The sequence below is a fragment of the Bradyrhizobium sp. CSA112 genome (genome assembly GCF_029051645.1).
Classification (GTDB): domain Bacteria; phylum Pseudomonadota; class Alphaproteobacteria; order Rhizobiales; family Xanthobacteraceae; genus Bradyrhizobium.
The window spans coordinates 1-57071 of the sequence record NZ_JAACFS010000037.1 but is presented as its reverse complement, the minus strand read 5'-3'; the positions used below and the strand labels follow the sequence as shown (position 1 = coordinate 57071).

The window sequence follows — 57071 nt, the reverse complement described above, 5'->3', positions numbered from 1 at the left end:
ATGGCGGGGACCGCACAGACGAGCGCGGCGACGAGTGCGAGAATGCGGATCATGAAAACTCCGGATCAAGAGGTCGGGTAGAAAAGCGCCGACGGGGCGGCTAGCTGGCGAATTTGGCCTTGAGCTGGGCTGCGACCGATGACGGCACGAAAGCTGAGAAATCCCCACCCATCTGAGCGATTTGGCGCACCAGTGTGGCGGTGATCGGGCGGACCGCCGGCGAGGCCGGAACGAATACCGTGTGCACTTCGGGCGCCATGGCCTCGTTCATGCCGGCGAGCTGCATCTCGTAGTCAAGGTCGGTGCCGTCACGCAGGCCGCGAATCATGATGGTCGCGCCCGCCTTCTGGGCCGCCGTGACAGTCAGGTTGTCATAAGTCCCGCACTCAAAGGCACAGCCTGCCTTCTGGGCGATGGGTCCGCATACTTCCTGCAGCATGGCCAAGCGTTCTTCGGTCGAGAACAGCGGCTTTTTGCTGGAATTGACCGCCACGGCGACGATCAGGCGGTCGCACAGGGTGACGGCGTGCCTGACCACGTCCAGATGGCCGTTGGTGACGGGGTCGAATGAACCGGGATAAAGCGCGATACGGGACATAGTCCCTCCTACCCCGCCCCGGGCGGTCCGGCAAGCCGGGCCCGGTTCCTCCCTGGTGCGGCTTTTTATTTCGGATCGGCCAATGAAGCAGTCTTGGGCCCGGGCGTCTCCCTGGGCGGGACGGTATGTTTCATCCGCCAATGGACGACGAAACAAAACTCGGCCGCGACGAAACCATTTTCGGGGCCGGTGAAGACGGCCGGAAACTTGCGCTGGCTACAAGTCCACCCAACGAGACGACGGGCCGCGAAGGCCCATGACAGGGGACCGTCATGATCAAAGCTTTTTCCGCAGTCGCTGCTGCCGCGCTCATTGCTGCCGCGCTGACTGTATTGCCCGGCTTTGCCCCCCAGGTCGAAGCCAGCGTACCGCAGGTGCTTGCCAAGGGTGACCGCCTGGATATCCGCACCGTCGGCAAGGATTGCTCGCAGCAGGCCTGGCCAAATTTCGAGGCTTCCTGCCTTCGCGCCGCCGGCTCCAAGTCGATGGTCCGGGAAGCCCGCCTGGTTACCGCGGACCGCACCCCGTAACGGCGTAGATTTCGTTCCGATCAACCTCCAGGGAACCGCAGTAATGGCGAGCAGGGATGCCCCCCTGCTCGCCATTTGCGTTCTAACGCTGCTCCAAGGTCGACACCGTGAGCTGCCGTTCGGCATCAAGGATGACCCTTGTCCTGAACTTCTGACTTTCCCGATCGAGTCTCTGCTGGATCCATTCAATGTCCCGCCACGGTGGAATGGAGAGACGAAAGTTCTTGATCTGCAGAGGAACCAGTTTGAGCGCATCGAGGCATCCGCTCGCCGGATCCAGATCGGCGAAATACATCAGCGCGAGGTCGTCACGGTAACGCTCGTCACCAGGAATCCCTTCATAGTCGTTCAGAAAATCGCCGCAGCCATAGAGAATGAGACGATCCCGATAGATTTCGATCGCTCTCGGATGATGCGAAGAATGCCCGTGAACGATCGATACGCCTGCCTTGTCGATGAGGGCCCGGGCCAAAATCGCCTGCTGATCCGGAATGTGATATCCCCAATTGGATCCCCAATGGATCGAAACGACGACGAGATCGCCCGGCCTCCTCTGCGCCATTACCTGGTCAGCGACCTCCAACGCGCTCGCCCCGCACAGGTCAGGCAGCAGGTTGATGCCTGGAGCGTCTGACGTCGCAGCCCACTCGAGCGGGACGCCGCTCGATGTCGATCCGAATGAAAAGATCAGGAGCCGCGCTTTGGCAAGGTTAAGCACTGTAGGTGCGCGCGCTTCGCGATCGTTGCGTCCTGCTCCCGTCGCTTTGACGTTGAGTTTCTGCAGGGTCGTCAGCGTCTCAAGCAGGCCGGCGCGGCCCCAGTCGAGCATATGGTTGTTGGCCAATACACAGCAGTCGATCTTGGCGGCCGCGAGACATTCTGCATTCTCGGGGCTCATGCGGTAGTTGATGCCTTTGCTCGCACGGTCGTTGCTGCGGGTGACAGCCGTTTCGAGATTGATGATCCGCGCGTCAGGCTGCATGCGCTCCAATTGGTCCAATGCAGCACCCCAAACGTAGGACGGCCCGCTACTCCGTGGAATGGGTCCGTTTGCCTGCTCGGCGAGCTGCACGTAGCTCTCCGCCGATCGCACGTAATGTTCGTAAATCTCGGGGCTGCAGGGATGCGCCAACACCTGGTCGATGCCGCGGCCGCACATGACATCGCCGCATAGAAAGAGCCGCACCGACTTCCTGTGCGCAGCCGGCAAATGTCTTTCCTCGGGCATGAAATGCTGCTCCAGCGTCCGCGTCAGGCGTGAGGTCCAGCGAATGCCGCCATCACCTCGGCCAGCATCCGCTCCTCCTCTCCCGAATAACGCGGAGAAAAGTGAAACGGCTCGACGCGGCGCACATTGGCCTCCCGCGCAATTTCCCCGGCAGCCGTGGTTGTAAGGTGGCCCCGGTCCCTCGCCAATCCGGCGTCCGCTCCGGCAAATGCGGCCTCAATGAACAGGATGTCGGCGTTCCGAACGAGCGCCACGATGGCGGCACGATTAGCCGGCGTATCGGCGACATCGGTAACATAGGCAATTTTCTGACCGGCAGCGACCGTCAAGAGATCACGCAAGCTGCCAAGTGGTACAACACGATCATCCGATGTCGCCGGTCCGTCGATATGGACCAAATGATCGTCCGCGCGACGCTCGACAACGGCTTTCTTGAGGGAGCGCAACCACGGACCAACGGGAAGTCCGCGCTCCGACAATCGGTTCTTCCAGATGTTCACATGCGCTGCTTCCTGCAGGGCAAAGGCAAGGCAGGGCGTGCCGTGTTCAAGGATCGCGGCCGATACGCGATGGGTCGGTTCGTCGCAGAGCACGCCGGCAAGGCTTTTGTGCGAGACTGATGGCTCCGCGGCAAACGCCTTCTTGAGGCGGAACCGCGTGGTGGACATGGAACTCGGCGTTTCAAATTCGCTCACAACGAAAACAAGATCGCAAGGATAGGCTTCGATCAGATTCCATCGATAGGCCTGAAGCTTGTGAAAGACGCGCTCCGCGAAGCCGGGTGGACCGTAGAGCTGCACCGTTTTCTCGCGCCCGACCAGCAAACGGAGCAGATGGTCGAAGCCAACGAAATGGTCGATATGCGCATGCGAGACGAAGATTTGGTCGACACGTCGTATCTTTCGCGCTGACAGCGAAGCGATTTCTCCGACATCGAACAGCAGGCTGTGCTTTTCGAACAGCGTCTCCACATAAATCGTCGGGTCGCCGTAGCGACCGTTGACGAGGCTCGGATGGAAGATCGGTCGCATCGCAAGCTACTCTGCCGCAGCGGGTTTTCTACAGATCTCGGGCGCCACTCTGACTTAACTGCGCAACGCCCGTTTTGTTTGCGGGCCTGATTTTGGTCAATGTGCGATGAACTTCCCGGATCTAGTCAGCGTTATTGGATTTTGCATCTGGGAGAGCTCGCCAAGCCCGAGCCGATGTCTCCTGCAGCCTTGATGGAGAGAGCCATGAAGCTCGTTTCAAACGCCTTTGCTGACAAAGCGGCCATCCCTCGACGCTTCACCTGCGATGGAGAAAACCTGTCGCCGCCTTTGCAATGGTCCGGCGCGCCAGCCGGAACGCAAAGCTTCGTCCTGCTGTGCGACGATCCCGATGCGCCCGCAGGCACATGGCATCATTGGGCGGTTTACGATCTTCCGCCAGTGCTAACGGAGCTTGCGGACGGCGCCGCGCAGAACATGAAAATGAAGCAGGCGGTCAACGATTTTCGGAAAGTGGGCTATGGCGGCCCGTGCCCACCTCAGGGCCATGGACCTCATCATTATCATTTCCGGTTGCTCGCCCTCTCGACGGACCACCTTCCGGCAAAAGCCGGTGCGTCCTGCCGTGATATTGAGCGAGAGGCGCGCCAGCACGCGATCGCAGAAGCTATCCTCGTCGGCTCGTATGAGAGATAGGCCGGCAGAATTGGCGTTCTGACCATCGTTCCCGTTTTCCAAATTATTTCGCCTGCCTCAGGCGCGCGGTCTCGTCTTGCCGGAAGATCGCGTCGCGCGGCCGCCTGCCACGCCCGGATTGCCGACGCGCTTCAGTACCGACGTTACGACATATCGGCCGGCGGGATGGATGCTTTCCGATATTTCGAACAGCCGGCCGTGCGAGTCCAGATATCGGCGGATGACTTCGAGCGCGGGCGATCCGGCTTCTGCACCCAGCGCCCTGGCAAACTCGTTCGGAACGACGGTCGCCGCAACCGTTTGATGTACTTCGGAAGCGATCACGCCGTAACTGTCGGCAATCATGTCGCAGACCAGGCGGCGATCTTTCCTGATGTCGCTGACGGCATCCGCATAGCTCTCTTGGAAATAGCAATCGACCCAGGCCAATGGCGGGCTCTTCGGCTTTGTCGATGCACGGACATAGGCGATCCGCAGCCAGCGCGAACCCGGCTGACAGCCAAAGCGCCGCGCCGCCTTGCGATCCATCACGACGGTGTCGATGCTTCTGATGTCGCGATCAGTCGCCGCGGCGAGCGCTACGAGATCGCTCAATGAGCCGAGCGTCTGCTGAAAACTCTCTTGCGGACGTTCGCGCGTCTCAACCCGCGTGCCGGAGCCCTTCCGGCGCGAAACCGCCCCAAGCTCGGTGAGCCGGCGCATCGCCGCACGCACGGTCTGCCGGCTCACGTCGTAGCGCGCGGCAAGCTCCAGTTCGGTCGGTATCAGGCCGCCGACGGGGTACTGGCCCCGCTGGATCGCCTCCAGCAAATCGCGGGCGATAACCTCGTAGATTGGCATATCGAAACGGTTCTCGCGGTCCGGGCGCCATAACACGGCTTCGGTGGAACCGCGTCCAGCGTTTGACAAATTTGTACATCTCAATCATATGGCCGTACATATTAACCGGGAGTAAAGCAAGCCCGTGGCCAGCATCATCTTCGACAGCTCCCTCTATCGCGACGTGTTCTCGACGCCGGCCATGCGGGCGGTGTTTTCCGACGATGCCCAGCTGCGGGCCTATGTGCAGGCGGAAGTGGCGCTTGCCACCGCCCAGGGCGAAGCCGGCGTGATCCCACGCGAGGCAGCCGAGGCGATCGCGCGCCTGGCCCCGATGATCGCGCTCGACAGCGAGCAGTTGAAACGCGACACCGAGAATGTCGGCTATCCCATCGTCGGCCTGGTACGCCAGCTCTCGCAGCACCTGGGCGAAGCCGGCCGCTACGTGCATTGGGGGGCGACCACCCAGGACATCATGGACACGGCGACCGTGCTGCAACTGCGCGAAGCGGTTGCGCTGATCGAAACCCAGCTCGCTGAGGTCATGGCCACGCTCGCGGGTCTCGCCCGCCTCCACCACGATACGCCGATGGCGGGACGAACCCATCTTCAGCAGGCCCTGCCGATTACGTTCGGGCACAAGGCAGCGATCTGGCTCTCGGCGCTGCAGCGCTCGGCCGCTCGGCTCGAACAAGCCAAGCCGCGCGCCCTTCAGGCGCAGCTCGGCGGCGCGGCGGGAACGCTGGCTTCGCTCGGCGCGCGCGGACTGGATGTGCGCGCCGCCTACGCTCGCGCCCTCGGTCTCACTGAGCCTGACATCACCTGGCACGTCGCCCGCGACGGATTGGTCGAACTGGCGCAGACGCTGGCGGTAATCTGCGGCGCACTCGGCAAGATCGGCTACGACATCATGATCCTGATGGCGACCGAGATCGGCGAGGTGTTCGAACCTTTCGCCTCGCATCGCGGGGCGTCCTCGACCATGCCGCAGAAGCGCAATCCGATCTCGTCGGAAATTCTGCTGGCGAACGCGAAAATGTCCCGCGACGCCGCCTCGCTGATGTTAGATGCCATGGTGCAGGATCTCGAGCGCGCCACCGGGCCTTGGCACTGCGAATGGCTGGCATTGCCCCAGGTCTGTCTTCTTACGGCCGGGTCGCTGGCACAGGCGCAATTCATGCTTTCGGGCCTGACCGTCGATCAGGCTGCGATGAAGCGAAACCTCGATTCCACGCGCGGCCTGATCGTCGCCGAAGCTGTCATGATGGGGCTGGCGCCCGCGCTTGGCCGTCAGCTTGCGCATGACGAGGTCTACGCCGCCTGCCGCGATGCGTTCGATCGCGGTGACGCACTCCTCGATGCGTTGCTGAGGCGGCCGGCGATCGCATCCGCCTTGCCGCACAATCGGCTCGCCGCTTTGTGCGAACCGTCCAACTATCTCGGAACGGCCGGAGAGATGGTCGACCGCGTGCTCGCCCGTCAAATCAAACGATAAGCAAAGCGACATCTGGGAGGACCGGACATGATGGTGACCCGCACTCTTGACCGCCGCGCCGTCACTTTCGGCCTGGCAGGCGCGCTCTGCATGCCGTCGATCCTGCGTGCCCAGACGAGTTACCAGGACCGGCCGATCAACGTCATCGCGCCGTCCGCCGCCGGAGGGCCGACCGACGCGATCGCGCGCATCTATGCGGAATTCCTCTCGCGGGATCTCTGACAAACGCTGGTGGTCGAAAACGTCGCCGGGGCCGGCGGAACGATCGGTTCGACCAGGGCCGCGCGTGCGACAGCTGACGGCTATACGATTCAGATCGGCCAGGCCGGCACGCACGTGTCCAGCGTCGGGCTCTTTCGCAACCTGCGCCTCCGTAGGCAATCGAACGACGTCGCCAGGCCATCTTGGCGGGCGGCGGCAGCGCCACCATCGCCGCGGTGGTCAGGACTGCCGAGTCGCTTACTCTCGGCGCATCATCGCTTCCTGCTTAGCCAACGGCTTGTCCTCGTCTAACTTCACCCGGGTGCTGCGCGATCTTGGAACGGGCGGCAGTTGATGAACGCTCCCACGAAACGGCCGCGGAAGCGCCGGTACTTCTCGCAATCCAATCCCGACTGTCTCGGCATTCCTGAAAAACGGCCTCGATTCGATTGGACGAACAGGAGCGGGGCTACCCGCTCCGCTGATGACGGAGTCATCGTCACGGGTCCGCGTGACAATGCTCGCGTGGAACTATGCGGCGCGGGTTTTGTTTTTTCCCAATCGGGCGACCTTTGCCTTTTTAGTGGATTTCGTCGCAACCAATCTCGTGTCGGTGGGCGCTGCGGCGGCAGCGTTGCTGCCTGAACTTTCAACTGATGTCGTGAGAATTTCGCGTTGAGCATTGAGCCAATAGATGTCCGCCTGGCCCTCGGGTTGACCATCGGCGATCCAGAGGTGGTAGGCACGTTCGCGAATGGCCTCTTCCAGATTTGGCATGGGATTTTCCCTTCATGATGCGCCCAGCCCCGGCAGGTAAAGTCTCGCTCCCTAGGGTTAATGAAACCTTAACCGCTTGTGTCGATTGGATTGCCTGGTCGGATTGCGATCAGGGACGAGCCTGCCGCCGCCCGCCGGCGCGATCGGGTCGTCGAACTTACGGCCCCAGCCTGATGAACACTCTGGCATCTCCTCGCTCCGAGGTATCCAACCCGAGGCGACTGGGCGGCGCAGGGCTGCGCCAAAGCCGCAGCTATGTGACCAGCATGGCCTCGCTCGGGAGCAGCGCGGATCCGCGCCGGTCGTGGTCGGCACGTGGGTTTTGTCTTACACTTGGCGCTCGAAAAATTTCCTCGGGTACGGCCGCGAGTTTCTGCCAGCGCGAGGATTTATCGTAAGAAATGCCCACATCGGAAAGCCCCGTGTCCGTCGAGGCGTTTTTTGGCCGCCCGGCAGCGGTCTGTTCGCAGCCGATGCAACCCGGGCAGCGGCGTTTGGTGCTTGATACACCAAACACTCGACTAATCCGTGAAAACGACCACGCATATTCACCGCCGTTCCGCTTCCAGGCACATCCACAGCGTTCCCGAGGAGCGTTGTGCCAGGCAATTCTTGCTTGCGCGCCCCGACGAGATACATGCCCTTGGCTGCTGTACAGGGGGCTGGATTGAGCCAACGCGGTTTTCTCGCCGGAGCGCGCACACAAGAGAGCTCCTCTGTCCGTGATGTTATGAAAACTGAACCGTTCGGAAACCCGGCAATCTGGATGTACCAATTTTGGTAGTACTGCTAGCTGTCAGAACCGATCCGGCTCATGTTCGTGGCTAGGGAGCAATCCCGATCCCGATTCCGATCCCGATAATCGCCAGCGATATGACGATCACCAGCACGTCAATCGTCAGCCATGTGGGTATGCGCTTTGCAGGTTGGGTCATAGCGTGCGCCCTCCGCAGCCACGTTATGTACCGGAAGAGCGCAAGTGGCTGTGAACGAGTTCACATGTTTGAACAATCGCTGCCGCCGTCGCTAGGCTCCCGTGTCAATAGCGCTCACGCTGATCGCCGGGATACCACGGTTCGCCGCTAATGCACCATTCTGTGGGATGATCTTCGGTGAACTGTCACTCCAATCAGCACCGCTAACAGCCGCCGGCATTGGGCTTCGCGGCCAGCCGAAACGCGAGCAGCGGACGCGGAAAAACCAGCCGTGAGTTCTGTTTTGAACCAAGCAGACCACGGATGCCCTTTCCCTTTGCAGGCTTAAGCCGATACGATGGCTTATCCGGAAGGCTTGGGGCAGGCAATGAAAGCAGGCGGCGGACCAACCAGATCGAGAAGCCACGCGACGACCACGGCAAAGCGCCGCCCTGCGCCAAAAGCAGCACGCGCCTCCAGCCCCGCAAAAACGAAAGTCGAAAGCCCCGCAAAAACGAAAGTCGAAAGTCCCGCCAACACCGAAGTCGAACAGCTTGCCCTCGAACTTCAGGACGCCCGGGAGCGGCAAGCAGCGACAGCCGAAGTCTTGAGCCTCATCTCGGACTCGCCGACCGGTATTCAGCCGGTGTTCGACAGGATCATCAAGAACGCAGCGCGGCTTTGCCAGAGTGTGTTGAGCGCCGTCTATCGCCGGGATGGAGATCATGTACATCTCGTCGCGTACGATCAGTTCTCCCCGGAATCGGTGGCCGCGGTGCGCAAGGCCTACCCTGCCCCGCTAAGCAGCAACAACCTGATCTCGGTCGCAATCCGCGAGCGCCGCCTCGTGCACGAGCCGGATGTGCTCGTCTCCGGCGGATACAGCGAACTGCAGAGAACATCAGGCTATCGCAGCATCCTCGTCGTGCCGATGCTGCGTGACGAGGTCGCGATCGGCGCCATCGCGGTGATGCGGCTTGAGCCGCAACTGTTTCCCAAGGCGCAGGTCGAGCTCCTGAAAACCTTCGCCGGTCAGGCCGTCATCGCGATCGAGAACACGCGGCTGTTCGCGGAAGTACAGGAACGCACAAGGCAGTTGTCGCAATCGCTCGAGGATCTCCGCGCCGCGCAGGACAGTCTCGTACAGACCGAGAAGCTGGCCGCGCTGGGAAGGCTGGTGGCGGGTGTAGCTCACGAGATCAACACCCCCGTCGGTACCAGCCTGACCGTCGCCTCGGCACTCCTGAACAAGACCGATCGATTTGAAGCCGATGTCGCGAGCGGCGGCGTGCGCCGGTCGGCCCTAGCTGAATTCATTGCGGCAAGCCGGGAGGCGGCATCGCAAATCATGATCAACCTCAATCACGCGATCGATTTGATACAGTCGTTCAAGCAGGTTGCTTCGGATCGCAACGTTTCGGACCGGAGAGCCTTTGATCTCGGCCAGGTGACCGAGCAGGTCATCAAAGGACTGCGGTTCGGGCTGCGCAGAAATCTTGTGGTCAGCGTCGAATGCGAGCCCGACCTCGCCATGAACAGCTATCCCGGACCTTACGGCCAGGTGCTCACCAACCTGGTTCTCAATTCCGCGGTGCACGCCTTTCCGGACGGCGCACGAGGATCCGTCCATATTGCGGCCCAGGCGTTGGGCAAGCACAACGTTGAAGTGCTGTTTTCGGACGATGGCTGCGGAATGAGCCCGGAGGTCAAGCGCCAGGTGTTCGATCCATTTTTCACAACCCGGCGCGACCAGGGCAGCACTGGCCTGGGATTGCACATCGTCCACAACATCGTGACCAATCGGCTGGGTGGCCGGATCAATCTGGAAACCAGGCCTGGCGCGGGAACGAAAATCCGGATCGTCGTGCCGCGCGAAGCGCCGTTTGCCACGGAATGATGCGACTCTTGGGCAAGCGGAGGCGACCGATGGAATGCACGATCCGGCCGGCGCGTGAAGACGACGCCGACGAAATAAGCGCGGTCATTTTGCGTACATTGCGCGAAACCAATGCGAAGGATTATGCAAGAGAGATCATCGAGAGGATCGAGCACAGCTTTAGTCCGAGCGCCGTTCTGCAGCTAATCGCCAGGCGCACCGTCTTTGTTGCCGCGATTGGTAGTCGTGTCGTTGGAACAGCAAGCCTCGATGGAAGCGTAGTCCGTACGGTCTTCGTGTCCCCTGACGTTCAGGCCCGGGGTATAGGCAAGCTGCTGATGGCCGAGATTGAGCGCACGGCACGCGAGAGAGATATCCCTAGGTTGGCTGTCCCTTCTTCACTCAGCGCCGAAACATTCTACGTGCAACTTGGGTTCAAGACCGTGCGCGATAGCTACTATGGTGAAGAGCGCACGATTATCATGGAGCGATCATTGGACAACCGTCCGTAGGTCTGGTTAGGGGTCATAGGACATGGTTCATATCCAGGGAGGGCAGCGGATTCTGGCTCACACGAGAACCATCGTGATGTCGCTCTGTGGTTTGTCTCGCAAGAGCGAGATTGAACGAAATTTACTCGAGATAGCCGGAACAAACTCGTATCGGTTGCGTTCGCAAAAAAATGCCCAAAAGGTGCACTGTAAAGGGAGTACAACCCATGCGCCCAACCACCTCCGTATTGGCTCTAAGCCTAATCGCCGCTGGTCTAACCCTAGTACCTGTTGAATCCGATGCACGTCCCCGTGGTCGAGCGGGCGGATTTCATGCCGGCGGATTTCACGGCGGGGTCCACCCCGGAGTGAGGCCCGGCTGGCACGGCGGTGGCACCCGATGGGCCGGTGGTCGTTACTACCGTGGAGGCTATTACGGCAGAGGTTGGGGATATCCCGCAGCCGCGGGCGTGGCGGCTGGCGCCGCACTCGGGGCCGCAGCCGCTTACGGGTCCTGCTATCAAACTCAGTCTGTTTGGAACGGCTATACCTACGTTCAGCAGTCGGTCAGAGTTTGCTAGCAACAAAACGGAATAGGAACAGCGCCGTTTGCCTGTGGATTAAAGTGAAGCAGCGCGCTCATCGGTTCGAAGTATCCAAGCGTGGCACACTCCAAAAGTTTTCATAGAGTGTCGCGTCTGGCGCAGTGATCTGACCAGTAGAGCTATTATCGTTATAGTTGCTCACGCCTTAAGTTGCACGCTCGCTCATGGCAGTGCGCTGCAGCATAATGGCGTATCAACTTTGGCACGAACTACGTAGACGACTTCCCTTTACGTAGACGACTTTCCCTTAGTCGCTTTCGCTCAGAACAAGGAGTCCAAGCAGCGAGAAGTGTCCCGATAACTTAAGGAGGAAGTCGATGAGAACCAGAAGCTCAGCCCTGACGTCCGTTCTACTCATCTCTTTGTGCGCGTTTGCGCCCGCGTTGGCGCAAGAAACGCTCGATACCCATATCGGCAAGCTCACCTTCGAGAGCGGCTATCCGTCAAAGGAGACGGTGCAGAAACTCTATGACGAGATGGACTTCCAGCGAGCGACCCAAGCGTACATCTGGGGAATCCCGGCAGTCGGTCTCGCCGAATGGCGGCTGGCTCATCGCGACGTCTTCAAGGCAAAGAATGGTGAGTTGCTGTCGTACCTTGATTTCAAGGAGAAGCTCGGCATCCTCACGCCGAATTATACGACGCCGTACATCCTGACGCTGGTTGATCTCGAGGAGAGCGGGCCCATTGTGTTCGAACTCCCCGCAGGGCTGATGGCCGGCATGGTCCTCGACCCGTGGCAGCGCGTTCTTGCGGACACAGGCGTGGTCGGACCAGACCAAGGCAAGGGGGGAAAGTATCTGATCCTGCCGCCCGGCCACGAGATGGTAAACCCAGATGGCTACTATGTCGTACAGTCTCCAGGGCGAACGGTGCTTTTCGGCGTCCGGCTACTTGGCGAAGACAAGGAGAAGGCGATCCGCGAACTGATTCCGGGACTCAAAACTTATAAGTGGTCACCGAACGGGATTGGCGAAGTGATGCCCGTCCGCCATGCTGGCGATATGAAGTGGAGCCAGATGCCGCCGCGCGGCATGGCTTACTGGGAAAGCCTCAACAAGGTCATCCAGAGCGAACCCGTAATGGAGAGGGACCGCCTGATCCTGGCGCAGCTCCGGTTCCTGGGAATCGAGAAAGGCAAGCCATTCAACCCGGATGCGCGCCAGAAGAAGATTCTCGAAGAGGCGGTGGTCGTTGGCGAAGCGATGGCCAAGGCCAACACCTCAGACAAGCGTGTGGAACCTCCCTTCTGGCCGGGCACCAACTGGAAGCACGCGCTCGTGGTGTCCGTGGACCAACGCATGCCCGGCTATGATCAGCTCGACGAGCGCGCCGCTTGGTTCTACGAGGCTGTCGTCGTCTCGAAGGCTATGCTGACCCAGACGCCCGGCGTTGGACAACGCTATATCGCGGCCTACAAGGACCGCGATAGCAACTGGCTCAGTGGCGGCAACACATACAAACTGCACATTCCGGCGAATCCTCCAGCCAAGGGGTTCTGGTCCGTCACTGCCTATGACGAAGATACGCGACAGATGGTCGTCACCGAACAAGGACGTCCGGACCTTTCCTCCCGCAAGGAGGATCTTGTGAAGAACCAGGATGGCTCTGTGGACGTCTATTTCGGGCCCAAGGCCCCACAGGGCAAAGAGGCGAACTGGGTGCAGACCGAACCAGACAAGGGATGGTTCACCTACTTCCGCTTCTACGGCCCGACCGAAGCGTTCTTCGACAAGTCGTGGGCATTACCTGACTTCGAAAAAATCGGATCGGCAGCAACGGTGGGATCAGGCAAGCAAGCGAAGTGACGTATGACACGGCGCGTATTTCCCCGATTTCGATCCAAGCGAGGCGCTTGATGCGCCTCGCTTCTCCAAGGAGCATTTAGGAAGCGAGAGAGAGTTCTACACAGTGAGGGAAACATGAGAACCGGAAGCTCAATCCTGACGTCTGCCCTGTTGATCTCATCTCTCTGTAGTGTCGTGCCGGCATTGTCGCAACAGGATCAGACAGCGTCACCCCTGCTCAAACAGATCAACAACGGAAATTGGCTGCCGCAAAAGGAAGCGGAGGCGCTTCGAGATGAGTTGTTTTACCAGCAGGCGGTTCGTGTCTACATGACCATGCAGCCTGCGCTGAACGTCATCGGAATGCGCGATGGTTCGGAGGCCGCATTCGGAAAGGGCTACAACGTCCTGCCGATCTGGAAGGACCGCATGGACTCGCGTGCCTGGGTACCAACGCCCAATGCCGATGTCATCTATTCCATGAGCTATCTCGACCTCAAGGAGACCGGACCGCTCGTCATTGCCGCGCCGTCCAACGTCATCGGCATGTTCACTGACTTTTTCCAGCGCACAATCACCGATGTCGGGCTCATCGGGCCGGACCGCGCGCGAGGCGGGCTTTATCTCTTGCTACCCCCGGATTTTGACGGCGAGGTACCGCAAGGGTATTTCGCGTTCAAATCCAAAACCTACAACGTCTTTCTGTTCTTTCGCACGGTCATGGCGAAAGGCGAGAACGGACCGGATCCGAAGCCGGCTGCCACACTTGCAGAACAAACACGCGTCTATCCGTTGTGGTCCGCGGAAAAGGACGTCAAGCCAATGCAGTTTCCCAATGCAAGCGGCAAGCGCGTGAACATGATGTATCCGGTCGACAACACCTATTGGACCAAGCTCAAGACGTTCGTCGACTACGAACCGGTCTCGGCCATCGATCCTGAATTGCGCGGCGTGCTGGCTTCGATCGGCATCATCAAGGGGCAGCCGTTCAATCCGACCAGGCAGCAACAGGAGCTGCTGCAAAAGGCGGTCGAGACAGCGCCCAAGATGATTCTAGCCATACGACAACTCGGCCGACCGGACGGACGTCAGCTCTATTACAACGACAGAAAATACGAAAACACTTGGGCCGGCGGGACGTCCGAATGGTTGCAGGACGGCTATCTCGACGTCAACCAGCGGGCAAGCTATTTCCAGTTCGCCTATTCGTCGGCTTCTGCAATGGTCATGAGGACGCTGGGCGCTGGGTCCAAGTATCCGTTCACGGCCCGCGATGCGAAGGGCGAGTTCCTCAACGGTTCGAACACCTACAAGATGCGCCTGCCGCCGCATCCGCCGGCCGCGCTGTTCTGGGCGGTAACAGCCTACAACGTCACCGACGGGACCATGCCGGAAACCCCGCAACTTCTGCCGTCGATTAACGGGTTCAACAAGGTCGCTACAAATAGCGACGGGTCGATCGATATCTGGTTCGGCCCCACCAAGCCCGCCGGCGCCCCTGACTCCAACTGGATCCAGACCGTCAGCGGCCGAAATTTTCTGGCGGCATTGCGCCTCTATGGCACCGGCGTCGAATTCTTCGACCAGACCTGGAAACCGGACGACGTCGTGAAAGTGAATTGAGGCGGCCAACCGATCGGTCTCGGATTGTCGATCCCATCACCATATCAACGTGAACGCGAAAGGCTCGTGCAATGACGATCAAACGAATTCGCACATGTATCCTTTCCTTTTCCGCCCTGGTCGGTGCAATCGCTATTGCGACGACTGGAATGGCTTATGGCCAATCCAACCGCTTCGACGCTCTCGCCGACCTGCCGTTCGAACAGAACCGTCCGACGCCTGAGACGGCCAAGACGCTGATGCAGGAGCTTGAATTCCAACAGGCCACGCAGGCGTATCTATGGGCGATGCCGCTCATCAACACGCTCGGCATGAAGTTCGGCTCTGAGAAGGTTTTTGGCGCGGGCTACAACGTCCTCCCGGTCTGGAAAGAGCGGTTGGACACCAAGACAATGGTAACTACGCCCAACTCGGACGTGATCTACGCCATGAGCTATGTGGACATGGGCGAGACCGGGCCGATCGTGTTCGAGGCGCCACCCAATCTGCAGGGCATTCTGCTCGATTTCTGGCAGCGGCCGATCCCGGTCGACGGCGGCAAGTTCTTTGGCGATGTCGGCTTGCCCGGTCCGGACGCCGGCAAGGGCGGCAAGTTCCTCATTCTGCCACCGGGCTACAAAGGCAATGTACCGAAGGGATACTATGTCTACCGCTCCGACACGAACAACCTCTTCATCTTCCTCCGCGCGTTCTACCAGGATCCGAAGGATCTTTCGCCCGCGGTCAAGCTGATGGAGCAGGCGAAGGTCTATCCGCTGAACCTTCCAGAGGCTGAGCGCAAGCCGATGAAGTTTCCGAATGCCTCAGGCGTGGAGGCAAACATGTTGCCGCGCTCCGATATTACAGCCTTCGAACAACTCAAATGGCTGCTGGATCGCGAGGGTAAGAATTTGGCGGGTGAAGATGGTTTGGGCCTTCTCGCCAATGTTGGCATCATCAAGGGCCGCCCGTTCGAACCCGATACCGACACGAAGGCGATCCTGAATGCCGCGGCGAAAACGGCTTACAAGACAAGCCGCGTGATCGGCAGGGAGACCGAAATCGGCGGCCGGGACCTCAAGGTCTGGAAGGACCGCAAGTGGGTTAATCCGATCAACAATGTCAGCGAGCCCGGCTCCGAGAAGACATTGGATCTATCCTGGCGCAACAAGAAGGCAGGCTTTACCGAAATCGAGCCTCGTGTCTGGATGTTCACCGATTATTATTCGATCAGCCCCGGGATGGTGTCGTTATCGCCCGGCAAAGGTGCATTCTATGTGATCGCCTTTAACGACGCCGACGACAAGCCGTTGTCGGGAGATTCCTCGTATAAAGTGACGTTGCCGCCAAACGTTCCAGTCGCGCTGTTCTGGTCTCTCACTCTTTACGAGTCCGAAAACGCGTCAGGGCTCGCGACCGAAGTGCGTCGTTTCCCTTCCTTGGGATCACGCGACAAGCCGGTGCAGAACGCCGACGGCACGACGGAGCTCTACATCGGTCCGAAGCCTCCTACCGGCAAGGAAGCCAACTGGCTTGCAACGTCACCGGGACGAGGATTCTTCGCTATCTTGCGTCTTTACGGGCCTGAAAAGGCAGCCGTCGACTACAGATGGAAGCCCGGCGACCTTGAGAAGATGAACTGAAACTGAGAGGCGTCCATGAGGCTCAATTCGTCCGCGGCGCTTGCTCCATGTGGCGCCGTCGCGGGGTGCGGGTCTCGCATGAGACTGGATGTCGGCTTTGGGTCCAAGCAGACCTCGCGGATCGACTAGCCAATGTCAGCTTTGGGCCAACGCAGCCCTGAACACCTATCGACAACCGCCCGACGACAAAGCGAGAAGACGCTGCAGTAACGCGCATCGCTGCGTATACGACCCGCGTGGCGCTATACATTCCTCATGTCCCGCGATTTTCGTCTTGATCGCACTCCCGTCGACGCTCTCAACTATGAGATCGCCTAGGAGCAGGCCGTTGCGCTCGGACGGATAGGGCTAGCGTTGGAAGCAGCCCTTGCCAGGCTGCGGGAGTCCGATGCCACCCATCCGCGCTCTGGCGCGCCGGCGTCAGCACAGCAGGCGCGGCGCATCATGGTGAAGGAGGCCGGCCACGCGCTTTGGATGTTCGTGGTGCAGCGAGAGGCGTGTGGCTTGCGCGACAGCCGTACTGCCATGCGCGACTATAACGCGCCGGACGAGGTGCGGCAGTGCATGGGGGCTGTCCCCGCCACATCGATGCTGTCAGCAACATGACTTACTGAGTTTCAACGACCATCGAGGATTCGAGACGAGGAAGAAGCCACCTTGCACGCCTTTCGCATGGCTGCAGGACCCTGGCCTCAATCTCGTTTCCGGACCAAAATGATTCCGTCCCCTTGCCGGATTTGAGCCGCATTGTGACCCAGGTCACGGCCAAAGATCGTTTCTGCGGGGGCGCAATCCGGGGGTTCTCATGTCCGGTCATATGCGATCTTGCATCACCGCCTTTGTCCTTCTCGCAGGTCTTCCGACTTCGCCTGCGTCTTCGAATCCTCTTGCAGACTTGTTCAATGTCTCTCCTCCCCAGCCGGCCCCTGAGCCTGCTTCCGCGGAAAAGGAAAGGGAGTGCTTGCCGCGACCCGGTACGTCGACGGCGGAGGGGCAGCGCTGGGTCTATCGTTCTGAGGGGCGCCGCAAGTGCTGGTTCCAGGCTGCCGAGGGGACCGCGACGGTGAAGCAGGTTCGCCATCGCGACGCGAAGCCTCGGGTCGCGGCTGTCGAGGAGAATGAGGCCGCGCGGCGCAAGACGGTCATGGATGCGCGTGCGGAGCTGGTGCGCTCCGCACCAGCGGAAACGTCTCAGCCGACGCAGCCCGCGCCCGAGCATAAAGTGGTCGATGCCGCTTCGCTCCCGACTGCGGGGGCCGCAGCCTTCGTGCCGCCGGCACCGGTCGCCAACCGCGCGACCGATCAGCTCACGCTTGACCAACCCACATCGCGCCAGCTCGACCCGGAGACGCTTCTGGCAGCCGCGCCAGCCGCCAGCGACGCTGTTGCCGCCTCCGTGCCTCCTGCCGCGCCGGTCGCCTTTCCGAACGCCGAGGCGGCCGATGACGGCCGCGGCTGGATGGCAACCTGGCTTGGCGTGCTGCTGATGGCGCTGGGCCTCGTCTCCATCTTGGGCTCGAGCCGGACCCTCCGGGAAGCCATGCTGTTTGCGCGATTTGATGCGAGGACGAGTCGGCGCGTAATGGAGTCGGGAGCGCCAGTTCGAAGGCGGACGAGTGACCTCCTGTCTACGCCAACAAGCACACCATTTCAGAGATAAGCCGGAGCGCCCCTACCACGAGCGCAAATGCCGGCATTGCCCGTTGTCCATGACTGCACATGGCAGAGCCGGAATGATGTGCAGGTTCGTGCCGGTCGCGGCGGAGCCCGGCACGGTGGCAAGTCGGTTCAATTGTGCGACTGGGCTATGGGGCCGGCGCTCTCGCGAGGGTTGGAGGCGACTTGTGGCAGGGCAAGGGTGAAGGCATCGACCAGCCGACGTCGCCAAGGTTGCGTTAGCATCGATAGCTTCCCCTCGAGCAGAGCTGCCCTTTCCCGGGCTCCCACGCTTTCGGTGCTGACTTTGAGCAGTTCGGCCAGGAGCTTGTTGGTGCGTTCGCATTCTCTTTCAAAGTCGGCCCGATGGCCGCCGGCAATCACCTTCATCTCTGCCAGCTCAGCCTGCAGGGTTTCAATTTGTTGCTTTAAGGCGGTGACCAGTTGGTGACCGGCCTGCGCTTGCGGCTGACGGGATATTGGGGAATGGCTGAATTCGCTGAGATCGACCTGGACAAGCGTCTTGCCGTCGTTGGAGCGTGAGCGCGGCCATCGATGTCGTTTCACCAGAGCACGGGCGGCTTCTGGGGAAATTTTGAGCCTTTCGCCCAGCTCGGCATACGTCAGCATCTCGACGGGCATGATATTCGCTCCCGTTTGGCCGGACGGTCACCACCCGGACACAGCAAATAGTATCAATCTATGGTTAAGGATTGGTTTACCGTGAATGGGAGCGCTGACGGCGTACCCCGGATGAAGCGCGGCGCAATCCGGGAAAGTCTCGCCAGCGGATAAGCTGTCCCGGGTTGCGCGGAGCCTGTCATCACCGTGCGAGCGCAATTGCGCTCGTCGCGGGCGCGCATTCGCGCGACCCGTTGGCTCCACCCGGGCTACAGGCTCACGGCACTAGCCGCCGTTACCGTTCTCATCCTCGCCGATATGCTCGACCGACACCACGTGCTCGTCGTCGGCGGTATCGAACACGATGACGCCTTGCGTCGAACGGCCGGCGATCCGGATGTCCTCGACCGGGCAGCGGATCAACTGGCCCTTGTCGGTCACCAACATGATCTGATCGCTGTGCTCGACCGGGAATGACGCCACCAGCTTGCCGTTGCGGTTGTTGACGCTCATCGCGACGATGCCTTTGCCGCCGCGGCCGGTGGTGCGGTATTCGTAGGACGAGGTGCGCTTGCCGTAGCCATTGACGGAGACCGTCAGCACCACCTGCTCCTGCGCCGACATTTCCGCGTAGCGCTCCTGCGAGAGCTGCAGCGAACCCGACGTTTCCTCGCCCTCGGCGTCAACAGGTTCTTCCGCCGCGGTTTCGCCGGCGACCGCACGGCGCATCTTGAAGTAAGCCGATCGCTCGTCGGAGGTGGTCTCGACATGGCGCAGGATCGCCAGCGAGATCAGCTTGTCATTCGCCGCGAGCGCAATGCCGCGCACGCCCATCGAGGTGCGGCCGGTGAAAACGCGCACGTCGGCGACGGGGAAGCGGATGCACTGGCCGCCTGCCGCCGTCAGCAGCACGTCGTCGTGCTCGGTGCAGATCTGCACGTCGACGATTGCCTCGCCCTCCCCGAGCTTCATGGCGATGATGCCGGAGCGGCGGACATCGACGAAGTCGGACAGCTTGTTGCGGCGGACGGTGCCGCCGGTGGTGGCGAACATCACGTCGAAATTGCCCCAGGAGGATTCATCCTCCGGCAGCGGCATGATGGTGGTGATGCGCTCGCCCTGCTCCAGCGGCAGGATGTTGATCAGCGCCTTGCCGCGCGCATTGGGCGCGGCCACCGGCAGCCGCCAGACCTTTTCCTTGTAGACCTGGCCGCGCGACGAGAAGAACAAGACCGGCGTATGGGTCGAAGCCACGAACAGCCGACTCACAAAGTCCTCGTCGCGGGTCTGCATGCCAGCGCGGCCCTTGCCGCCGCGCCGCTGCGCCCGATAGGTCGAGAGCGGCACACGCTTGACATAGCCGGCGTGCGAGACCGTGACCACCATGTCCTCGCGCTGGATCAGGTCCTCGTCCTCGACCTCGCCCTCCTGCTCGAGGATCACGGTCCTGCGCGGGTTGGCGAACTCGTCCTTCACCGCGCCGAGTTCGGTCTTGATGATGGCCTGAACGCGGGCCCGCGAGCGCAGGATGTCGAGGTAATCGGCAATTTCCACGGCGAGCTTGTCGAGATCTTGCGAAATCTCATCCCGGCCGAGCGCCGTCAGGCGCTGCAGGCGCAGGTCGAGAATCGCCTTGGCCTGCTCCAGCGACAGCCGCGCGGTGCCGTCGGGCGCCATCCGGTGCCGGGGATCGTCGATCAGCGTGATCATCGCTTCGACATCCCGCGCCGGCCAGTCGCGCGACATCAAGATATCGCGCGCGGTGTTCGGATCGGGCGAAGTTCTGATAACGCGAATGATCTCGTCGATATTGGCGACCGCAATCGCAAGGCCGACCAGGATATGGGCGCGGTCGCGGGCCTTGTTGAGCAGGAACTTGGTGCGGCGGGTGACCACCTGTTCGCGGAACGCGATGAACAGCGTCAGCAAGTCCTTCAGGTTCATCACCTGCGGACGGCCGCCATCGAGCGCCACCATGTTGGCCGGAAAATTCGTCTGCAGCGGCGTAAACCGATAGAGCTGGTTCAGCACCACGTCGGGCACGGCGTCGCGCTTCAACTCTACGACGACACGGAAACCGTCACGGTCGGATTCGTCGCGCAGGTCGGAAATGCCCTCGATCTTCTTCTCGCGCACCAGCTCGGCGATGCGCTCGACCATGGTGGCCTTGTTCACCTGGTAGGGAATCTCGGTGACGATGATTGCTTCGCGATCCTTGCGGATGGTGTCGATCGTCACCTTGCCGCGCATCACGATCGAGCCGCGGCCAAGGTGATAGGCCGAGCGGATGCCCTGGCGTCCCAGGATGATGCCGCCGGTCGGGAAATCCGGACCCGGCACGATGTTGATGAGGTCGTCGATCGTAAGCGCCGGATTGTCGACCAGCGCCACGCAGGCGTCGATGACTTCCCCGAGATTGTGCGGCGGGATATTGGTCGCCATGCCAACGGCGATACCGCCGGCGCCGTTGACCAGAAGGTTGGGAAACTTGGCCGGCAGCACCGTCGGTTCGCGGTCGCGGCCGTCGTAATTGGCCTGAAAATCGACGGTGTCCTTGTCGATATCGTCGAGCAACGTCTGCGCGATCTTGGTCAGCCGGGATTCGGTGTAGCGCATGGCCGCCGCCGTATCGCCGTCCACCGAGCCGAAATTGCCCTGTCCGTCGATCAGGCGCTCGCGCATGGAGAAATCCTGCGCGAGGCGCACCAGCGCGTCATAGACCGACTGGTCGCCGTGGGGATGGTATTTGCCGATGACGTCGCCGACCGTACGCGCCGACTTGTTGTACGATTTGTTCCACTCGAAGCCGTTCTCGTGCATCGCGTAGAGAATGCGGCGATGCACAGGCTTGAGCCCGTCGCGCGCATCCGGCAGCGCGCGTGCCACGATCACGCTCATGGCGTAATCGAGGTAGGAGCGCTTCATCTCGTCGAGGATGGAAACGGGACGAATATCGGAAGGCTCCGGCGGCTCGCCGGGCTTGTTATCTTCGGGGTCAGACAAAGGGGGAATCCGGTCAGTTCTCAGCTGAGAATCATATAGCGCATCGGGGGTCCGATCACCACCCCGAAGCGCGCTGGAGACGACGTTTTTCCGCTCGTTTTTTCATGGACTTATCGGATTAGCGGCGCCTTCCATGGGGCTCGCCGGAGCGGATGTTTTCCTGCCCGAAAAGAGGCGCTGGAACCGTAACTCCTGCATCGGCCTACTGGCCGAAAAATACCGCGTGCATGATCCGTCCCGGCAGCAGGGTGAACAGGCCGGCGATCACCAATCCTCCCGTGAAAATGCCGATCATCGTCTTGCGGTGACGGCTGACCTTGTGCCGGCGAGCGCTGAGCACGGCGATCGGAAGCAGGACCAGGACCATGATCGACAGCAGATGGATCGGGCTCCAGGGGCCCAGCAGTCTGATCTCATGGATCCAGAACGAGCTGGCGGCGACGACCACCATCAGGCCGACCCAGATCCAGCCGATCGTCCGGTGCGGCAGCGTCCCCTTCGGGGCAGCGAACTGCACGATGCCAAGCGCGAACGCCGCCATGGCCGCAAAGGCATGAACCGATATCAGGGGGCCGGCATCCAGCAGCGGCGTGAGGCTCATGCTGGGCGCTTTCCGAATCTCGACCGCGGCTTCAGGCGGCGCCGCCGCCTCAGAACGGGATGTCGTCGTCCATGTCGCTGTTGCGGGCGCCGGCCGCCACGGCCCGCCGCGGTGCCGAACTGACCGGACCACCGGAGCCGAAATCGCCGGAATCATCGGAGCCGAAGCTGCCGCCCCCGCCGCCGCTACGCCCGTCGAGCATGGTCAGGGTTGAGTTGAAGCCCTGCAGCACGACCTCGGTCGAGTATTTCTCGACGCCGCTCTGGTCGGTCCATTTGCGGGTCTGCAGCGCGCCTTCGATGTAAACCTTGGCGCCCTTCTTCAGATATTGCTCGGCGACCTTGCAGAGCCCCTCATTGAAGATCACCACGCGGTGCCACTCGGTCTTTTCCTTGCGTTCGCCGGTCGCCTTGTCGCGCCAGGTTTCCGAGGTCGCGATGCTCAGATTGGCGATCGGCCGCCCGTCCTGTGTCCGCCGGATTTCAGGATCCTTGCCGAGGTTGCCGACCAGAATCACCTTGTTCACGCTTCCCGCCATCGCCGCTCTCCACTCGATATTGCCGGCAACAATTACTGGCAAAAATTACTGGTCGGACCCGCTTTCGTGCCGGCCGCCTTCATTTCTTGACCTGTCGCTTGTCCGTTTCTGCGCGTCCGCTCCCGGACATCCGGACCCTATACACTGACTGGCCCCGCTGACTTGGCGATCCCTCGGCAAGCCGCCGGTTATCCACATATAGCATCGCCTACGCGCGTGTTCCAGCTTTGTTCCTAATAACGCCTTGTGTGCCCTGCTGGCAGTCTTGCAATCTCTAGGCGAGTTCCGGGAACTCACGGGGGAACCGAAATAAGCGAAATGGAACCCGAAAGTTCCCACCTCGGTTCCAATTATACCAGATAAATCATAAGCTTCGTTCCATATACTTGGCTGGCGACTGTTGCATTTGGGAGACGCCATTTCCGCGCGAGTCGAGCTATAGAGTTGTGCAACGGCGCGGGTGCTCGCGTCTCATCCGAGAACGCTGCGTCTCAACCGAGAACGCTTCGGGGACCAACGGAAGCGGACAAAACCTGGGGATAGATCATGAAGAAGTATCTGTTAGCTACAGTTGCTCTCATCGCGTTCGCCGCACCTGCGGCGGCGGCCGACCTCGCTGCGCGCCCTTACACCAAGGCGCCGCCGCCTCCGGTTGCCGCCGTGTATGACTGGAGCGGCTTCTACATCGGCGCCAACGGCGGCTGGGGTTCGGCCAACAAGTGCTGGGATCTCACCGCCGACGTCTTGGGTCCTTTCGTTCCGCCCCTGGCCGAGGGCTGCCATGACGCAACGGGCGCCACGGCCGGCGGTCAGATCGGTTATCGCTGGCAGGCCGGCACCTGGGTGTTCGGTCTGGAAGGGCAAGGCAACTGGGCTGACTTCGAGGGCTCCAACACAAGTCTGGGCTTTTTCACCCCCCTCAGCACCATCGAGAACGAGTCGAGGATCAATGCGTTCGGACTGATCACCGGTCAGGTCGGCTATGCCTGGAACAACGTCCTGCTCTACGTAAAGGGCGGCGCGGCCGTGACCGGCGAAAAGTACAGGGGTATCGAAACCGCGACCGGGTTTCTTGTCGACAGCGCCAAGGAAACGCGCTGGGGCGGCGTCGTTGGTGCCGGCCTCGAAGTCGGCTTCGCCCCGAACTGGTCGGTTGGTGTCGAGTACAACCACCTGTTCATGGGTGACCGCGACGTCGACTTTGCCGCGTCCGGCAACTTTATCGGTGCGCCGACCGGCTCGTTCTCAAGGACTTCTCGCATCGAGCAGGACGTGGATCTCGTCACCGTCCGCCTCAACTACAGGTTCGGCGGCCCGGTCATCGCGAGGTACTGATCTCAACGCCAGCGCGGGACTACGGAAAGGCCGGCTTCACGCCGGCCTTTTTGTTTGGTTGTAGGTCGGCGCCACGGCACCCGCTGCGGTTGTATCGCGCATGTTTTTGCCGCGGATGTGGTTTTTCGGCGACAGCAATCTGCGATGACTTCACGCTATATGGAACCGCAACGTCAAATCGACGGCCGAGGAAGTTACAGTTGAGTGCCGCGAAAGGAAAAAAGAACGTGAAGAAGATTTTGCTGACAACGTCCGCTTTGATCGCGCTTGGGATGGCCCCCGCGGCCGCTGCGGATCTCGCTGCGCGTCCTTACACCAAGGCGCCCCCGATGATCGCCGCGGTGTATGACTGGAGCGGATTCTACATCGGCGTGAACGGCGGCTATGGAACGAGCCGCAACTGCTGGACCAACACCGCGATCCTCGGCGTTCCGGTGGCACCGACTGCCGAAGGTTGCCATGACGCAGATGGCGGCACGGTCGGTGGTCAGATCGGTTATCGCTGGCAAGCCGGCAACTGGGTGTTCGGCCTCGAAGCGCAGGGCAACTGGGCCGACTTCAACGGTTCGAACATCATTGTGCCGCTCGCCAGCAACCGCACCAAGATCGACGCCTTCGGCCTGTTCACCGGCCAGGTCGGCTACGCCGCCAACAACGTCCTGTTCTACGTCAAGGGCGGCGCTGCGGTGACCAACAACCGCCATGAAGGCGTGATCGCCGGCATCGTGATCGATCGCGCCGAGGAGACCCGCTGGGGTGGCTCGGTTGGCGCCGGCGTGGAATATGCCTTCGCTCCGAACTGGTCGTTCGGCGTCGAGTATAACCACCTGTTCATGGGTACCCAGAACTACAACTTCCGTGGCGCCGGTGTGCTCGCGGGCCTCAACACCCGCAACGATGACATCAAGCAGGACGCTGACATCGTCACAGCGCGCATCAACTACCGCTTCGGCGGCCCGGCCATCGCGAAGTACTGATTTCGGCGTCACCTAAGTTCCCAAGATTGAGAAAAGGCCGGCCTTGCGCCGGCCTTTTTTTGTGCTGACTTGCTGACGGCTGCTGCCAAAAATATCTCGGCGCAAACAATCCGTTGATGGCTTGCGCACAGCACTGGAAATCCTCGCCCGTTCTTCCTATGTTCCAGCATTCTTTTAATCGGCGCCTGATCCCGGCTCTCGCGGGCAATGCGCGCCTAACGCGGCGCGCGATCTGCGCGCCTGGAAATGCCGATATGGATGAAGTGCTAAGGGCGAAGCGCCAACAACCCGCCGGCTCTGCATTGCGCGCGATAACCATCCGCGGCGCGCGCGAGCACAATCTCAAGAATGTCGACCTCGAGATTCCCCGCGACAAGCTGGTCGTGTTCACCGGCCTCTCCGGCTCCGGCAAATCCTCACTCGCCTTCGACACCATCTACGCCGAGGGACAGCGCCGCTACGTCGAATCGCTCTCGGCTTACGCGCGCCAGTTCCTGGAGATGATGCAGAAGCCTGACGTCGACCAGATCGACGGCTTATCTCCTGCGATCTCGATCGAGCAGAAGACCACCTCAAAAAATCCGCGCTCCACGGTCGGCACCGTGACCGAGATCTACGACTACATGCGCCTGCTGTGGGCGCGCGTCGGCGTGCCCTATTCGCCTGCTACCGGCCTGCCGATCGAAAGCCAGATCGTATCGCAGATGGTCGATCGCGTGCTGGCGCTCCCCGAGGGCACGCGGCTCTATCTGCTCGCGCCGGTCGTGCGCGGCCGCAAGGGCGAATACAGGAAGGAGCTTGCCGAATGGCTCAAGAAGGGCTTTCAGCGCGTCAAGATCGACGGCACCTTCTATGAGCTTTCGGATGCGCCTACCCTCGACAAGAAATTCCCGCACGACATCGACGTGGTGGTCGACCGCATCGTGGTCCGCCCCGACCTCGGCCAGCGCCTCGCCGAAAGCTTTGAGACCGCGCTGAAGCTCGCCGAGGGCCTGGCGGTGATCGAATACGCCGACGCGCCGGCAGGCGCTGCGGAAGAGAAAAAGTCCGACAAGAAGACCGCCAAGATTCACGACAAGAGCGGGCCCGAACGGATTCTGTTTTCGGAAAAATTCGCCTGCCCGGTTTCCGGCTTCACGATTCCCGAGATCGAGCCGCGGCTGTTCTCGTTCAACAACCCCTATGGCGCCTGCCCGGCCTGCGGCGGTCTCGGCGTCGAGCAGCACATCGACGAGGATCTCGTTATCCCCGACAAGGAGCTGACGCTGCGCAAGGGCGCGATCGCGCCCTGGGCCAAATCGTCCTCGCCCTATTACATCCAGACGCTGACCGCGCTCGGCAAGTTCTACAAGTTCACGCTCGACACCAAGTGGAAGGACCTGCCGAAGAAGACGCAGGCAGCCCTGCTGCACGGCTCCGGCGACGACGAGATCAAGTTCTCCTATGAGGACGGGGTGCGCTCCTACGACACCAAGAAGCCGTTCGAAGGCGTCATCACCAATCTCGAGCGCCGCTACCGCGAGACCGAGAGCGAATGGGCGCGCGAGGAGCTGGCAAAATATTTCTCCGACATCCCCTGCGCGGGCTGTAACGGCCATCGCCTCAAGCCCGAGGCCTTGTGCGTCAAGATCGGCGGCAAGCATATCGGCGAAATTTCCGAACTCTCGGTGAAGCGCGCCGGCGAATGGTTCGAGAGCGTGCCTGCCGCGCTCAACGCGCAGCAGAACGAGATCGCCGCGCGCGTGTTGAAGGAGATCCGGGAGCGGCTGTCCTTCCTGCTCGACGTCGGCCTGAATTACCTGACGCTGTCCCGCTCTTCGGGCACATTGAGTGGCGGCGAAAGCCAGCGCATCCGCCTGGCCTCGCAGATCGGCTCGGGGCTGACGGGCGTGCTCTATGTGCTGGACGAGCCCTCGATCGGACTGCACCAGCGCGACAATGCGCGGCTATTGGAGACGCTGAAGCGGCTGCGCGACCTCGGCAATACCGTGATCGTGGTGGAGCATGACGAGGACGCTATTCGGCTGGCCGATTACGTGCTCGACATCGGCCCCGGCGCCGGCATGCATGGCGGCCACATCGTGGCGCAGGGCACGCCCGCCGAGGTCATGAAGAACCCGAAGTCGCTGACCGGGAAATATCTCACCGGTGAATTGTCGGTCGCGATCCCCGAGCGCCGGCCGCCGAACCATCGCCGCACCATCAAGGTCGTCAACGCCCGCGGCAATAACCTCAAGAACGTCTCGGCGGAAATCCCGCTCGGGCTGTTCACCTGCGTGACGGGAGTCTCCGGCGGCGGCAAGTCGACGCTGTTGATCGATACGCTCTACAAGGCGATCGCCCGCAAGCTGAACAATGCCAGCGAAGGCGCCGCGCCCCACGACCGCATCGAGGGGCTGGAGCATATCGACAAGATCATCGACATCGACCAGTCGCCGATCGGCCGCACTCCGCGCTCGAACCCCGCGACCTATACCGGCGCATTCACGCCGATCCGCGAATGGTTCGCCGGCCTGCCCGAAGCCAAGGCGCGCGGCTACGAGCCCGGCCGCTTCTCCTTCAACGTCAAGGGTGGCCGCTGCGAGGCCTGCCAGGGCGACGGCGTCATCAAGATCGAGATGCACTTTTTGCCCGACGTCTACGTCACCTGCGACACCTGCAAGGGCAAGCGCTACAATCGCGAGACGCTCGAAGTCCTGTTCAAGGGCAAGAGCATCGCCGACGTGCTCGACATGACCGTCGAGGAAGCCGCCGACTTCTTCAAGGCGGTGCCGCGCGTCCGCGAGACGTTCAAGACGCTGCACCGCGTCGGTTTGGATTACATTCACGTCGGCCAGCAGGCGACGACGCTATCGGGCGGCGAAGCCCAGCGCGTCAAATTGGCAAAAGAGCTGTCGAAGCGCGCCACTGGCCGCACGCTTTACATCCTGGACGAGCCGACCACCGGCCTGCATTTCCACGACGTCGCAAAGCTGCTCGAAGTGCTCCACGAGTTGGTCGCCCAGGGCAACACGGTGGTCGTGATCGAGCACAACCTCGAAGTCATCAAGACCGCCGACTGGGTCATCGACCTCGGCCCCGAAGGCGGCGACGGCGGCGGCGAAATCGTCGCCTGGGGTCCGCCGGAGGACATCGTCAAAGCGCCGCGGAGCTACACGGGGAAGTTTCTGGCCCCGGTGCTGAAGAAGGCGGAAGGGAAGCCGCGGAAGAGCAGCAGCGCGAGCGAGGCGGCGGAGTAATATACCCATTCGTGAGTTGATAAAAGCGCGTCTTGGATATTTGGTCGATAGATAGATCGAGAGGTCTCACGTGATTGGAGAGACCGGAGCGGGCAGCGCGTAGGATGGGTAGAGCGCAGCGAAAACCCATCATCTTGCGACAGCGGCGATGGGTATCGCTTCGCTCCACCCATCCTACGCACCTGGCGGTGTAGTATAGGCGCGTCGCCACCCCGCATCGCACTCGCGAACGATCGTCTACACCGTCCAATAATGCGGGTGCGGATACGACCGCGAGCGGTCGCCCCAGTCGAAGGCGTCTTCATCGAACTCGGACGGGCCGGCGCGCAGGTCCTCCAGCGTTAGGTCGACCACGAAGGCCTGACGCGCGGGATCGAACCTGAGTGCGTCCCACCGCACGGGATGATGGTGGTGGCTGGCGAGCAGCCCGCCGGTTTTTATCACGGCATACGCGACCGTTCCGGTCACCTTTTCCAGCATCAGTCGCTCGATCGTCCCGAGTTTTGTGCCGTCTTGCCCGTAGACGCTCGCGCGCTCGACGCGGTCACTGGGCACCAGGGTATGAGGCATGGCGTCCTCCCTGTTTTTCTTTGCTTCTCCGGCATTATAGCACGAACGAGCCCGGCATGCGCGGGCGTCAGGTCGTCGCGGTGCTGATCCAGGCTGTAGGATGGGTGGAGCGAAGCGATACCCATCAATACTGGTTGTGAGGCCGATGGGTATCGCTTCGCTCCACCCATCCTACGGACCTACGGTTCCTGCGCTCCTTTGCCGGTTACCGCCGCAAGAACGTCCCGAACGCCCGCGGCCCATCGCCGACCTTGATCTCGTCTGTCACCTTGAGCTCGATGGCGTCAATCACGCTGATCGAGTTGCTCTCCCAGTTCGCCACGATGATGCGCCTGCCGTCCGCCGTCGCCGCGATCCCTTCCGGGTAATCGCCCACAGTGATGCGCTTGACCGGCGCCAGCGTCGACAGATCGAACACGCTGACGGTGCCGTCATACTGGTCGGTGACGAAGCCGCGCCCTTGCGCGAGTGCGACCGCATAGGGGCGCAAGCCCGTCTTCACGCGCCCGATCTCGCGCTTATCCGCGACATCGATGACCGAGACGTCGTTCGATCCGACATTGGCGGTATAGGCGCGGCGGCCCTCGGCATCGATGGTAATGCCAAACGGGCGCTCCCCGACCTTGATCGTGGCCCGCCGCTCGCGCGTCGCGGTGTCGATGACGGACACGCTATCGGCGTCGCGGTCCGCCGACAGCAGGAGCCGCCCGTCCGGCGTCACTGCGAGGCCCGACGGCGAGGCCCCGACCGCGATATCGGCGACCACGCGCTGCGCTTTCGGATCGATCACCCGCACCGCCGCGGCGTACCAGTCGGCTACATAGACGTAGGCGCCATCCGGCGCCACCGCGACACCGAGCGGACCACCGCCGACGTCGATCTTGCCTAAGACCCGGCGGGCGGCGGCATCGATCACCGTAAGCGCCTTGGTGTCGGGGCTTGTCACATAAGCGAAGCGTCCGTCCGGCGTGACGGCGACGCCCGCGGGCTTGCCAGCAATTGCGATGGTCGCGACCGGTCGCGCAGTTGCGAGGTCCACGACCGACAGGTTTTCGCTGAGCTGATTGGTGACGAATGCTTCCTCGGCCGAGGCTTGCCCGACCCAGCCTTCCTCAGCCAAAGCCGTTGCGATGCCGGCGACGAGCGCCGCCAGAGCGGTGGCCCGCACGTTCAGCTTCCGCTCTCGACCTTCTTCTTCAGCGCCTCGAGGCCCGCGCGATAAAGTCCGCTCACCGCTTTCACAGCGGCCTCGTCACTCAGCTCCGGCGGCGGATCATTGTTGGGATAGCCGCGATAGAACGCGCCGGCCCACTCCAGGCTGCTGCCCTTGCCGTCGGCGCTGGGGGTCACCGTCAGGGTGGACGAATAGTTGGTGACCGGGAGCACCTTCACATCCACGGCCGTGATCCGGTACGAATAGCTCATCTTCTCCGCGTCGTATTTGTAGAGCTCCTCATCGACGGTCACTCCATCAGCCAGCGTCAACCGCCGCGTGGCCTCGATCGCGTTGCCTTTGTCACCATTGGTCTTGCTGACCGGCGGCAACCAGCTCATGTCCTGGAAATTGCCGATCACGGCCCACACTTTCGCCGGCGGCGCGTTGATCTCAATCGATTCCCTTACCTTCTGGCGGGTCGGCCCATGCGCCCAGGCTGCCCCTATCACTGCCAGCGCCGCCACCACGGCTCCCACCCTCGCGAGCGTCGTCCTCATGTCGCTTCCTCACTGTCTCTTGTTGGCCCGCGCTAGCCGCGCAGTTGCGTTATCGTAACGCATTTTCAGACCAAAGGAGGCTGGTTTGTGGCGCCGCCGCGACAAGCGGCGTTGTGTCAGGACGGCGAGCGCCCCGTCGGGCCAGTAACGTAGGATGGGTGGAGCGAAGCGATACCCATCAATTGTTGCCGCGCAAACGGTCGGTTTCGCTTCGCTCTACCCACCCTACATGCTCACTCCTCCATCGCCGCTTCCACAAATCCCTTCGGGTCCTCGCAAAACTCCCGCATGACCCTGTAGTGGTCGGTGTCCTTCACCGTCACCGGCTCCAGTCCGTATTTCGTCAGCCGCAGCAGCCGCGCGTTGGGGTACGCCATCAGCATCGGCGAGTGCGTGGCCATGATGATCTGACAATGGCCGATATTCTCCATCCGCCGCATCAGCTTCAAGAACTCGATCTGGCGCGCGGGCGACAGGGCGGATTCCGGTTCGTCGAAGATAAAGATGCCCTGCTTCTGGCAACGCTCCTCGAAGAAACGCAAAAACCCTTCACCGTGGGAATGGGACAGGAAGTCCGGCGGAGGGCCTCCTCCCATTGGATATTTCTGGGCCATCTCGTCCAAGTATCGGGCAACCGAGAAAAAGCTTTCGGCGCGGAAAAACCAGCCATTGGTGATTTTGGGTAGCCAGCTCGCCCGCAACGCGTTGGACAATTGCCCACCCATTTTTTCCAACGCCCATGAGTGGTCGACCGTCATGTACCCCTTGCCGCCGCCGGCTTCGTCATAGCCGGCGAGCACGGCGATACCCTCGAGCAAGGTGGATTTGCCGGTGCCATTCTCGCCGACGATGATCGTGATCGCCTTATCAAAGCTCAGCTCAAAATCGTCGCGCAGCAGCGGAAGGCAGAACGGATAGGCCTCGCGGTTGGTGATCCGCGATGGCTCGAGCCAGATGCGTTTGAGATATGGCGCCGGCAGGTTGATCGGGCGGTTGCGTCTGGAAGCCATAGGCTCGGGTCCCGGGGAAACAAAGTCGTTCGTTACAGTTATACAGGGAATGCCGTGCAATCCTAGATGGCACAGCCGTCCAATGCCAAGCGCCACCTACACCCTCTTCCGCAACGCCATCCTTTGCGAACAGCAGGTCGTCTGCCTCTATGACGGCCGCGTCCGCGAACTATGCCCGCATATTATCGGCACTAACAAAAACGGCGAAGAGGTCGTGCTGGCCTGGCAGTTCGCCGGCGAAAGCTCGGGCCCGCTACCGCAATGGCGCTGCCTGAAGCTGGCGAACGTCGGAAATGCCCGCACGCGCGATGGGCGCTGGCACGAAGGCCGCTCGCATCGCACGACGCAGACCTGCGTCAGCGAGATAGATCTCGACATCAATGTTCACGTTCGTAAGCGCAGGTGACACAATCGCTGCAGTGGTAGGATGCGACTTGTCCGCCGTAGCGCGCAGGGGCTTCCAGGGTTCTGATCGCCAATCCGACCGCCATGTCGGACCTCATCCTGAGGAGCTTGCGCAGCAAGCGTCTCGAAGGATGAATGGCACCAGCGGGGCCGCATGGTTCGAGACGGCGCTGCGCGCCTCCTCACCATGAGGGTCTAATGGTTGGTACGGCACTGCGGGCTGATTTGCTTTGCACGCAAGCGTACCGTCATTGCGAGCGCAGCGAAGCAATCCATTGTCACGGATGTCCGCACTACGTGAGCATAACAATCCTGATCGAACAAACGCCCTCGCCTCTCTCGAACATCGAGCACTCATTCCACTCCACACGTCGCCGCGATGCTGTCGAAATAGCAACCTGCTCGCGCCAATGGGCGGTCGCGTTTGGGTCCAATTTTTGCCGGCATGCGCAACGTATGGTTAACCTGCAAGCGGTCGTTCTCACATCCGCACAAACGTCGCTTGCAGACGGCTCTCGAAGGGCGCGTTCGCGCCCGCTTCCACAAACGATACGTCACCATGCCGGTGCGATCGGTTCGCTATCGAGCCCGCAGGGGGTTATACGAATGTTCAACTTTAGGGGACAAAATATGAAACGACTACTTCTAGCTGGTGTGGCCCTCTCGGTCGCGAGCGCGGCCTCGGCCGCCGACCTTCGGGCGCGGCCCTATCCCAAGGCCGCCGCCCCGGCGACGGTGGTTGCGGCGTACAATTGGTCCGGCTTCTATATCGGCGCGATGGGCGGCTATGGCTGGGGAAGCGGCGATAGCGATGCCAGCGGCGGTTTTGGTGGCGGCACGGTCGGCTACAACTGGCAGCTCCCCGGCAGCCAGTTCGTATTCGGCGTCGAAGTCGACGCCGCCGGCGCCAGCATCAAGGAAAGCGTAACCGGGGACGTCGGTGGTGGAGTCCTGGGCACGGCGGATTCCAAGATCAACTCATTCGGAAGCGTGACCGGCCGTGCCGGCTTCGCGATCGATGCGGCGCTTCTCTACGCCAAGGGCGGCTACGCCTGGGCCAACCACAAAGTCTCCGCTTCAGTGCCAGCGCTAGGCCTAGCGTCTTCGGATAGCCAGACTCATTCCGGCTATACGATCGGCGGCGGCCTCGAATATTTGTTCACGCCGAACTGGTCGGCCAAGGCCGAGTACATGTACACCAGCCTCGGCGGCGAGACCTATACTGTGTTGGGCGTCCCGGTGGATTCCGGCAACATCGACTTCCACACCATCAAGGTCGGGGTGAACTATCACTTCCGTTGAGACGGGAATGTAGTCGCGTAGTTGCTGCGTAGGGTGGGCAAAGCGTAGCGTGCCCACCATTCAGCATGACGCTCTTCGAGAGATGGTGGGCACGGCGCTAACGCGCTTTTGCCCACCCTACGGCAGACGTCACACCACCTCGATCACCAGTTCCATCGTCATCAGCACCGGATTGTCGCCGCGCATCAGCCGGCCCTCGGCGATGCCGCCGAGATAATCGACCAGCGCGATATCGAGCTCTGCGTGCAGCGTGCCGTCAGCGCCGGGCGCCACAGTGCCGGCCTTGATCGCAAGCTCGGTCGCAAACGGCACGACGGTTCGGCCATCGGTGAAATGCGCGCCGATGGTGGAGCCGACGCCGCCGTGAATCCGCGCGCGCAAAATTCCGTGCTGCCGGCAGAAGGTTTCCAGCGCCGCGGCAAAATCCTGATTCGGCCGCAGCCGCATCGCGAACGCGCGGCTCTCGGCTTTGACATTCGTGCCGGGGCGCACCACCGGCCCAAACAATTTGAAATTGGTCTCGGGATCGTGCTCGGCCACAAACATCGCGCCGTCGATGCCGAATGCTTCTACCGCGAACGATTCGGCGACGATGCTCTCCTCGGGAAGAATGTGGCCGCCGTGCAGATGTCCGTCGGTCTCGGTCCACAGCCCGTGGCAATGGAAGAACGGCGCGCCGTCGCGCTCGCCCAGCGTCATTGCGCCAAGCTTCAGCCGCGTCAGGCCGGCCGGGCGAAAGGTGTCGCTGTAGAACGCTGCATTGGCACCGGTCTTCGACAGTGCCGGCATCACATAGGCAAAGGGCCCAAGCGCCCCTCCCCGCATGCTCAGCACGCCGCCTGAAAAGCCGGCTTCGGCAAAACCGCGGCGCGCGGCCTCCAAGAGCGGCAGGCCGGCGGCAAGCGTGAATGAAAACGCCCGGCCCCGCGCCTCGACCCATTGGATGCGCTCGGGCGCAGGCAGCCCGGGCTGCGCGACGCTGCGCATCGCCTCAGCTACCCGTCTTGGATATGAGCTCAAGCAACCCTCGCGCTTCCAGTTCATCGCGGACCAGCCGCTTCGGAATCTTGCCGTAGCCGGATTTCGGCAGCGCCTCCCAGAAGAAGAAGCGCTTCGGCATCTTGTAGCGCGGCACCTTCGGCGCGAGGAACGCGGCCAACTCCGCCTCGCTCACGGCCGCTGCGCCCTCGCGCGCAACGCAGACGGCGACGCCGACTTCGCCCCAGAACGGGTCGGGCACGCCGAGGACGGCGACCTCGCCGATCGCGGGATGGGTGAGGATCTTCTCCTCGACCTCGCGCGGATAGATGTTGGAGCCGCCGGAGATATACATGTCCGACGCGCGCCCGGTGATGTAGACAAAACCTTCCTCGTCCATGTGGCCGAGATCGCCGGTACGAAACCAGCCGTCACGAAACGCCTTCGCATTGGCCTCGGGGTTATCGTAATAGCCGGCGAACACGGCGGGACCGATCACGCAGATCTCGCCGGTCTCGAAAGCTTTAAGCTCGCGCCCGTCATCGCCCTGGATCGAGACCTGCATGCCCGTACGCTCGAAGCCGCAGGTGCCGATGCGGGCCTGCGGACCGTCCTCGGGGTCGTGCAGGCTGGCCGGCATCACCGTGATGTTGCCGGTGACCTCGCCGAGCCCGAAATACTGCACCAGCACCGGGCCGAGCTTGGCGAGCGCCGCCTTCTGGTCCTCGCGATACATCGGCGCGCCGGCATAGATCACGAAGCGCAGCGAGGAATGGTCGTATTTGTCGACGGCGGGATGCTCGACCATCATCTTCAAAATGGTCGGCACCGTGAACATGTTGCTGACGCGATGCGCCTCGATCAGCCGGAACGCTTCGGCGATGTCGAATTTTTCCGAGGGCAGCAGAATGGTCGGCACGCCGCGCGCGGCCTGCACGAGTTGGTGCACGCCGGCGCCATGCGACAGCGGCGCGACCACCAGCGAGGCATCGGTCTCCGTCGTGCCCGGCATCAGGTCGGCGAGATGATTTGTCACCACAAAGGCCATCTGGCCATGGGTAAGAACCGCCGCCTTGGAGCGGCCGGTGGTACCGGAGGTGAAGAAGAACCAGCAGGGATCGTCGTAATCGACCGCTGCGTTGTCGACCCTGGCGCCGGGCTGCGACGCGATCACGTCACTCACGGCTCGTTCGCCAAAGGTCCCCTCGCCGATCCGCCAGATGAATTCCAGCGCGGGGTTGGCGGCCGCCATGGCGTGTTCGAGGAAATCGCCATGGCACAAAAACGCCTTCGCGCCGGAGGCGGTGGCGAGATAGGCGACCTCGTCCGGCATCAGGCGGAAATTGGTCGGCACCCAGACCGCGCCGAGGCGGAAAGCCGCGAACATCGACCAGAACATCTCGTCGCAATTTTTGGAATGAACGAGGATGCGGTCGCCCTTGACGACGCCGCGCGCGGCGAGGCCTGCGGCCAGTGCCGACACGGCGCTGTCGATCTCGCGCCAGGACCAGGATCTGTCACCCCAGATGAAGCCCGTGCGGTCGCCGTGGCGGCGGGCATTCTGTGTCAGCATATGCGCCAGATTCATCACCCGGCGCGACATCCGCGCCAGCCCGCCCGGCGGGTTGGCGGTGGTCTCGGCCCCAGTCATTGGAAGGCCACCGAAGCAGGGCGCCGCAGTCCGCGCCAATCAGCGGTTACGCATCGCAACACAGACATCAAACACCTCATTCGAACGATAACAGAAAGCCGGGCGGCTGATAGCCCGCTGGCAGCTCCACATTTCAGCATGATCCAGCCAAGCGCTTACGTCCATAACCCGGCTTAACGACTTGAGGAACAATGATTACCCGCCGAAAAGCTGATCGTGTTGGGCATTTCAGGCCTGCTTGCCCTCACCTTCCCGCACGCGGCATTGCTCGCAGGATCCGGATGTAGAATCATTCAAGGGGGCTAATGAAAAGCAGGAGACTGACAACAAGGCGTTCATCGCCGTTACGATCGATAGCCACCAGTGGCCGCCGACGAAACCGGCCGATCGGATCATTCGCTATGAATTCGTGCGCGAGGCAGGCGGATGGACGATCGACGAAATCAAGGGTGCCGTCGACAGCGAAGCGCGGTCGCTTCGCGCCGTAATCCCCGCCTTCCTCAAATGTTAGCCTTCCTTAGAAGCGGTGGCCTGCCGATCCGGCAAGACCGGCAGGCCAGCATCGTGAACTACTGCGGATGGTTGGCCAACTCCTGATCGCTCAAGCGCCAGTCCTGCCAGAGCTGAAGCGCACCCAGGAGGACGACGATGCCACCAAGGGCGATGTGCCAGGCCCGAAGCATGTCGTCGCCGGCGTAGCCGAGAATGAACGGCGAAGCCGCCAGCCAGAGTCCGAGCGCGATCTCGCCGACCTCCTCCCAGCGCTGCAGTGCGACATATTCGAGCTGGGCCAGACCGAACACCAGCATGCCGATCACGAACGTGTTGAGGATCATGGTACTGCGCTCGGCGTCCATAACGTCGTGGCTGGAGAAAGGAAACCACGGCGATATCACGATCAGCACGCCAAGCAGCATGCCGAACCAGTCCTCCCATGTGCGATGTTTACTGAAGAAACCAAAGCCCGACATTGTAAACCTCCCCTTGAAAAGAGGCATACGTCGGCGGCCGCGATCACAGCACTTCCGATATCGAACCAGACCCGGCCGCTTCGGCGGCGTATGTCATTCAAAAGACGTAGGAACCCCGCAACCCGTTGCAAGGCCCGCCTGCAAAGATCTTGCGAGCGCGAACACGCGTCCCGGCCTATTGCGCCGCACCAAGCCGCTGCAGGCTCTCGCTCGCGGTGCGCAGGCCAGGACTAATCTCCAGCGCCTTGCGGAAATCGGCGATCGCGCCCGCCTTGTCGCCGAGCCGCATCTTGGCCTGGCCACGATTGTTCCAGGAATAGGCATCGGCCGGATCGTATTGCAGCGCCTTGTCGTAGTCGGCCACGCCGCCTTTGATGTCATCCTGATAGAGCCGGATCATGCCGCGATTGCGCCAGCCGCGCGCATCAGTCGGCGCGAGCCGGATTACCTCGCTGTAGTCGGCCGCGGCGCGGCCGAGTTGCTCGCTGTCGCGATAGACATTGCCGCGGTTGATATAAGCGAGCACATCCGGCTTCAGCTTGATCTCCATGGTGTAATCCGCCACCGCACGGGCCATGTCGCGCTTGCGGTGATAGGCATAGCCGCGATTGCCGTAGGCGATAGCGAGCGACGGATTGTGCTTGATGGCGGCGCTGAAATCGGCGATCGCGCGGTCGAGGTCACCCTTGTTGAACCAGGCATCGCCGCGGTTGTTGTAGGCCAGCGCGAAGGCCGGATCGATGCGGATCGCTTCGTCGTAATCGGCAATCGCGCGTTCGAGATCACGCTTGAAGGCGTAGACGCGGCCGCGGTTGGTGAGCGCACAGGCTGAAGTCGGATCGAGCCGGATTGACTCGTTGAGATCGGAAAGCGCGGCGTCGAGCTGCCGCTTCTCGGTCAGCCCGTGGCCGCGAAAGCAATAGGCGGCGGCAAGCCTGCTGCCGCTTTCGCGTTTGGCGTCGATGACAGCGCTACAGGCGGCCACCTTCTCGTCCGGCGGCGTGGTCATGGCGATGCAGGCTTGCAAGCCCGGGTCGCCTTCGGCGAACGCGGCAGGCGGTTGCGTTGATATCACCGCGGTGCCCAGTAATGCAGCGGTTAGGCAGGTCATAACACGCATATCAGCCAATCCCGAGCGAGCCAGTTTCCCCTTCGTCGCCGGATTGCATCGGCGGGTTCATGTCCCTAGATGAGAGCATCAATCATCCGGGAATCGCCGTATGGCTGTCGTCCGCGACAACAAGAATCAAAACCGCTTCGAGCTCGACGTCGACGGCGCTGTGGCGTTTGCGAATTATCGGGTCACGCCATCGGCGGTCATCATCACCCATACCGAAACGCCCCGCGCCCTTCGCGGCCGCGGCATCGCTTCCGAGCTGGTCAGGGGTGCGCTTGAGCTGATCCGCGCCGACGGTCGCAAGGTCATCGCCGGCTGCGGCTTTGTCGTGGACTATCTGCGCAGAAACCCAGAATTTGCCGATCTGGGCGCGGTGACGCAATGCACCTTCGCAAATCGCGGTCGTCCCTGCGAAGGGACCCATACTCCGTGCAGTTAATGATTGTGCTCGATCAAAGATAACGTGGGCGATACTCTCGCCTGTCATTGCCTTCCGTGGCTCTGGGCCCCTGCTTTCGCAGGGGCGACGGCGGTGGATGTGGTACTCTCAAACGATCCGTATCGACATATCCGGCAGGCCTTCGAGCTTGCACAGGATCACGTCCCCCTTCACGACCGGGCCGACATTTTCCGGCGTGCCCGAATAGATGATGTCGCCCGCCTTGAGTTCGAAGGCTTGCGAAAGCTTGGCGATCTGCTCGGCCACGTTCCAGATCATATTGCGCAGGTCGGAGTTCTGCTTGATCGTGCCATTCACGGCGAGCGAGATCGCGCCCTTGGTGAAGTGTCCGGTCTTGGCTGCGGGATGAATCGGCCCGAGCACGGCGGAGCGATCAAAGCTCTTGCCGATCTCCCATGGCTTCTTCTCGTCCCCCATCGCGCGCTGCAGATCGCGTCGCGTCATGTCGAGTCCAAGCGCGTAGCCATAGACGTGATCGAGCGCCTGCTCGGGCGGGATGTTGGTGCCGCCCGATTTCAGCGCCGCCACCAGTTCGACCTCGTAATGATAGTTCTTGGTAAGCGACGGATAAGGATGATCGGCGACTGTGCCGATGGCCACGTTCTGGATCGCGTCGGTCGGCTTTTGAAAGAAGAACGGCGGCTCGCGATTGGGATCAGACCCCATTTCGCGGGCATGCGCGGCATAGTTGCGCCCGATGCAATAGATCCGGCGCACCGGAAACACATCGGTCTCACCCACGATCGGGATCGTCGCCGTGCCAACCGGAAAAATCGATTTCGGGTCGGCCTGCGCTGCGGCCGTGCCGCCTTGCACGGCCGTACCGGCCAGCGCCAGCGCGCCTGTTGCCAGAATGGTCCTGCGATCGACACTGCTCATTGGCGTTCTCCCTGTTTTGTTTTGCGAGTCTTGTTGTCCGCCGTATCTACAGCCTTTTCGCCGTGAAGTGGATACCGTTTGTGCGCGGCTGCATTGCGACCGCACCAAAGAAAGAAGGCCCGCGTCGCCGCAGGCCTTCGCATGTGTGAGCCGAGTGAAGCGTCAGTGCTTGATATCAGGCGGCAGTTTGCCGCCATTGGCGGCCAGCTTGGCCATGACCTGCTTGTGCAGCCAGATGTTCATGCTTGCGGAATCGTTGCTGTCGCCGGTATAGCCGAGCTCCTTCGCGAGATCCTTGCGCGCGGCGAAGCTGGAATCGATGTCGAGCGCCTTCATCAGGTCGACGATCGAGGTACGCCACGCAAGCTTCTCGCCCTTGGCGGCCACAGCTTTGTCCAGGATCGGCGCGACGTCGACAGTCGCCGCGGCCGGTGCAGCGGCCCCGCCGGACGATCCGGCCTCCGCGGCAGCGCCGCCGCCAGCCGGCGCTGCGTCTGCCTTGGTGCCGAAGATCGCGCTCATGATTTTTCCGAAAATGCTCATCGTTTGCTCCCAATGACTTGAGGATGGGGTGAGTCTTGGCGGCACTGTTTGACCGGCAGCACCACGCCGGGATCGTGTACAACTCTAGCGAGCCAGATAAAACTTGCCAATGAAACATTCACCGAAGCGTGAGTGCGATTGTCGCTGTTTGAGAGTACGCTCCAAGAACAGTTCGCGGCATGGCCAGTTCCACCACCCTGTCTTCGCGTCTGGCCCGATCGTGATCTTTTTTGGAAATGGCACGTTTGCGTCTTTCGATCGGCGCAAAATGCGACCGCCGAAAGGGAGACAGCGACCATGGCCACTTCTTATCAAGGCAATTCTTATCAAGGCAATGTCACATCACTGACGCAAAGCGGGCGAGACGCCGCGGCTGCGCCAGTCATCCGAACCATCGGCTTTGCCGAACTCGGCAGCGCGCTGCGACGCGGCTGGGAGGATTTCAAGGCCGTGCCAAGCCATGCCATCATCCTGTGCGTGATCTATCCCGTACTCGGACTGGTGCTGGCACGCGCCGTCCTCGGCTATTCCGTCATACCGCTGTTGTTTCCGCTGGCCGCGGGCTTCGCCCTGATCGGTCCGTTTGCTGCGCTTGGCCTCTATGAAATGAGCCGCCGCCGCGAGCGTGGTGAACAGGCAAGCGCATGGGATGCGCTGGAGGTGCTGCGTTCGCCGTCATTCGGCGCGATGCTCGGGCTCGGCGTCCTTCTATTCGCGCTGTTCGTGACCTGGGTGGCCACCGCGCAGGCGATCTACATCGCCGCGTTCGGCTATGCGGGCGTGACCGGCATTTCCGATTTCGCTACTCGCGTGCTGACGACGTCGCAAGGCTGGTGGCTGATCGTGGTCGGCTGCGGCGTCGGCTTCGTGTTCGCCCTCGTCGCGCTTTGCATCAGCGTGGTCTCCTTCCCGCTGATGCTGGACCGTCATGCCGGCGCCGGCGATGCGATGGTGACCTCGCTGCGCGCGGTCGCACGCAATCCCGTGCCGATGGCGGCCTGGGGGTTGATCGTCGCGGTGCTGCTGGTCGCGGGAACGTTGCCGTTCTTCGTCGGCCTCGCCGTCGTCATCCCGCTGCTCGGGCATGCCACCTGGCATCTTTATCGGGCAACGATCGAACCGGAACTCAATCCGCAGCCGCTTCCGCCCCGTGCACACCGCGAGCGCAAGCCTGCCGCCGATTTTCCGGCCAATCTGTTCCCCTGGCGGCGCAAAGATAGCGCATAGGCCTGCACGGAAGCCGGTCGATCACGCCGCCGGTCGACCCGACCGGCGGCGGGGCTGTTCACCGCTCACTAACGATGAATTGAGCATCTTCAACGAAAAGTCGGTCACGGTAGCCACATAAGCCTTGTTTTGGCCGATCTTGCTTCGAACATTCGGCATGACGTTGACACTAACGTTGATGACGCATCGATCGTGGAGTGAACGGCACGATGATCTCTCGCCCCTCTCTGCGCGCTCTGACCCTGGGCGCTCTGTTGCTGACTTCTGCGGCGCCCGCCCTCGCCGCACCTTGCGGCGCGGGCCCGTTCGAAGCATGGCTGGAGGACTTCAAGAAGGAAGCGGCCTCCAAAGGAATATCGACGTCCGCCATTCAGGCTGGCTTGACCGGCGTCACGCTCGACAAGAGCGTGCTGGCCCGCGACCAATCGCAAAAGGTCTTCAGCCAGAGTTTTGAGGAATTCTCCGGCCGCATGATTCCGCCCCGGCTCACGCGCGGCTCCAACATGCTCAAGCAATACGGCTCCGTGCTCGGGCGCATCGAACAGGCCTATGGCGTACCTGGCGAAGTGCTGGTGGCAATCTGGGGCCTGGAAACCGATTTCGGCGTCAACATCGGAAAATTCGCGACGCTGCGCTCGCTGGCAACGCTGGCCTATGATTGCCGCCGCGCCGATATGTTCAAGGCCGAGTTGATGGACGCGCTGCGCATCGTCGAGCGCGGCGACATCGCGGCACAGGATTTGCGCGGCGCATGGGCTGGCGAAATCGGTCAAACCCAGTTCATGCCATCGTCCTACGTCAAGTTCGCGGTCGATTTCGACGGCAACGGCCGCCGCGATCTCTTGCGCAGCCCCCCGGATGTGCTGGCCTCGACCGCCAACTTCCTTGCCGGCCACGGCTGGCAGCGCGGCAAGGACTGGGAGCCCGGCAGCGCTAATTTTGCAGCGATCAAAGAATGGAACAAGAGCGAGGTCTATGCCAGGACCATCGCCCATTTCGCGACGCAGCTTTCGCGGGCGCCTTAGACCAGCAACCACTCAGGGCCGGCACAGCGGTCATCATCCCTCAGGTCTGCGCCTATGGATAGCTTCGTGCGAGCGTATCGTCACTCGTAAGAATGAATAAATGTTCATTCATAATCAATGCGCCACGTGCGATTCGCATAAGAAGATTCCAAAGAGCTCGCTTTGAAGGATATTTTTGTGCGCTGCACGCGCTCGCGGGCTCGCACTCGAGCCCTCCCGATCGCTATTTGGCGACGGGGGCGGTTAATTTGGAAATGACGGTAAGTCCCTAAATTTACGGTATTATATTCAATGGGCGAGACACCTGCCGGGCGTACGAGCCGACCGATCCTTCAGCCATACTGAAAAGTTAAGCGGTCCTTACCGTTGCCATGCGTTCTAGGATTAGCTGCATCGCAACATAAGAAGTTCCGCACTGCAAAAATCCAAGCTATATTCATTTCAACGGTGAGGCCATTCCTCCAAGGGCTGAACCGTAACTGCAAGGAGACTACCATGTTGCTCTCGCTCATCCGCATGATCCAGGCGTTCCGGGATTATCAGCGCAATGTCAGCGAACTGTCCCAGCTCAGCGATCGCGAACTGGCCGATATTGGCCTTGATCGTTCGGACATTCCGCGCGTTGCAGCGGGAACCCACAACGGCTGATCTTCGTTCAGCCGCGCCTGATGAACGGATAGCGCCCGCCCTGCTGCGGGCGTTGTCGTTTCTAGCCTTTAGTTTGACGCGTTTTCTTCACGCGAACCGGCATCCCACTTCGCTCGAAAACGCTATGGTAGGTGCGCTTGGCGCGAAAACGCGCTAACCCTGCGCGCATGATTTCCTCTACCCCCCAAACTGACACCGTCCATGTGATTGGCGGCGGCCTTGCCGGCTCGGAAGCTGCCTGGCAGGTCGCCAATGCGGGCGTTCGCGTCGTCCTGCACGAGATGCGCCCGTTGCGGATGACCGAGGCGCACCGCACCGAAGGTCTGGCCGAGCTCGTCTGCTCCAACTCGTTTCGCTCGGACGACGCCGCCAACAACGCCGTAGGCCTGCTGCACGCCGAGATGCGCAGGTTGGGCTCGCTGATCATGCGCTCCGCCGACGCCAACCAGGTGCCCGCGGGCGGGGCGCTGGCGGTCGACCGCGACGGGTTTTCTGCAGCGGTCACCAAGGCGCTGCACGACAATCCCCTGATCGAGATCGATCGCGCTGAAATCGCCAGTCTGCCGCCCACCGAATGGGGCAACGTGATCGTCGCGACCGGCCCCCTCACCTCAGCGCCGCTGGCGGACGCTATCCGCGAACTCACCGACGAGAACGCGCTGGCGTTCTTCGATGCAATCGCGCCGATCGTGCACAAGGATTCCATCGATATGTCGGTGGCGTGGTTTCAGTCGCGCTACGACAAGGTCGGGCCCGGCGGCACCGGCGCTGATTACATCAACTGCCCGATGACGAAGGAGCAGTATGACGCCTTCGTCGCGGCGCTGCTGGCCGGCGACAAGGTGGATTTCAAGGACTGGGAGACTAACACGCCCTATTTCGACGGCTGCCTGCCGGTCGAGGTGATGGCCGAGCGCGGCCACGAGACGCTGCGACACGGACCGATGAAGCCGGTCGGGCTGACCAATCCGCACAACCCCACGGTCAAACCTTACGCCATCGTGCAACTGCGGCAGGACAACAAGCTCGGCACGCTCTACAACATCGTCGGCTTTCAGACCAAGCTGAATTACGGCGCGCAGCAGCGCGTATTCCGCACCATTCCAGGGCTCGAGAACGCCGAATTCGCCCGGCTCGGCGGCCTGCACCGCAACACCTTCCTGAACTCGCCAAAGCTGCTGGACGGGCAGTTGCGTCTGCGCGCGCAGCCGCGGCTGCGCTTTGCCGGGCAGATGACCGGATGCGAGGGCTATGTGGAATCCGCCAGCATCGGCCTGATCGCAGGCCTTTACGCTGCGGCGAACGCTCGGGCGCAATCGCTCGAACCGCCGCCTGCGACCACGGCATTGGGATCGCTGCTTGGGCATATCACCGGGGGCCACATCGAGACGTCAGAGGCGGGAACGCGCTCGTTCCAGCCGATGAACGTCAATTTCGGACTGTTTCCTCCGCTTGCGAGTGTGCCGAGCAAAAAACCCGACGGCACGCGGCTGCGCGGCAACGAGAAGACGGTTGCCAAGAAGCAGGCGCTTAGCGCCCGTGCGCTTACCGATCTCGATCGCTGGATCGCCGATCATCTGCGCGTTGCGGCGGCGGCGTAATCCCATGGGCTTGCCGAAAGACGACAACGCCACCCTGTCGGCGCGATGGACCGAAGGAGTGCTGCTGAAGCGCGACGTGTTCTCGACCGTCGAGCGCGGCCGTTTCCGCGATGATGCCGGCGAGATCGATGCCGTGCTGCGCCGGCTCGATCAGGTGCCGCTGTGGTCCTATCCGCTCGCCCGCCATCTGTTCGCCCGCGAGCGCCGCGCGCTGGCGCTGGCGCGCGATCTTGACGTCGGCCCGAAGCTGCTCTGGGCCGGCCGAAGAGCGCTGGTGCGCGGCTTCATCGATGGTGTCGCGCTGCATCTGGCAAAACCCCATGGCGACCTCGCCTATTTCCGATCCGCCAAACTCGCCTTGCGCAGGCTGCACCGCGCCGGCATCTGCCACAACGATCTCGCCAAGGAGCAGAACTGGCTCCGCGGCAGCAACGGCCGGGCCTATGTGACCGATTTTCAACTGGCTGCCTGCTTCAAGACAAGAAGCCGACTGTTCCGGATCGCGGCCTACGAGGATCTGCGGCACCTGCTGAAGCACAAGCGCAGCTATGCGCCGTCGGCGCTGACGCCGATGGAACGCAAGATCCTGGCGCGCAAATCCTTTGTCGCCAGCATCTGGCTCAAGACCGGCAAGAAGATCTACCAGGCCATCACGCGCGGGCTATTCAATTTCACCGACCGCGAAGGCGGCGGCAGGCGGCTGGTCAACGACGCGCCTGTGCTGATCGACCTGATCAGGAAGAACCCGGACGTGCGCGACACCGCGATCGTGGCTTTCGCCGACCGGCGTACCGGCGTCGGGTTGTATGCCTTCGTCGAGGCCGACAAGGTCGCACTGGAGAAGCAGCTGCGCAGTGAACTCGCGACAGCCAAGGGCGTCAGGCCGCCAGAGCATATCCAGGTGGTGCACGGCTTGCCGCGCGACGCCGCCGGTAAGCCGCGCACGGAGATATTGCAGCTCGTTGCGATGAACCAGCTCGACCTGATCGAGCCGCTGATCACGAACGAGGTCGACCGCGCGTTCCTGAAGGACATTCTGGAGAGCCGCAAGAACTTGCGGGACCGGTTCAATTTCGAGTCGGCTGATCTGGATAGGCCGTCAACTTGACGTTTGCTGTCGTCACCCGCGAAGGCGGGTGATCCAGTATTCCAGAGACGTCAGTGATTGAACCGATAAGCCGCGGCGTACTGGATACCCCGCTTTCGCGGGGTATGACGGTGTTAGCTGCAGCGACCCTACCCACCAAACTCCCGGGATCGCGAGGCGCGCCACAGCGTCCACAAAATCCGCAAACGCGACGGCACCTGCGGCACGAACGGATCGGCGTCAGCACGCGACATACGCTTGAGATCGCGGCGGACCAGCGTCAGCGGCAGGAACACCGGCCGCACAGGCCGCGGCACGTGCATGAGCAGCTCAAAGGCTGTACCGAGATGCTTTCGGGCGTCCCCGACCAACTGATCGATCGCGGCACGCGCCTGCGGCGTCTGCTTGCCGGAAAAGACCTCTTCCATCCCGCTGCCGTGTTGCTGCAGCAATTGCAGCGGCAGGAATAGCTGACGCCGCGCGGCATCGAACGGCAGAGTTGCGATCACCTGCGCCATGCCCTGGGCCAGCCCGGCATGACGCGCGAGATGGTCGATCACGGCCGACGGCTGTGCCGCGATCCGTGCGCCGAACGAGAACAGCGCCGCGGAGGTGTCGGTGACATAGCCTTCCAGCGCCGCCATCGACGGCATCGGATCATTATAGAGATCGAACTGATGCTCCTCGATCAGCCGCGACAGCGGCTCGACCGGCAGGCGGAATTCGCCGATGGCTTGCAACAGCTCGGCCGCGACAGGATTGCCCTCGACGCCGCCATGGCCGGCGCCTTCGAGCATGTCAGTCCACCATTGCAGCCGCATTTCGCCCGGCAGAGGCTGGCTGACCTGCTCGCGCACGCGCGTTACCTCAACGTTGAAGGCATAGACCGCCAGCAGCGCGCGCCGCTGAGCCGCCGGCAGAAACAGCGTCGATGCGTAGCGGGCGAAGTCGTGCGTGCGCACCAGATCGGCGCAGAACGCGGCGGAATCTTTTGACGTCGCCGCCCCGCTCATGGCACCGCGATCAACGCCGCCGCGACCCGCCGGCGCTCGCCCAGCATGATGTTGTAGGTGCGGATCGCAGGTCCCGTCTGCATCGCATCGAGTACCACGCGCACGGCGCGCAATGCTTCCCGAAGGCCCCGCGGCGGCACCCAGACTTCAGTGCCGGTGCCGACGATCAGCGTATCGATGGAGTTGGCGGCCTTGAACACGCGCGTCAGCGAATACTCGTCGATCTCGGCAGGTTTCGTCACCGGCCAGGCCCAAATACCGTCCGGCAGGCAGAGCAGCGAGCCGCGATGCGACATGTCGGCGAAGGCGAAGCCGCCCTTGCCGTAGGCTTCGATCGGCGCCGACCTCGGAAGATGCGGGACGTCCGAGGATGTTGCCATAATTACTTCTTCGCAGGCGTATCCGGCGCGTCGCGGTGCTCACCGACGCCAAGATAGATCAGGATCGGCGCAGCGATGAAGATCGAAGTGTAGGTGCCAACCAGCAGCGCGCCGAACACCATGACCGCCGTAAAGCTGTGGATCGCGTGACCGCCGAACAACAACAGCGCCAGCAACGCCAGCGTCACCGTGACGTGGGTGATGATCGAGCGCGACAGTGTCGAATTGATGGATTCGTTCAGCAGTTGCGGCATCGGCATTTTCTTGTAACGCCGCAGCATTTCCCGGATGCGATCGTAGATCACGACCGTATCGTTCAGGGAGTAACCCAGAATCGTCAATAACGCGGCAATACTCGTGAGGTCGAAATCGACCTGCGAGATCGACATGAAGCCGATCGTCAGCACGATGTCGTGGACGTTGGCGATCATGGCGCCGAGCGCGAACTGCCATTCGAACCGGAACCAGAGATAGATCAGGATTGAGAAAATCGCGAGCATCATGCCGAGCATGCCGTAAGCCAGCAATTCGCCGGAAACGCGCGGTCCCACCACTTCGACGCGGCGATATTCAACGGAATCGCCGAGCGCGCCGCGGACTTTCTGCACCGCAGCCTGCTGCGCGGCGTCGCCGCCGGGTTGCTCGGCTACCCGAATCAGCACGTCGGCCGGACCGCCGAATTGCTGTAGCTGAATATCGCCGAGCCCGAGCGTGCTCAGTTTCGTGCGCATCGCGCCGATGTCGGCGGGGCCGGACTTGTCCTGCACTTCCAGCAGCGTACCGCCCCTGAAGTCGATGCCGAAATTCAGCCCGTGGGTGAAAAACAGCACGATCGCGAGGATCGAAAGAGCCGCGGAGATCGGGAAGCTGATGCGACGAAAGCGCGTGAAATCGAAATGCGTGACGTCAGGGACGATGCGCAGCGGCGGCAACAGATCGAACACGGCGACCACGGTCAGCACGACGATCAGAACGCCCAGCGCAATGAGAATAGATTGAGTCACAGTGGGGTCCCTAGATCGGCACGGTCTTCGGCCGCTTCCAGCGCACCCAGCCAGCGACGATCAGGCTGGTGAGCGTAAACGCTGTGAAGACCGTGGTGATGATACCGATGCCGAGCGTGACGGCGAAGCCGCGAACCGGGCCGGTGCCGATGTAGAACAGCACCGCTGCGGCAATGAAGGTGGTGATATTGGAGTCCAAGATAGTCGCCAGCGCTCGCCTGAAACCGGCGTCGATCGCCGAAATCGCATTGCGCCCGCCGCGCAGTTCCTCACGGATGCGCTCATAGATCAGCACGTTGGAGTCGACCGCGATACCAACGGTCAGCACGACGCCGGCGATACCGGGCAGCGTCAGCGTGGCGTTGAGCAGCGACAGGATGCCAAAGATCATCGCGACGTTGATGGCAACCGCGATGTTGGCGAACACGCCGAACAGCCGGTAGGTCAGCAGCATGAACGCGATGACCATGATCGAGCCGACGTAAGCCGCGAGTTTGCCCTTTTCGATCGAGTCCTGGCCAAGCCCGGGGCCGACGGTGCGCTCCTCGATCACGGTCAGCGGCGCCGGCAGTGCGCCGGCACGCATTAGCAGCGCGAGTTCGTTGGCCGCCTGCACCGTGAAGCTGCCGGAAATCTGGCCCTGGCCGCCGGTGATCGGCTCGCGGATCACGGGTGCGGATATCACCTTGTTGTCGAGGACGATAGCAAAGGGTTGCCCGACATTTTCCGACGTCGCCTGCGCGAATTTGCGCGAGCCCGAACTGTTGAACTTGAAGTTCACGATCGGCTCGTTTGTGCGCTGGTCGAAGCCCGGCTGCGCGTCGGTCAGATCGCCGCCCGACACCAGCACCTGCCGCTTGATGACGTAGGGCACCTTGGGCGATTGCTCGCTCATCAAGACTTCCGAATCCGCCGAAATCCCTCGCCCCGACTGAGCCTGATCCGGCGACACCGACGAATCGACCATGCGGAATTCCATCTTGGCGGTCTGGCCAAGGATGCGCTTCAGGTCGGTTGGATCCTGCAATCCCGGCACCTGGACCAAGATGCGATCGGTGCCTTGCCGCTGGATCAAGGGCTCGACCGTGCCCAATTCGTTGATACGGCGCTCGACGATCTGGATCGACTGTTCAATCGTTTGCCGGATGCGTTCGGTAATGGCGGCTTGCGGCACGGTGAGACGGAACAGGCCGCCGCCGGCATCGGAGACTTCGAGGCTGCGCTGCCCTGAGGAGCCGAGCAGGCCGCCAAGCGGCTGCGACAGCTCGCGCAGCTTGGCGAGGGCCGCTTGCTGGTCACTCTCCTTGACGCGGACTTCGGCGGCGTCGCCGCGGACGGCAAGGCCGGTATAGCCGATCTTGGCATCACGCAGCACGCGGCGGATCTCGTCGCGCACCTGGTCGAGCTTTTCCTTCTTCACATAGTTGGAATCGACTTCGAGCAGCAGGTACGAGCCGCCCTGCAGATCGAGGCCGAGCACGATGTGGCGTTGTGCCCACACCGGCCAGTTCTTCACCCGCTCCTGGGAAAAGAAGTTCGGAACCGCGAACAGGCAGACGATTAGCGCGGTCAGAATGATCGCCAGCGCCTTCCACCGCGTGAAATACAACATCGAGTAGACCCGTCAGAATCCAGGAAAGTGCGCCGCGGGAAGCGGCGCGGAAAACTCAGCTCGCGGACGTCTCGTCCTTGGCCTCACTCTTTTCCTTGGCGGGCTCGCCCTTGGCGCGGACGCCTGAAATCATCTGCCGCATCTGCCGCACTCGGACACCGTCCGAAATCTCGAACTCGATCTGGTCGTCGTCCACCACCTTGGTTACCTTGCCGACCAGGCCGCCCGAGGTCACCACGGTGTCACCGCGGCGGATGTTTTTGACCAGCTCCTGGTGATCCTTCACCTTCTTCTGCTGCGGCCGCAGAATCAGGAAATACATGATCACGAAGATCAGCGCGAACGGCAGCAGCGACATCAACATGCTGTTGGCATCGCCACCGGCTGCAGCCTGGGCGTACGCAGGAGTAATCAGCATCGAACAATCCTCGTGAGACGGAAAAGAACCGGCCATGCCTGGGCTTAGCGCCTTGAGCAAATCGCCGGTCCGGGCAAATTCGCGCGGACTATAGCGGCGGCGGGCCCAATTGCAACGCTGGCCGCCCTCTCATTTAGGCCGCTTGCGAGACCTTCCAAGGCCCGTTAAGGCTGCGCGGTAAGGAACTCCGGAAATGTCGAAAAAACCCAAGAAAAAAGCGACTCAAACAGCGCCGCGCGCCACCCCCAGGGCAGCTTCGCGAGGCCAAGCGAAAACCGCGACAAAACGTCCGCCAAACACGCTTAACGACGCCGCCGCCGAGCGGATCGCCACGGCGCTGGAAGCCATCGCCGGCCACCTTTCCGCGGCCTCTCCGGCGGCGGGAAACCCCAAGTCATTCGGCTCCGCCGACGCCTTTGTCTGGCATCCGGACGGACGCCTTTCGCCGGTGCCGCGCGTCAGCCGCGTCGATCTCGGCCTGCTCAAGGGCATCGACCGGATGCGCGACATCCTGATCGAAAACACCGAGCGCTTTGCCGACGGCCTGCCGGCCAATAACGCGCTGCTCTGGGGTGCGCGAGGCATGGGCAAGTCCTCACTGGTGAAGGCGACGCATGCCAATATCAACATCGACCGCAAGCCTTCCGACCGGCTCAAGCTGATCGAGATTCACCGCGAGGACATCGAGAGCCTGCCCGGCCTGATGGACCTGCTGCGGAGCTCCGATTTCCGCTTCATCGTGTTCTGCGACGACCTCTCCTTCGACGGCAACGACGCCTCCTACAAATCGCTGAAGGCAGTGCTGGAAGGCGGTATCGAGGGACGTCCAGACAACGTCATTCTCTATGCCACCTCCAACCGGCGGCACCTGCTGGCGCGCGAGATGATCGAGAACGAACGCTCGACCGCGATCAACCCGGGCGAAGCGGTCGAGGAGAAGGTGTCGCTGTCGGACCGTTTTGGTCTGTGGCTCGGCTTTCACCGCTGCAGCCAGGACGAGTACCTCGCCATGGTGCGCGGCTATTGCGGCCATTTCGGCATCAAGATGTCAGACGAAGATCTGGAACGCGAAGCGCTGGAATGGTCGACCACACGCGGCTCCCGGTCGGGCCGCGTCGCCTGGCAGTTCACGCAGGAACTGGCAGGACGGCTGGGCGTGCGGCTGGCGGGGAAATAGGCTGGTCCGCGAGCAGACATCCCGCGACAACCCCGAACTGTCATTCCCCGCGAAGGCGGGGAATCCAGTACGCCGCGGCTTCTCGGCTCAATCGCAACTGCTCTGGAATACTTGATCGCCCGGTCAAGCCGGGCGACGACGGTTGTGGGTGGGGCGGCGCCGTTGGCAGCTAGCCGATCACGCCCCGTTCAGGAATTGAAGCGGGTCAACCGGCGATGATCCCTTGCGGATCTCGAAGTGGAGCTGCGGCGACCCCACCTCGCCCGATTGACCCGATTTGGCAATGATCTGGCCACGCTTGATCGTATCGCCGCGCTTCACCAGCAGTTCACTCGCATGGGCATATGCGGTGACGTAACCGTTGGAGTGCCGCACCAGAACCAGATTGCCGTAACCCTTCAGCTCGTTACCGGAATAGGCGACCACGCCGTCTTCCGCCGCCTTCACCGGCGTGCCTTCCGGCACTGCCAGGTTGATGCCGTCATTCGATTTGCCGTTGGTCTTGGCGCCGTAGCTCGTGATCACCTTGCCGCGCACCGGCCAGCGGAAGGTCGGCAGCGCGCCGGTCGCTTCACCGGGCTTGATGGAAGCTTGCTCGATGACGGGCTTTTCTTCCGTGACATTCGTGGTGGCGGAAGCCAGCCGCGCGCTCTGCGGCGGACCGCCGGCTGCGGCCATCTTGGTGGCCGGCGCGGCAGCCGGGGCGACCGGCTGGGCGGGTGCTGCGGCGACGGGCTGCGCCGCCGGAGCAGCGGCCGCGGATTTCGAACCGGGCACAGTGAGCTTCATGCCAAGGCTGAGCTTTGCGGTCTGATCGAGATTGTTGGCCTTGGCGAGCTCGGCAACCGGCACATGGTTGCGGCGCGCGATGCTCATCAGCGTATCGCCGCGATTAACGACATGGACGCTCGGCGCTGGTGCCGCGGCGGCAACCGGCTTGCTGGCCGGGGGCGCAAGCGCCGGCGCGGGCGCAGCCGTTGTTGTTTGCCGCGGAATGATCAGTTGCTGACCGGGCGACAGCGTGCGCGGGCCCTTGTAGCCATTGGCCTGCAGGATCGCGGCCGCTGAAACGTTGTAGCGCTTGGCCAGAATGTCGAGCGTGTCGCTGGTGCCGACGATGATTGTGGTGCCGCCCTGCGCAGCCGGGCGCGCGGCCGCGACCGAGCGCGGCGGTACCGTCGCGGTGGTCTCGATGGGCGGACGGGACGGCGGCGCATAGGACGAAATCCCGCGCCCTCCTCCTGACACGCCGCCCGAGCTGGCCGGATAAGCGTGCGGTGCAGTGACGGCGGGCGGCGGCAAGGCCTCGGACTGGTATTGCGGACCCGACGCCTGCGGCCGGGCGTATTGCGGCGGCTCGCGGCGGTCGACGGCGGGGGTGCGTACCGAACCGGTCGCTTCGGGCTGGGAGGCAAAGGGATTGGAGAAGGAGCTATCGGAAAAGCGCGTCTGCATATCGGCGCTGCAGCCGGCAAAGCCAACCGACATCAGCGCCAGCACCGCCACCTGCGGCACCCGACGCGAGCGAAGCAACTCGGCGACACGGGACATGGTTACTCACTCGTACGCAACAAAATACTGTTTTGAGTAAACACGTCCCGAGTAAATAACCGCTTAACCCTTGGAATAAGATGTTGGCGGGAACCGCCAATCCGGGATTCTACAGTTCGCGCGCAATTCCCCGCAGGGCCGGGACGAAGCGGACATCGACCAGCTCCTTGCGCTCAAAACCGCTCTCGGTCCTGGTGACCCGGACCAGGGTCTGGGTGCCATGATGCGGGCCGACCGGCGCGATCAGGATGCCGCGGGGCTCGAGCCGCTGCAGCAGACTGTCCGGGATTTGCTCCATCGCGGCCGTGACGATGATGCGGTCGAAATCGCCGGCGCCCGGGGGGATGTCGAAGCCGTCGCCGAACATCACCTCGACATTGTAATAGCCGAGCTTTTCGAGCCGGGCGCGAGCCGTGTCCGCCAGCGTCCGGTAGCGCTCGATGGTCAGGACATGGGCGCAAAGCCGCGACAGCACCGCGGCCTGATAGCCGGAGCCGGTACCGATCTCGAGCACCTTGTGGTGCTTCTGCGGCTGCAACTGCTCGGTCATGTAGGCCACCACGAAGGGCTGGCTGATGGTCTGCCCGCAGGCGATGCCGAGCGCGCTGTCGCGGTAGGCATGTTCGCGATCGCCAGCCGCCACGAAGACTTCGCGCGGCACCTCTTCCATGGCGCGCAGCACAGCCTGGTTGCTGATCCCCCGCCGCCGCAGGCTGAGCTGAAACATCATCTTCTCGGGCGGTTCTTGCGACATTGCGGTCTCGTGGGGGACTCTGCCGCCGATCCAATGCTTCGGCCTCGCCGAGATGTAATAGCCCATGCGCACTTAAGGAAGAATTTCCTCAAGATTTTGGTTCCTACTCCCGGAACTGCGGTCGTGACCCCGCGTTAGGGCACGGCAAATCCTTCGCCGGGAAGTTCTTAGCCTTATAGCGTGCCGGTTCATCTCGACGTTGCGCCGAGGGGTGTTTTTTGCGAACCTCAAAGCATTGGAAGGGCAAGGATTCCCCATGATGGCGACACGGCCGGCGGGCTGTTCTGTTTTCCTCGTTGAAGACGAGGTCATGATCCGGATGATGGTCGCTGACATGCTGGAAGAGCTGGGCCACAGCGTAGCTGCCGAGGCCGGCGAAATCGGCGAAGCGGTCAAGCTGGTGCAATCGACCGAGTTCGATCTCGCCATTCTAGACGTCAACGTCAACGGCAAGGTGATCACGCCCGTGGCCGAGTTGATCACGGCGCGCAACCGTCCGTTCATTTTTGCGACCGGTTACGGCTCCTCCGGCCTGCCCCAGGAATATCGCGACCGCCCCGCGCTACAGAAGCCGTTCCAACTGGAAACGCTGGCCCAGATGATCACCTCCACGATGAAGAGCGCGCCGGTTTAGGTCGTCAATCCGCACACCCAGCCGTCATCATCCGCCAACGGGTCGGCCGAACGGCCGCCCGATGACGGGCTCCGGCGGATGATCCAGTATTCCAGAGACCTGCGATTGAACCGAGAAGCCGCGGTGTACTGGATACCCGCCTTCGCGGGTATGACGAGTTCGGCCGGGGCCTACTTCAACGTCGTCGTCAGCTCTTCCGAGAACGCTTCATCGGTACGATCGAGCCGCAGCGGCGTGACCGATACGTAGCGCGCCGCAAGCGCCGCCAGATCGGTGCCTTCGGCCGGCGTATCCATCGTCGCGGCGCGCTCAAAACCGATCCAGAAATACGGGTTGCCGCGGCCGTCGTGGCGCTTGTCGACTTTCAGGAAGCCGAGGTTGCGCTTGCCCTGCCGCGTCACACGGACGCCCTTGACCTGATCGGGCGTGCAGGCGGGGAAGTTGACGTTGATCACGGTGTTCTTCGGCACGCCGGCGTCGATTACCTTGCGCAGGATGTCCGGACCGAATTTCAATGCGGTGTCCCACAGCGGCGCGTGACGGGTCTCGATGGAAAATTCCTGGCTCAGTGCAAACGACGGAATTCCCAGAATCGTGCCTTCAAGGGCGCCCGCGATGGTGCCGGAATAAACGACGTCCTCGGCGACGTTGCGGCCCTTGTTGACGCCGGACAGCACGAGATCGGGCATCTTCTCGCCGAGGATGTGGCGCGAGCCCATGATCACGCAATCGGTCGGCGTGCCCCGCACCGCGAAGTGGCGCGGACCGACTTCGCGCAGTCGCAGCGGATCGTTCAGCGACAACGAATGCGAAACGCCGGACTGATCGAGCTCCGGCGCCACGATCCAGACATCGTCGGACAGCGCGCGGGCGATCTCCTCGACAATCTTCAGACCCGGCGCATGGATGCCGTCGTCGTTGGTGCAGAGAATTCGCATCCGTCAAAACGCCTTTTTCGAGGTGTGGCCGGCTTTCGCCTTTGGGCCGTCGTCTTATCCGGCTATCGCCGCCGAGGCAAACCGGCCCATTTCCTCATGTTTTCTTCATCCAGATGCGCCAGGGACGCGCGAATTTGGCGCCGCCGTCGATTTTCATCTGAAGATCCGGCGATTTTTGCTTTGGCTGCTCCATGGCAACGGGCGGCGGGCTGTCAGGCCCTTGCGGCGTCCCTACCGCTGCGGGCGAAGGCACCACGACAGCAGGCCGATCGACCTTCGGCATCTCGAGCTTTGGCAGTTCCGGCTTCGCAACCAGCGGAGGCAGCGCGATGGACTCAATCGCCGGCGTCGGCGCAGCTACCGGCGCCGATCCCGCCGGCTGCTGCTTATGCCGCGTTCGCGCAAACGCCAATCCTTTGTCGAAATCCGCGGCGTTGAGCCACTCCTTGGCATGCATGCGCTCGATCAGATCGTCGTCCCACAGGCGCGCCACTTCGATATCGAAGGCGCCCATCAGCCTCTGATCGATCAATTGCATGCCGTGGCCGGTGACAGCCCATTGCCTCCCGATCCAAAAGATGTCGCGATGCAATGCCATTTTCGCTTTGCGTTATTTGTCCCGCTCGATGGTTTTGAGCCCGCCCATATAGGGCTGCAGCACCGCAGGCACCGCAATGGAGCCGTCTTCCTGCTGATAAGTTTCCATCACCGCGATCAGCGCGCGGCCGACCGCCGTGCCGGATCCGTTCAGCGTGTGCACGAAGCGCGGCTTGCCGTCCGGCCCGCGCGAGCGCGCATCCATCCGGCGCGCTTGGAAATCCCCACACACCGAGCAGCTCGAAATTTCACGATAGGCTCCGCCATCGCCTTGCCCGGGCATCCAGACCTCGATGTCGTAGGTCTTTTGCGCGGAAAAGCCCATGTCGCCGGAGCACAGCGTCATCACGCGGTAATGCAGGTCGAGCCGTCGCAATACTTCCTCGGCGCAGGACAGCATGCGCTCATGCTCGTCACGGCTGGTCTCGGGCGTCGCGATCGACACCAGTTCGACCTTTGTAAATTGATGCTGCCGGATCATGCCGCGGGTATCGCGCCCCGCTGCGCCGGCTTCGGCGCGGAAGCACGGTGTCAGCGCGGTGAGGCGCATCGGCAGTTCTTTTTCGTCGACGATGGATTCGCGGACGAGGTTGGTCAGCGAGACTTCGGCGGTGGGAATGAGACCGAGACGCTCGGTCTTCAATCGTTCGTCGGGAGCCGCAAGCAATTCGCCCTTGATGGCCCAGAACTGGTCGTCCTCGAATTTCGGCAATTGACCCGTGCCGAACATCACGTCGTTGCGTACCAACAGCGGCGGATTGACCTCGGTGTAGCCGTGTTCGTTTGTGTGGAGATCGAGCATGAACTGCCCGATTGCGCGCTCCAGCCGCGCAAGTCCTTTCTTCAGCACCACGAAGCGCGCGCCACTCAGTTTTGCGGCCGCCTCAAAATCCATGTAACCAAGAGCGCCGCCGAGATCGTCATGCGGCTTGGTCGTGAAGGCGTAGTTGCGGATCTTGCCGTAGACGTGGCGCTGCACATTGCCATGCTCGTCTGTGCCTTCGGGCACGTCGTCGAGCGGCAGATTTGGAATCGCGGCAAGTTCTTTTGCCAGCTCCTCGTCCGCGGTCTTCGCGGCAAGCTCGAGCTCCGGCATTGTAGTCTTGAGTTCGGCCACTTCAGCCATCAATCTGTTGGCGCGCGCGTCATCCTTCGCTTTCTTGGCTTCGCCGATTTCCTTCGAAGCTGCATTGCGCCGCGCCTGCGCCTGCTCGGACGCCAGGATCGCCGCACGGCGCTTTTCATCGATCGTCAGCAGCGCAGCCGACAGCGGCGCCAGCCCGCGGCGCTTCAGTCCGGCGTCGAACGCCTGGGGATTGTCGCGGATCGATTTGATGTCGTGCATGAGGATTTGGCCCCGAAGTCGATTTCTGTAAACAATCAAGGCTAGTGTTGATTGTTTACGCGCCCCAGTTACCACACCCGTCATCACCCGCGAAAGCGGGTGATCCAGTATTCCAGAGCAGTTCGAGATAAATCCGCCTGGCCGCGGCGTACTGGATTCCCCGCCTTCGCGGGGAATGACGGCTTATTAGCCTGCGCGGCCCTGGCGCCCTACTCGGCCGGGTTGGTTTCCGGGGGCGGG

At 62.1% G+C, this 57071-nt stretch carries 51 protein-coding genes and 5 pseudogenes (1 of these 56 running past the window's edge); 26 read left to right on the top strand and 30 right to left on the bottom strand.

Going from position 1 to position 57071, the window contains the following annotated elements; translation table 11 throughout:
* Together GWE18_RS35095 and coaD are read right to left on the bottom strand one after the other, a co-directional pair.
* A protein-coding gene (locus tag GWE18_RS35095; protein WP_275190241.1) for a peptidylprolyl isomerase crosses the window boundary here: on the bottom strand, nucleotides 1–53 show its 5' end (the start). The gene continues 490 nt to the left of window position 1, outside the view; the window shows 53 of its 543 coding nt (coding positions 1–53); the start codon lies at nucleotides 51–53; its stop codon lies off the left edge, out of view.
* Nucleotides 54–100: 47 nt separating this feature from the next.
* On the bottom strand, nucleotides 101–598 hold the full coding sequence (gene coaD, locus GWE18_RS35090; protein WP_275190240.1) for a pantetheine-phosphate adenylyltransferase: 498 nt from the start codon (nucleotides 596–598) through the stop codon (nucleotides 101–103).
* A 272-nt stretch (nucleotides 599–870) separates the two neighbouring features.
* Between coaD and GWE18_RS35085 the strand changes: the two genes are divergently transcribed.
* On the top strand, nucleotides 871–1128 hold the full coding sequence (locus GWE18_RS35085; RefSeq protein ID WP_275190239.1) for a hypothetical protein: 258 nt from the start codon (nucleotides 871–873) through the stop codon (nucleotides 1126–1128).
* An 82-nt stretch (nucleotides 1129–1210) separates the two neighbouring features.
* Here GWE18_RS35085 and GWE18_RS35080 read toward each other — a convergent pair whose 3' ends face one another.
* Both GWE18_RS35080 and GWE18_RS35075 read right to left on the bottom strand, forming a co-directional pair.
* Nucleotides 1211–2356: a CapA family protein gene (locus GWE18_RS35080; protein ID WP_275190238.1), complete on the bottom strand. Its 1146-nt coding sequence runs from the start codon at nucleotides 2354–2356 to the stop codon at nucleotides 1211–1213.
* A 23-nt stretch (nucleotides 2357–2379) separates the two neighbouring features.
* The gene (locus GWE18_RS35075) at nucleotides 2380–3387 is read right to left on the bottom strand and encodes an MBL fold metallo-hydrolase (RefSeq protein ID WP_275190237.1); all 1008 of its coding nucleotides are present in this window, start codon (nucleotides 3385–3387) and stop codon (nucleotides 2380–2382) included.
* Between the two features lie 204 nt (nucleotides 3388–3591).
* Here GWE18_RS35075 and GWE18_RS35070 point away from each other — a divergent pair, with 204 nt between their 5' ends.
* Nucleotides 3592–4041, top strand: coding sequence for a YbhB/YbcL family Raf kinase inhibitor-like protein (locus GWE18_RS35070; protein ID WP_275190236.1), 450 nt, complete (start codon nucleotides 3592–3594; stop codon nucleotides 4039–4041).
* 57 nt (nucleotides 4042–4098) lie between these two features.
* Here GWE18_RS35070 and GWE18_RS35065 read toward each other — a convergent pair whose 3' ends face one another.
* A complete protein-coding gene (locus GWE18_RS35065) occupies nucleotides 4099–4881 on the bottom strand; it encodes a GntR family transcriptional regulator (protein ID WP_275190235.1) in 783 nt (260 codons plus the stop codon).
* Between the two features lie 124 nt (nucleotides 4882–5005).
* Between GWE18_RS35065 and pcaB the strand changes: the two genes are divergently transcribed.
* From pcaB to GWE18_RS35050, 3 genes are read left to right on the top strand one after another with little or no spacing between them, the layout of a single operon-like run.
* Nucleotides 5006–6355: a 3-carboxy-cis,cis-muconate cycloisomerase gene (gene pcaB, locus GWE18_RS35060; RefSeq protein WP_275190234.1), complete on the top strand. Its 1350-nt coding sequence runs from the start codon at nucleotides 5006–5008 to the stop codon at nucleotides 6353–6355.
* A 27-nt stretch (nucleotides 6356–6382) separates the two neighbouring features.
* Nucleotides 6383–6577: a hypothetical protein gene (locus GWE18_RS35055; protein ID WP_275190233.1), complete on the top strand. Its 195-nt coding sequence runs from the start codon at nucleotides 6383–6385 to the stop codon at nucleotides 6575–6577.
* Nucleotides 6578–6586: 9 nt separating this feature from the next.
* A complete protein-coding gene (locus tag GWE18_RS35050) occupies nucleotides 6587–6868 on the top strand; it encodes a tripartite tricarboxylate transporter substrate-binding protein (protein WP_275190232.1) in 282 nt (93 codons plus the stop codon).
* A 219-nt stretch (nucleotides 6869–7087) separates the two neighbouring features.
* Here the strand turns inward: GWE18_RS35050 and GWE18_RS35045 are convergent, their stop codons facing one another.
* Nucleotides 7088–7333 (bottom strand): DUF2934 domain-containing protein, encoded by a 246-nt coding sequence (locus GWE18_RS35045; RefSeq protein ID WP_275190231.1) that lies wholly within the window; start codon nucleotides 7331–7333, stop codon nucleotides 7088–7090.
* A 1272-nt stretch (nucleotides 7334–8605) separates the two neighbouring features.
* Here GWE18_RS35045 and GWE18_RS35040 point away from each other — a divergent pair.
* The 8 genes and pseudogenes from GWE18_RS35040 to GWE18_RS35005 form a co-directional block, all read left to right on the top strand.
* A pseudogene (locus GWE18_RS35040) lies at nucleotides 8606–9292 on the top strand (GAF domain-containing protein); the annotation flags it as partial.
* Between the two features lie 60 nt (nucleotides 9293–9352).
* Nucleotides 9353–10144 (top strand): annotated as a pseudogene (locus GWE18_RS35035) (ATP-binding protein); the annotation flags it as partial.
* Between the two features lie 29 nt (nucleotides 10145–10173).
* Entirely contained in the window at nucleotides 10174–10635 is a 462-nt protein-coding gene (locus tag GWE18_RS35030; protein ID WP_275190230.1) for a GNAT family N-acetyltransferase, read from the top strand.
* Between the two features lie 901 nt (nucleotides 10636–11536).
* The gene (locus GWE18_RS35025; RefSeq protein ID WP_275190229.1) at nucleotides 11537–13027 is read left to right on the top strand and encodes a DUF1254 domain-containing protein; all 1491 of its coding nucleotides are present in this window, start codon (nucleotides 11537–11539) and stop codon (nucleotides 13025–13027) included.
* A 114-nt stretch (nucleotides 13028–13141) separates the two neighbouring features.
* On the top strand, nucleotides 13142–14629 hold the full coding sequence (locus tag GWE18_RS35020) for a DUF1254 domain-containing protein (RefSeq protein ID WP_275190228.1): 1488 nt from the start codon (nucleotides 13142–13144) through the stop codon (nucleotides 14627–14629).
* A gap of 149 nt (nucleotides 14630–14778) precedes the next feature.
* Nucleotides 14779–16251, top strand: a complete 1473-nt coding sequence (locus tag GWE18_RS35015) for a DUF1254 domain-containing protein (protein ID WP_275190227.1) — start codon at nucleotides 14779–14781, stop codon at nucleotides 16249–16251.
* Between the two features lie 255 nt (nucleotides 16252–16506).
* Nucleotides 16507–16857, top strand: a pseudogene (locus tag GWE18_RS35010) (DUF6665 family protein).
* Between the two features lie 355 nt (nucleotides 16858–17212).
* Nucleotides 17213–17911, top strand: a complete 699-nt coding sequence (locus GWE18_RS35005; protein WP_275190226.1) for a hypothetical protein — start codon at nucleotides 17213–17215, stop codon at nucleotides 17909–17911.
* A gap of 128 nt (nucleotides 17912–18039) precedes the next feature.
* On the opposite strand, the gene GWE18_RS35000 is transcribed toward GWE18_RS35005, so the two are convergent.
* From GWE18_RS35000 to GWE18_RS34985, 4 genes are all read right to left on the bottom strand, one after another.
* Nucleotides 18040–18549 (bottom strand): hypothetical protein, encoded by a 510-nt coding sequence (locus GWE18_RS35000; protein WP_275190225.1) that lies wholly within the window; start codon nucleotides 18547–18549, stop codon nucleotides 18040–18042.
* A 264-nt stretch (nucleotides 18550–18813) separates the two neighbouring features.
* Entirely contained in the window at nucleotides 18814–21531 is a 2718-nt protein-coding gene (gene gyrA, locus GWE18_RS34995) for a DNA gyrase subunit A (RefSeq protein WP_275190224.1), read from the bottom strand.
* Between the two features lie 202 nt (nucleotides 21532–21733).
* Nucleotides 21734–22132 (bottom strand): DUF2306 domain-containing protein, encoded by a 399-nt coding sequence (locus GWE18_RS34990; protein ID WP_275190223.1) that lies wholly within the window; start codon nucleotides 22130–22132, stop codon nucleotides 21734–21736.
* 49 nt (nucleotides 22133–22181) lie between these two features.
* Entirely contained in the window at nucleotides 22182–22670 is a 489-nt protein-coding gene (locus tag GWE18_RS34985) for a single-stranded DNA-binding protein (RefSeq protein WP_057853414.1), read from the bottom strand.
* 546 nt (nucleotides 22671–23216) lie between these two features.
* On the opposite strand from GWE18_RS34985, the gene GWE18_RS34980 reads away from it, so the two are divergent.
* From GWE18_RS34980 to uvrA, 3 genes are all read left to right on the top strand, one after another.
* Nucleotides 23217–24005, top strand: a complete 789-nt coding sequence (locus GWE18_RS34980) for an outer membrane beta-barrel protein (protein WP_275190222.1) — start codon at nucleotides 23217–23219, stop codon at nucleotides 24003–24005.
* A gap of 227 nt (nucleotides 24006–24232) precedes the next feature.
* A complete protein-coding gene (locus GWE18_RS34975; RefSeq protein ID WP_275190221.1) occupies nucleotides 24233–24982 on the top strand; it encodes a porin family protein in 750 nt (249 codons plus the stop codon).
* A 254-nt stretch (nucleotides 24983–25236) separates the two neighbouring features.
* Complete coding sequence (gene uvrA, locus GWE18_RS34970; protein ID WP_275190220.1) at nucleotides 25237–28221, top strand: excinuclease ABC subunit UvrA; 2985 nt, start codon at nucleotides 25237–25239, stop codon at nucleotides 28219–28221.
* Between the two features lie 237 nt (nucleotides 28222–28458).
* On the opposite strand, the gene GWE18_RS34965 is transcribed toward uvrA, so the two are convergent.
* From GWE18_RS34965 to GWE18_RS34950, 4 genes are all read right to left on the bottom strand, one after another.
* Entirely contained in the window at nucleotides 28459–28791 is a 333-nt protein-coding gene (locus GWE18_RS34965; RefSeq protein WP_275190219.1) for a PRC-barrel domain-containing protein, read from the bottom strand.
* Nucleotides 28792–28996: 205 nt separating this feature from the next.
* Entirely contained in the window at nucleotides 28997–29923 is a 927-nt protein-coding gene (locus GWE18_RS34960) for a cytochrome D1 domain-containing protein (protein WP_275190261.1), read from the bottom strand.
* 38 nt (nucleotides 29924–29961) lie between these two features.
* Nucleotides 29962–30504, bottom strand: a complete 543-nt coding sequence (locus GWE18_RS34955; RefSeq protein ID WP_275190218.1) for an SRPBCC family protein — start codon at nucleotides 30502–30504, stop codon at nucleotides 29962–29964.
* A gap of 233 nt (nucleotides 30505–30737) precedes the next feature.
* Nucleotides 30738–31514 carry an AAA family ATPase gene (locus tag GWE18_RS34950; protein ID WP_275190260.1) on the bottom strand — a complete coding sequence of 259 codons (777 nt, stop codon included), beginning with the start codon at nucleotides 31512–31514 and terminating at the stop codon, nucleotides 30738–30740.
* Between the two features lie 82 nt (nucleotides 31515–31596).
* On the opposite strand from GWE18_RS34950, the gene GWE18_RS34945 reads away from it, so the two are divergent.
* The gene (locus GWE18_RS34945) at nucleotides 31597–31920 is read left to right on the top strand and encodes a hypothetical protein (protein WP_275190217.1); all 324 of its coding nucleotides are present in this window, start codon (nucleotides 31597–31599) and stop codon (nucleotides 31918–31920) included.
* 629 nt (nucleotides 31921–32549) lie between these two features.
* A complete protein-coding gene (locus GWE18_RS34940) occupies nucleotides 32550–33221 on the top strand; it encodes an outer membrane beta-barrel protein (RefSeq protein WP_275190216.1) in 672 nt (223 codons plus the stop codon).
* A 129-nt stretch (nucleotides 33222–33350) separates the two neighbouring features.
* On the opposite strand, the gene GWE18_RS34935 is transcribed toward GWE18_RS34940, so the two are convergent.
* From GWE18_RS34935 to GWE18_RS34920, 4 genes are all read right to left on the bottom strand, one after another.
* Entirely contained in the window at nucleotides 33351–34208 is an 858-nt protein-coding gene (locus tag GWE18_RS34935; protein WP_275190259.1) for a DUF296 domain-containing protein, read from the bottom strand.
* 4 nt (nucleotides 34209–34212) lie between these two features.
* Entirely contained in the window at nucleotides 34213–35850 is a 1638-nt protein-coding gene (locus GWE18_RS34930; RefSeq protein ID WP_275190215.1) for an acyl-CoA synthetase, read from the bottom strand.
* 569 nt (nucleotides 35851–36419) lie between these two features.
* A complete protein-coding gene (locus GWE18_RS34925; RefSeq protein WP_275190214.1) occupies nucleotides 36420–36821 on the bottom strand; it encodes an SPW repeat protein in 402 nt (133 codons plus the stop codon).
* 175 nt (nucleotides 36822–36996) lie between these two features.
* Nucleotides 36997–37932, bottom strand: a complete 936-nt coding sequence (locus GWE18_RS34920; protein WP_275190213.1) for a tetratricopeptide repeat protein — start codon at nucleotides 37930–37932, stop codon at nucleotides 36997–36999.
* Between the two features lie 109 nt (nucleotides 37933–38041).
* On the opposite strand from GWE18_RS34920, the pseudogene GWE18_RS34915 reads away from it, so the two are divergent.
* Nucleotides 38042–38311: pseudogene (locus GWE18_RS34915) on the top strand (GNAT family N-acetyltransferase); the annotation flags it as partial.
* A 174-nt stretch (nucleotides 38312–38485) separates the two neighbouring features.
* Here GWE18_RS34915 and GWE18_RS34910 read toward each other — a convergent pair.
* Together GWE18_RS34910 and GWE18_RS34905 are read right to left on the bottom strand one after the other, a co-directional pair.
* Nucleotides 38486–39277: a fumarylacetoacetate hydrolase family protein gene (locus GWE18_RS34910; protein ID WP_275190212.1), complete on the bottom strand. Its 792-nt coding sequence runs from the start codon at nucleotides 39275–39277 to the stop codon at nucleotides 38486–38488.
* Nucleotides 39278–39439: 162 nt separating this feature from the next.
* Nucleotides 39440–39820: a DUF3597 domain-containing protein gene (locus tag GWE18_RS34905; RefSeq protein ID WP_057855857.1), complete on the bottom strand. Its 381-nt coding sequence runs from the start codon at nucleotides 39818–39820 to the stop codon at nucleotides 39440–39442.
* A 297-nt stretch (nucleotides 39821–40117) separates the two neighbouring features.
* Between GWE18_RS34905 and GWE18_RS34900 the strand changes: the two genes are divergently transcribed.
* From GWE18_RS34900 to GWE18_RS34880, 5 genes are all read left to right on the top strand, one after another.
* Entirely contained in the window at nucleotides 40118–41047 is a 930-nt protein-coding gene (locus GWE18_RS34900) for a DUF2189 domain-containing protein (RefSeq protein ID WP_275190211.1), read from the top strand.
* A 209-nt stretch (nucleotides 41048–41256) separates the two neighbouring features.
* Nucleotides 41257–42072 (top strand): lytic murein transglycosylase, encoded by an 816-nt coding sequence (locus tag GWE18_RS34895; RefSeq protein WP_275190210.1) that lies wholly within the window; start codon nucleotides 41257–41259, stop codon nucleotides 42070–42072.
* Between the two features lie 495 nt (nucleotides 42073–42567).
* The gene (locus GWE18_RS34890; RefSeq protein WP_275190209.1) at nucleotides 42568–42720 is read left to right on the top strand and encodes a DUF1127 domain-containing protein; all 153 of its coding nucleotides are present in this window, start codon (nucleotides 42568–42570) and stop codon (nucleotides 42718–42720) included.
* Between the two features lie 167 nt (nucleotides 42721–42887).
* Nucleotides 42888–44321 carry a methylenetetrahydrofolate--tRNA-(uracil(54)-C(5))-methyltransferase (FADH(2)-oxidizing) TrmFO gene (trmFO, locus tag GWE18_RS34885; RefSeq protein ID WP_275190208.1) on the top strand — a complete coding sequence of 478 codons (1434 nt, stop codon included), beginning with the start codon at nucleotides 42888–42890 and terminating at the stop codon, nucleotides 44319–44321.
* A 4-nt stretch (nucleotides 44322–44325) separates the two neighbouring features.
* Entirely contained in the window at nucleotides 44326–45429 is a 1104-nt protein-coding gene (locus GWE18_RS34880; protein WP_275190207.1) for a serine/threonine protein kinase, read from the top strand.
* A 128-nt stretch (nucleotides 45430–45557) separates the two neighbouring features.
* On the opposite strand, the gene GWE18_RS34875 is transcribed toward GWE18_RS34880, so the two are convergent.
* The 5 genes from GWE18_RS34875 to yajC are packed head-to-tail and all read right to left on the bottom strand — an operon-like array spanning nucleotide 45558 to nucleotide 49835.
* Nucleotides 45558–46421 (bottom strand): phytoene/squalene synthase family protein, encoded by an 864-nt coding sequence (locus tag GWE18_RS34875; protein ID WP_275190206.1) that lies wholly within the window; start codon nucleotides 46419–46421, stop codon nucleotides 45558–45560.
* A complete protein-coding gene (locus tag GWE18_RS34870) occupies nucleotides 46418–46801 on the bottom strand; it encodes an Mth938-like domain-containing protein (RefSeq protein ID WP_275190205.1) in 384 nt (127 codons plus the stop codon). The genes GWE18_RS34875 and GWE18_RS34870 overlap by 4 nt, the downstream gene beginning before the upstream one ends.
* Before the next feature lie 2 nt (nucleotides 46802–46803).
* Entirely contained in the window at nucleotides 46804–47805 is a 1002-nt protein-coding gene (secF, locus tag GWE18_RS34865) for a protein translocase subunit SecF (protein WP_275190204.1), read from the bottom strand.
* Between the two features lie 10 nt (nucleotides 47806–47815).
* Complete coding sequence (gene secD, locus GWE18_RS34860; RefSeq protein WP_275190203.1) at nucleotides 47816–49417, bottom strand: protein translocase subunit SecD; 1602 nt, start codon at nucleotides 49415–49417, stop codon at nucleotides 47816–47818.
* A 55-nt stretch (nucleotides 49418–49472) separates the two neighbouring features.
* On the bottom strand, nucleotides 49473–49835 hold the full coding sequence (gene yajC, locus GWE18_RS34855) for a preprotein translocase subunit YajC (protein WP_057855867.1): 363 nt from the start codon (nucleotides 49833–49835) through the stop codon (nucleotides 49473–49475).
* A gap of 193 nt (nucleotides 49836–50028) precedes the next feature.
* Here yajC and GWE18_RS34850 point away from each other — a divergent pair, with 193 nt between their 5' ends.
* Nucleotides 50029–51012: an ATP-binding protein gene (locus GWE18_RS34850; RefSeq protein ID WP_275190202.1), complete on the top strand. Its 984-nt coding sequence runs from the start codon at nucleotides 50029–50031 to the stop codon at nucleotides 51010–51012.
* A gap of 177 nt (nucleotides 51013–51189) precedes the next feature.
* Here GWE18_RS34850 and GWE18_RS34845 read toward each other — a convergent pair whose 3' ends face one another.
* Both GWE18_RS34845 and GWE18_RS34840 read right to left on the bottom strand, forming a co-directional pair.
* Nucleotides 51190–52563, bottom strand: a complete 1374-nt coding sequence (locus GWE18_RS34845; protein ID WP_275190201.1) for a peptidoglycan DD-metalloendopeptidase family protein — start codon at nucleotides 52561–52563, stop codon at nucleotides 51190–51192.
* 109 nt (nucleotides 52564–52672) lie between these two features.
* Complete coding sequence (locus tag GWE18_RS34840; protein ID WP_275190258.1) at nucleotides 52673–53290, bottom strand: protein-L-isoaspartate(D-aspartate) O-methyltransferase; 618 nt, start codon at nucleotides 53288–53290, stop codon at nucleotides 52673–52675.
* 283 nt (nucleotides 53291–53573) lie between these two features.
* On the opposite strand from GWE18_RS34840, the gene GWE18_RS34835 reads away from it, so the two are divergent.
* Nucleotides 53574–53951 carry a response regulator gene (locus GWE18_RS34835; protein WP_082646407.1) on the top strand — a complete coding sequence of 126 codons (378 nt, stop codon included), beginning with the start codon at nucleotides 53574–53576 and terminating at the stop codon, nucleotides 53949–53951.
* Between the two features lie 170 nt (nucleotides 53952–54121).
* On the opposite strand, the gene surE is transcribed toward GWE18_RS34835, so the two are convergent.
* From surE to serS, 3 genes and pseudogenes are all read right to left on the bottom strand, one after another.
* Nucleotides 54122–54889 (bottom strand): 5'/3'-nucleotidase SurE, encoded by a 768-nt coding sequence (gene surE / locus GWE18_RS34830; protein ID WP_275190200.1) that lies wholly within the window; start codon nucleotides 54887–54889, stop codon nucleotides 54122–54124.
* A 391-nt stretch (nucleotides 54890–55280) separates the two neighbouring features.
* Nucleotides 55281–55487, bottom strand: a pseudogene (locus tag GWE18_RS34825) (hypothetical protein); the annotation flags it as partial.
* Between the two features lie 12 nt (nucleotides 55488–55499).
* Nucleotides 55500–56831, bottom strand: coding sequence for a serine--tRNA ligase (gene serS / locus GWE18_RS34820; protein WP_275190199.1), 1332 nt, complete (start codon nucleotides 56829–56831; stop codon nucleotides 55500–55502).
* Between the last annotated feature and the right edge of the window lie 240 nt (nucleotides 56832–57071).

Coding starts and splice junctions, on each gene's coding strand:
- GWE18_RS34850 (WP_275190202.1), top strand. CDS start 50,029: ATGTCGAAAAAACCCAAGAAAAAAGCGACTCAAACAGCGCCGCGCGCC.
- GWE18_RS34930 (WP_275190215.1), bottom strand. CDS start 35,850: ATGACTGGGGCCGAGACCACCGCCAACCCGCCGGGCGGGCTGGCGCGG.
- coaD (WP_275190240.1), bottom strand. CDS start 598: ATGTCCCGTATCGCGCTTTATCCCGGTTCATTCGACCCCGTCACCAAC.
- GWE18_RS35070 (WP_275190236.1), top strand. CDS start 3,592: ATGAAGCTCGTTTCAAACGCCTTTGCTGACAAAGCGGCCATCCCTCGA.
- GWE18_RS35045 (WP_275190231.1), bottom strand. CDS start 7,333: ATGCCAAATCTGGAAGAGGCCATTCGCGAACGTGCCTACCACCTCTGG.
- GWE18_RS34875 (WP_275190206.1), bottom strand. CDS start 46,421: ATGAGCGGGGCGGCGACGTCAAAAGATTCCGCCGCGTTCTGCGCCGAT.
- GWE18_RS34835 (WP_082646407.1), top strand. CDS start 53,574: ATGATGGCGACACGGCCGGCGGGCTGTTCTGTTTTCCTCGTTGAAGAC.
- GWE18_RS34895 (WP_275190210.1), top strand. CDS start 41,257: ATGATCTCTCGCCCCTCTCTGCGCGCTCTGACCCTGGGCGCTCTGTTG.
- GWE18_RS35055 (WP_275190233.1), top strand. CDS start 6,383: ATGATGGTGACCCGCACTCTTGACCGCCGCGCCGTCACTTTCGGCCTG.
- trmFO (WP_275190208.1), top strand. CDS start 42,888: ATGATTTCCTCTACCCCCCAAACTGACACCGTCCATGTGATTGGCGGC.
- GWE18_RS34890 (WP_275190209.1), top strand. CDS start 42,568: ATGTTGCTCTCGCTCATCCGCATGATCCAGGCGTTCCGGGATTATCAG.
- GWE18_RS34940 (WP_275190216.1), top strand. CDS start 32,550: ATGAAACGACTACTTCTAGCTGGTGTGGCCCTCTCGGTCGCGAGCGCG.
- GWE18_RS34840 (WP_275190258.1), bottom strand. CDS start 53,290: ATGTTTCAGCTCAGCCTGCGGCGGCGGGGGATCAGCAACCAGGCTGTG.
- GWE18_RS34955 (WP_275190218.1), bottom strand. CDS start 30,504: ATGAGGACGACGCTCGCGAGGGTGGGAGCCGTGGTGGCGGCGCTGGCA.
- GWE18_RS34900 (WP_275190211.1), top strand. CDS start 40,118: ATGGCCACTTCTTATCAAGGCAATTCTTATCAAGGCAATGTCACATCA.
- GWE18_RS35015 (WP_275190227.1), top strand. CDS start 14,779: ATGGCTTATGGCCAATCCAACCGCTTCGACGCTCTCGCCGACCTGCCG.
- GWE18_RS34920 (WP_275190213.1), bottom strand. CDS start 37,932: ATGACCTGCCTAACCGCTGCATTACTGGGCACCGCGGTGATATCAACG.
- GWE18_RS34910 (WP_275190212.1), bottom strand. CDS start 39,277: ATGAGCAGTGTCGATCGCAGGACCATTCTGGCAACAGGCGCGCTGGCG.
- GWE18_RS35080 (WP_275190238.1), bottom strand. CDS start 2,356: ATGCCCGAGGAAAGACATTTGCCGGCTGCGCACAGGAAGTCGGTGCGG.
- secD (WP_275190203.1), bottom strand. CDS start 49,417: ATGTTGTATTTCACGCGGTGGAAGGCGCTGGCGATCATTCTGACCGCG.
- GWE18_RS34985 (WP_057853414.1), bottom strand. CDS start 22,670: ATGGCGGGAAGCGTGAACAAGGTGATTCTGGTCGGCAACCTCGGCAAG.
- GWE18_RS35085 (WP_275190239.1), top strand. CDS start 871: ATGATCAAAGCTTTTTCCGCAGTCGCTGCTGCCGCGCTCATTGCTGCC.
- GWE18_RS34945 (WP_275190217.1), top strand. CDS start 31,597: ATGCCAAGCGCCACCTACACCCTCTTCCGCAACGCCATCCTTTGCGAA.
- surE (WP_275190200.1), bottom strand. CDS start 54,889: ATGCGAATTCTCTGCACCAACGACGACGGCATCCATGCGCCGGGTCTG.
- GWE18_RS34845 (WP_275190201.1), bottom strand. CDS start 52,563: ATGTCCCGTGTCGCCGAGTTGCTTCGCTCGCGTCGGGTGCCGCAGGTG.
- GWE18_RS34925 (WP_275190214.1), bottom strand. CDS start 36,821: ATGTCGGGCTTTGGTTTCTTCAGTAAACATCGCACATGGGAGGACTGG.
- yajC (WP_057855867.1), bottom strand. CDS start 49,835: ATGCTGATTACTCCTGCGTACGCCCAGGCTGCAGCCGGTGGCGATGCC.
- GWE18_RS34870 (WP_275190205.1), bottom strand. CDS start 46,801: ATGGCAACATCCTCGGACGTCCCGCATCTTCCGAGGTCGGCGCCGATC.
- GWE18_RS34905 (WP_057855857.1), bottom strand. CDS start 39,820: ATGAGCATTTTCGGAAAAATCATGAGCGCGATCTTCGGCACCAAGGCA.
- uvrA (WP_275190220.1), top strand. CDS start 25,237: ATGGATGAAGTGCTAAGGGCGAAGCGCCAACAACCCGCCGGCTCTGCA.
- GWE18_RS35025 (WP_275190229.1), top strand. CDS start 11,537: ATGAGAACCAGAAGCTCAGCCCTGACGTCCGTTCTACTCATCTCTTTG.
- GWE18_RS35000 (WP_275190225.1), bottom strand. CDS start 18,549: ATGCCCGTCGAGATGCTGACGTATGCCGAGCTGGGCGAAAGGCTCAAA.
- GWE18_RS34935 (WP_275190259.1), bottom strand. CDS start 34,208: ATGCGCAGCGTCGCGCAGCCCGGGCTGCCTGCGCCCGAGCGCATCCAA.
- GWE18_RS35020 (WP_275190228.1), top strand. CDS start 13,142: ATGAGAACCGGAAGCTCAATCCTGACGTCTGCCCTGTTGATCTCATCT.
- GWE18_RS34980 (WP_275190222.1), top strand. CDS start 23,217: ATGAAGAAGTATCTGTTAGCTACAGTTGCTCTCATCGCGTTCGCCGCA.
- GWE18_RS34965 (WP_275190219.1), bottom strand. CDS start 28,791: ATGCCTCATACCCTGGTGCCCAGTGACCGCGTCGAGCGCGCGAGCGTC.
- GWE18_RS34990 (WP_275190223.1), bottom strand. CDS start 22,132: ATGAGCCTCACGCCGCTGCTGGATGCCGGCCCCCTGATATCGGTTCAT.
- GWE18_RS35030 (WP_275190230.1), top strand. CDS start 10,174: ATGGAATGCACGATCCGGCCGGCGCGTGAAGACGACGCCGACGAAATA.
- GWE18_RS35065 (WP_275190235.1), bottom strand. CDS start 4,881: ATGCCAATCTACGAGGTTATCGCCCGCGATTTGCTGGAGGCGATCCAG.
- serS (WP_275190199.1), bottom strand. CDS start 56,831: ATGCACGACATCAAATCGATCCGCGACAATCCCCAGGCGTTCGACGCC.
- GWE18_RS34950 (WP_275190260.1), bottom strand. CDS start 31,514: ATGGCTTCCAGACGCAACCGCCCGATCAACCTGCCGGCGCCATATCTC.
- GWE18_RS35075 (WP_275190237.1), bottom strand. CDS start 3,387: ATGCGACCGATCTTCCATCCGAGCCTCGTCAACGGTCGCTACGGCGAC.
- GWE18_RS34880 (WP_275190207.1), top strand. CDS start 44,326: ATGGGCTTGCCGAAAGACGACAACGCCACCCTGTCGGCGCGATGGACC.